The sequence below is a fragment of the Parvularcula sp. IMCC14364 genome, from assembly GCF_030758415.1.
Lineage (GTDB): Bacteria > Pseudomonadota > Alphaproteobacteria > Caulobacterales > Parvularculaceae > Aquisalinus.
The window spans coordinates 2156030-2211520 of the sequence record NZ_CP132334.1 but is presented as its reverse complement, the minus strand read 5'-3'; the positions used below and the strand labels follow the sequence as shown (position 1 = coordinate 2211520).

The window sequence follows — 55491 nt, the reverse complement described above, 5'->3', positions numbered from 1 at the left end:
CTATGAGCGTTACCGTCGCATTGTGCCGGCGGGAGACGGACGGATGAAAATTCGTGATGCGCGCACCGCCCAGCAATACCGGATGAATGTGGGCACCATCATTGAAGCGCAATCTGTCACCTTGCGCCTTGGGTCCATCCGCAAGGGCAAGGATGGCAAGCCTTTCAGTCAGGTCCGCCGGCTTGGTCGCAAGTTGGGATCTGTAGAGGAATGGTTTATTGATCATTTGGGTCCGAAAGATACCTTCCTGTTCGGCGGTGAAGTGCTCCGCTTTGAAGGGATGCTGGATGGCGAGGCTTTCGTCACCCGTGCCAGCAGCAAGGAGGCGAGCGTACCGTCATGGCAGGGCGGAAAATTTCCGCTTACAACCTATCTTGCCAGCCGGGTGCGCCAAATGATTGATACACCGTCCAGTTGGCAGGAACTGCCGGAACAGGTGCGCGACTGGCTGGAATTACAACGCCTCAAATCCGTGATCCCGAAACCCAAGGAACTGTTGATTGAAACCTTTGCCCGCAAGGACCGGCACTTTCTCGTCTGCTATCCATTCGATGGTCGTCTTGCGCATCAGTCGCTTGGCATGTTGCTCACACGCCGGCTGGAGCGTGCCGGTGTGCAGCCGCTCGGTTTCTGTCCAACAGAATATGCTCTTTCTGTCTGGACCCGGAAGGATATGGAAGAAGTGGACATGCGCGCGCTGTTTGATGAAGACATGCTGGGAGATGACCTTGAAACCTGGCTTGCGGATGCGGCGCTGATGAAGCACACATTCCGGAACTGTGCCATTATTGCCGGGCTTATCGAGCGCAACCATATCGGTGAGCGCAAGACCGGGCGGCAGGTCACTTTTTCAGCGGATCTTATTTACGATGTCCTGCGCGCCCACGAACCGGATCACATCCTGTTGAAAGCCGCGTGGACGGATGCGGCGGGCGGTTTTCTGGATATTGCAAGATTATCGGCACTGCTGGCCCGGGTGCAGGGGCGGCTCAATCACATTCACTTGCCAATGGTTTCACCATTGGCTGTACCGGTCATGATGGAAGTGAACCGCGAGGCCATTCATGGCAGCGCGTCTGAGGCAATTCTTGAAGAATTGCAGGCGGAACTGCTGGCAGAGGCGACTGCCTGAAAGGGTTAACCGAAAAAGAAACCCATGAGCGAAAATGCCAGCGCGAACAGTCCGACAAACAGCAGCATGTCTTTGGCCTGTGGCGGAATGCGGTCGGCTTTCTCGACCTTCTCAGCGGTCATGTTGCGGCGGGCTGCGCGCAGATATGCGGTCTTGTCATCCCGCAAACGACCAGGGGTTCTGCCTTGGTGCATAAACTCATTCGAGACACGGATTTTGGTTCCCATGATGATACCTCCTGAAAGTCCTCTACATTTACTCAGCAAGCGTCGTGCCAGATGTTAAGACTTCATTAAGGTTACCCGGTGGGGAAAAAATCTTTCACGTTTCGGCGTATTGTCATGTCCCGGTCACCAAATCATGCGGGGGCAAAAAATGTCAGATACGGAATTGTTGAGTATGGCGTCGCCGGTGATTGTTTTTGATGGCGTGTGTAATGTGTGCGATCGGTCTGTGCAGTTTGTGCTGCAGCGGGACACTGCCAAAGTGTTCAAATTTGCGAGTATGCAAGGTGCTTTTGGCGCTGCCCTGATGGAACGGGCCGGCTTGAACCCGGAAGACCCGGATAGTTTCCTGTTGTTTGAAGAAGGAACAACCTACCAGAATTCCGAAGCGGTCATACGTATATTGAAAAAACTCGATGGTCCCTGGCCATTTTTAGGCGGCGTGTTCGGTCTGATCCCGAAACCTGTACGCAACTGGCTCTATTATCTGATAGCCAGAAACCGCTATCGCTGGTTCGGCAAGAAAGACAGTTGCCCGTTGCCACCACCTGATCTGCAAAAAAGATTTCTGTTGTGATCGTTGGCAAAAGGGGAAAGGACGCTAGCGCACAATCGTGATCTGTTCGGCTGCACGGGTGACAGCGGTGTAAAGCCAGCGCTCCTTATGCTCTCGAAAGGCAAAGCTCTCATCGAAAAGCACCACATTGTCCCACTGGGAGCCCTGCGACTTGTGCACTGTCAAGGCGTAGCCATAATCGAATTCATCTGAGTTGCGCCTTTTGGGCCAGGGGATGCTCTCCGCACCGCCAGCAAAAAATTCCGGCAGCACAGTGACCTGCGTCACCCGCCCGCCGTCTTCCGGAATAAGACCAAAGCGCAGCTTGCCGGCTTTCTTGCCATGGCGGGATTTGACTTCCCATATCCCGCCATTCAGGAGGCCCTTCTGCTTGTTGTTCCGTAAGCAGACCAGCCTTTCACCGACACAAGGTATGGAGCCATCAAAATCCAGCAGGGTGCGAATACGCTGGTTATATTTGGAGCGGGTAACATTGCGCCCGACCAGGACCTGATCTGCTGCCAGAATGGTATCAGAATCTATTTCCCGCCGACTGATAACCCGGCTTTCTCCCAGCACGCCAAAATCCGGCACGCCGCCTTCGCGAATATCCATGGACAGGCGAATAATGGGGTTGTCCGCAGCCTGACGATGCACTTCTGTCAACATGATATCCGGCTCGGCATCTGTAAAAAAGCCGCCGCCTTTCACTGGGGGCAGCTGCGCCGGATCTCCAAGCACCAGCACAGGCACCCCGAAAGACAAAAGGTCGCGGCCCAGTTCCTCATCGACCATTGAGCATTCATCAATGATGATCAGATGCGCATCCGCCGCTGGGGCGTCCCGCCGGATGGTGAACATCGGTTCCGCTTCCGGGTCCCCTTCATCGCCCATAGCGGGGCGGTAAATGAGGGAATGTATCGTGCTCGCCCCTGTGCAGCCCTTTTGCCGCAACACATGGGCTGCCTTGCCGGTAAAGGCACCAAAAACAACTTCTCCGTCCACGCCTTCCGCCAGGTGCTGTGCGAGTGTTGTCTTGCCAGTGCCGGCATACCCGAAAAGCCGGAATACCTGACTGTCCCGGTCGCGATACCAGCGCGCCACGGCTTTCAGCGCCTCGTCCTGCTGTCCTGACCAGTCCATTCTTGTCTCCGGTTGAAAACGGGCTGTCTGTTTGACAGGCCGGGTGATGACACGGTTATAAGATGGTTGCTGCAATGAACAAGGCTTGAATAATGTCAAGGAACAGCGCCGGAGTTTACGCATGGAATTGACAAGTTTTCGCTGTCAGCCCCTGAAGACATTCTGGCAGAACGATGCTGAGGGGCGTACAGCACTGGCATCCCTATGGCAGCAGGAAGGGCAACTCGGGTTGGCAGACATGCAGTTCGAAAAACTCCGCACCATGCTCGGGTTTCTGGCCTGTGCCAGCGACATAAACGAGTTTCTAGCGCTGCCATATGCCGGGCGCGGCGTAAAGCCGGGCGATTATTGTATTGCCATTTCGGAAGTCTGGTATCTGTCATTCCACCTGAAAGATGACAGGGTAACGCGTCTTGACCTTGTGGAGATATACTGAGCATGGTCAAGCCAGCAGGTGAATATGCGCATCCCGGACAGTTCCTGCGGCACTGGGTATTGCCGGAGAATGAAATTCTGGGAGTTCTTGCCAAGCGCCTCGGTCTGTCGCGCCAGTCCCTGTCCTATATCCTCAATGGCACGTCCGGTATCACCCCCAGGGTTGCGGCGCAGATCGAAGCAGAGTTTGGCCTCAGCGAGAAAACCCTGCTGGCGATGGATAGTGCCTACCGTCTCCAGCAGAAAAGGCCGCGTGGCAAAAAGGCCGACTGAATCACGTCGTCAGATACGGCTCTGCAGATTCGATAAAAGAGAGTTCAACCAGTTTCGCAAGCAGCGCCTCGAAACCATCTGTATGAAATGCATTCAGGCCCAGAGCGTTAGCAGCTTCCACATTGGGGCGTGAATCGTCAAAGAACCAGACAGTCTCTGCCGCCGCATTCATGTCCGCCAGCACATGCCGGAAAGCAGCAGGATCGGGCTTTGCCAATCCGATCAGGTGAGAGGCGAAAGGATGGTCGAACTGGTCCGCCCAGTGTTGCTGCCAGTGCACCTCATTGGTGTTGCTGAAACAGTTGACAGAATAGTGCTGCCGCAGGTCTGCCAGCAAAGTGAGTGCCCCATCAAAAAAGCCAACAGGCCATGTTGCCATTTCTGTGAGAAATTCTTCTGCAGACATATCAAGTTGCAGGTCCTGAATGAAACTTTCGGCAAATTCAGCGCGCGAACACGCACCGCATTCGAATTGCCGTATCCGCCGGTTTTCCAGAAGAATAGCCTTGATACTCTCCCAGTCCAGATCAAGCGGGCTGATGGTTTCGAGGCTTTCCGCAATCCGTAACCGGATAAGTACGCCGCCAAGATCAAACAGAAGGATACGATGTGGCGCTACCATGTGTCAGTCCATCGTTATCCAGACAGGGACGTGGTCAGATGGCTTTGCCGCCTGTGTGCCGAAGCCAGGGTCGCGCGTGTTCTTGTCAACGCCGCCGCCCGTCAGGCGATCTGCGGCTTGTGGAGAGAGCAGGTGGTGGTCAATGCGGATCCCGTGGTCTTTCTGCCAGCCGCCACCCTGATAATCCCAGAATGTATAAAATACATCATCCGGGTTAAGATGACGCAATGCTTCCGTCAGGCCAAGGTTCAGTAATTGCCGAAACGCGGCACGGCTTTCCGGCCGGAACAGCGCATCACCTTCCCAGGCAACCGGATCATGCGTGTCCTCTGCCTGCGGAATGACATTGTAATCCCCAGTCAGCACAAAGGCGTCTTCCTGCAGCAGCAGCGTTTCGGCTCTCGCCTGAAGATGCGTCATCCAGTCCAATTTGTAGTCAAATTTCGGTCCCGGTGCAGGGTTTCCATTTGGCAGATATAAGCCGCCAACGCGCACCGGGGCGGCATCCTCGGGGCATATCAGGGCTTCAATATAGCGCGACTGTTCATCGCTCTCATTGCCGGGCAGGCCGCGCACGACATCATCAACCGGAAATCGGGAGAGCAGCGCAACACCATTATAGGTTTTCTGTCCGTGTACCTCGACATTATAGCCCCGATCCGCAAATTCAGTTTCGGGAAATTTCTCATCAATGCACTTTATTTCCTGCAACACGGCCACATCCGGCCTTGCGTCATCAAACCATTCCAGAATGCGCGGCAGGCGGGCATTGACAGAATTCACATTCCAGGTCGCGATCTTCATTAGATACTCTTCTACAGAAAATAGGTGAAACCGAATACGAACCACATCAGCGCCAGGACCAGATACCCGGCAGCAAAGCTCATGAAACGATGCAGCACATTATTGCTGCCGGTATGGACAGTGCTGTGGATGATCCGTGTCAGCACAAACAATCCGCCGAGTGCCGCCAGCAGAAAGCTTTCACTGGCGGTCAGCATCGCAAAGGCGACGATCGCATAGAACAGAACCGGTGCCTGAAATTGGCTGTTGTAGTTATTGGCGAGTTGCTGTGCCTTCTGGGAATACCGGGTTGAGTCTATTGCCGCTGTTTTCAGCAGGCTGGTATCAGCCCGGATTTCGCTATTACGGATTGCCGCAACGCGGGCGAACAGAAAGATAGTTAGGGTAACCTGCACAAAGACAGGGATCATCATGGCCTGGGCCGGGAACATGCACGCCTCCGCGAATCAGCTTGGGCTCTCAAGTATGGCTTATATCGAGAAGGATGTCCCGCAACCACAGGACGCGGTCGCCAACGGATTATTGATCTTGAAGGCCGCGCCGATCAGCTCGTCGGAAAAGTCGATTTCAGCACCGGGCATGTATTCCTGCGAAACGGTATCGACAAGCACGACGGCACCAGCCTTTTCAATCACGAGATCATCAGGTGCCCGGTCATGCACGATGTCAAAGCTGTATTGAAAGCCGGAACAGCCGCCACCATCCACGGCCACGCGCAGCATGGCGCCGTCAGCTTCCTTGCCGAGAATTTCTGTGATGCGCCTGGCCGCCCGGTCAGAGAGGGTGATGGTATCTGTCATAAGCCCAATATATGACTATTGGCGCTGGGTAAAAGCCCCAGGGTCAGATTTCTTTGTATGCAGTTCTTAACATGAACCATCATGAAAATATAAATTTACGGTCCCATCAGTCGGATCAGCATGTGCCGATGATGATCCTGTCCGCCATAAAAGACAGCCAGAATGCGCACTAGATTGTTGCTTTCCACAACGTCAAACCAGAAAATTGCTTTTTCTCTTGTAACATGCCGAAGGCCCGGCGCGATGTGATCGTGAAGAGTACCGACAAAAGGGGCTTGGGATAAAGCCATCGCACTCTGCATGATATGGTGAAGTTGTTCCTCAGCACGATCAATCGCGGCGTCAGGAGCCTCACCGAAGTGCTCATAGCTCTCGATCAGGAAGTCAAAGATAAGATCAAAATCTTTTTCAGCATCTGCTGAAAAGACGACATTATATGCCATTATGTTGTCGGCGTTTTTGAGCCAGCCGTGAGATGACAGATTCCATTTCTTCACCGTCAATGAACGCGCCTTGCTGGCGTCTGGTCAGGAGAGACCGCAAGGCTTCCCGCTCAAGATTCTCCATCTCCACTTTTGCACGCATCAGCTCAATGCCGTGCTGAATGACAGCACTGACACTGGGAAACTGCCCTTGAGTCACCAGATCGCGCGCAAACGAATCCTGTTCTTCAGTGATTGATACGGATGCTTTTATTGACATGATTAGAAATTACTACTCAGTAGCAATGCTGTCAATTCGGCTCTATCTCATTTTCTCGAAAGCGTTACGTGAAAAGCAAAGCAGACACATCGAAAATGGAAGCGCCAAAAAATTATCTCACTTCCAGCCAGTTATCAGAAAAACTTATGTGCCCCCTGTTCTGCGCTGGTACAAACACCCTTACGTCACAGACCAGCACAGCTATCAGGCCCTATTCATGACCATACCATTCCCAGCCCCCCTTGCGCCTTATGCCTGCCGCGCAGAAGAGAGCCGTGGCCGATTGCATGAGGAACCGGAGAGCAAGACCCGTTCCGCTTTTCAGCGCGACCGGGACCGCGTTGTCCATTCCATCGCCTTCCGACGCCTCAAGCACAAGACCCAGGTCTTCGTCTATCACGAGGGGGATCACTACCGGACGCGCCTGACGCACTCATTGGAAGTGGCGCAGGTTGCCCGCTCGCTCGCGCGGATGCTGAAACTGGATGAAGACCTGGCGGAATGTCTTGCCCTGGCGCATGACCTTGGTCACTCGCCCTTCGGCCACACCGGGGAAGACGTGCTACAGGAGTGCATGGCCGATTATAATGGCTTTGACCACAACGCACAGACCTTGCGGATACTCACCAAGCTGGAGCGCCGTCATGCGGCCTTTGAAGGCCTGAACCTGACTTGGGAAACCCTCGAGGGCGTGGTCAAGCATAATGGCCCGCTGATCGGCACTATCGCTGATCGCATGGCGCGCGAGAAAGGCCGTGAGGCAGCAAAGGCGCTGCCTGCAGCCATTCAGGAATATGCCGCGCAGCATGATCTGCTCCTGAACACCTGGCCATCGCTCGAAGCACAGGTCGCGGCGCTGGCAGATGATATTGCCTATAACAATCACGACGTGGATGACGGCCTGCGGGCAGGGGTCTTTACGCTTGAAGAGGCCATGCATGTGCCGCTGATTGGCGAAGCGATTACCGCCACAGAAAAAAAATATCCTGATACACCGCAGGATGTCCTGATTGCCGAAGCGGTCTCAGACATGATCGGTGCGATGATTGCTGATGTTCATGCAGAGACATTGCGTCGGCTTGAGGCGCTGGGCCCCAATTCATCTGATGATATTCGCATCGCTGACCATGCCATGGTCGACTTTTCAGACCCCATGCGTGCCAAGGTTGATGAATTAAGGGCGTTCCTGTGGGATCGGATGTACCGTCACTGGAAAGTCAATCGCGCGCGCAGTCATGCCAAGCGTATCGTGCGGGACCTTTTTGGCCTGTTTTTCACTGAGCCGGAAGTGCTGCCGCCGGTCTGGCGGGCGCGCTATGAAGGAGTGAGTGACGAAAAAAGAGCGCGGGCCGTGTGTGATTACATTGCCGGCATGACGGACAGGTTTGCCATCCAGGAGCATCGCAAGCTCTTTGACACGGAAAACTGGCTGTAATGAGGAGGCCAGCCTCATTCGCGTCATAATAACGCGCAACTTGCTTGAAAAAGCCGAGTCGGATAGTCCATAAGCTAAATCCGTCCCCCTCCGGAGCTGAAATTATGACCGCTGCTGATGAATATGACGAAGACTACGACGATTATTACGATGATGACGAAGAAGGTGTCTCCGGCTTTGTTGTGCTGGTGGTCGGTGTCGTCGTGCTGGTGGTTTTTTCTGCAGTTGTCTGGTTTGCCTATCAGCGCGGCATCCAGGAAGGCGGCACCCCGCTGATTGCGGCAGACCCGAACCCCATCAAGACCGAGCGGGAGATACAGTTTGCTGAAACCTCGCCTGTCGAACAGGAAGTCTTCGATACGCTGGAAGGTAATGTGCCAACCGAGGTGATCGTTGATGCATCTGACGATCAGGACCCGCTTGAAGGATTTTCTGAGACATCCTCTGCGGTGAACAGTACACCGCCACCTGTGACCTACCCTGTGGAGGCACAGACACCAGCTCCTTCGACCATTGAAGATGTTGCTGTGGCAGCGATCAATCAGGTCGAAGATGTGATTGAAGAGCCGGTGCAGCAAGTGCCGGCCACTCAGGCGCAACCTGTACAAACCACGCCCGTTGCCGCTTCAGCTGCGGCTGGTGCGCTTGCCGGCACACATGTGGTGCAGGTCGGGGCCTTCCGCAGTAATGCCGAGGCGCAAGGATATTTTTCCACAATGCAGAGCCGCTTTGGTGCGTTGCTCAACGGCATATCGGCTGATGTCCAGTACGCTGATCTTGGGTCGCGGGGGGTTTATCATCGCCTGCGCGTCGGCCCGTTTTCGTCCAAGAGCGACGCAGACTCGTATTGTGCACGGCTGAAACAGGTTGGACAGGACTGCCTCGTCAAGCCCGTATGAGCCAGACCCAGATAGCAAATTCTGACAGACGGGCCGTTATATACGGCTGCTCCGGCGAATATCTCACGGATGAAGAGGCAGCGTTTTTTCGCCGTCACCAGCCGTGGGGTTTCATTCTCTTTGCGCGTAACTGTCAGTCATCTGAGCAGATACGCAACCTCTGTGACGCCTTGCGGGAAGCCGTTGGCGATGACCGTGCGCCGATCATGATAGATCAAGAAGGGGGGCGCGTGGCGCGTCTCAAGCCGCCATTGGCAAGCGCCCGCCCGCCAATGGACCGTTTTGGCGCGCTGATGAAACTGGACCCGGCCAGGGCTCGTCAGGCTGCTTTTCTCGGGGCGAGGTTGCTGGCAGAGGATGTGCGAAACGTCGGGGTTAACGTGAACTGTGTTCCCTGCCTTGACCTGCCACAGCCTGATGCCGACCAGATTATTGGTGATCGCGCGTTGGCGCTGCATACGGATCAGATAAGCGAGCTGGGCAAGGAAGTTCTGGACGGAACACTGGCAGGCGGCGTCTTACCCATCATCAAACATATTCCGGGGCATGGCCGCGCCATGGCAGACTCGCATCTGGAATTGCCTGTTGTGACAGCCACACGCGATGATCTTGAGCAGACAGACTTTCTGCCATTTCGTAACCTGAGTAGCGCGCCTATGGCGATGACGGCTCATGTCGTCTTCACCGCCTATGACGCAGATCACCCGGCAACACTGTCGCCGCGCGTGATTGATGAGGTCATTCGGGGATTTATCGGCTTTGACGGATTGTTGATGACAGATGACCTCTCGATGAAGGCGCTGGACGGTACGTTTCAGGTGCGCAGTCAGGCGGCACTTGCGGCTGGTTGCGATATGCTGCTGCACTGCAACGGCAATATGGATGAGATGCAGGCGGTGGCAGACGTGGCACCTGTACTGGCGGGGAAGGCACAGGGTCGGGCACAGGCCGCGCTTGATCAGCTTGCTGCCCCCCGGACCTTTGAAAAGGCGACCGAAGAGCAGCGTTTCGCCGAATTGTTAAAACCTGTCATGGCTTGAGAGCGGAATCGCCGCTACTATATGCAGATGGAACAGGATGACCCAGTAAGCGCACCGCCGGAAAGTACTGCAGACGATGTATCGGCTGAACCAGAGCCGTTTGATGCCCCCGTGCGTTCGGCACCAGAAGACGAGGCAGAGTCAGAAGCTCTGATCGTTTCTCTCGATGCGTATGAAGGGCCAATGGATGTCCTGCTCGACCTTGCAAGACGGCAAAAAGTTGACCTTCTCAAAATATCTGTCCTGACCCTGGTTGAGCAGTATCTTGAATTCGTCGAAGAGGCGAAGGCCCGCAAGCTGGAACTGGCAGCCGATTATCTCGTCATGGCCAGCTGGCTCACCTATCTGAAGTCCAAACTTCTCATTCCCAAGCAGGATGAAGCAGAAGACGAACCAACCGCTGATGAAATGGCCGCCCAACTGGCATTTCAGCTTCAGCGTCTTGAAGCGATGCGGGCAGCCGCCGACAAAATTCTCGAACTGCCGCAGCTTGGCAGTCATTACTTTCCGCGCGGGATGCCGGAGGGGGTGCGCGTCATTCGCAAGACCGAGTGGACCGCAGACCTCTATGATCTGCTCAAGGCCTACACGACCCAGCGGGTCAAGGCAGTGGACGCGACGATCAAATACACCCCGCCCAAGGTTTACCAGATCGAAGAAGCACGCGAGCGCCTCTCACGTATTCTCGGCCACATCCCTGATTGGGCTGATCTGACAGCGATCTCACCGATTGACGAGATTGACGCCCCGCGTTCGTCCGTCGTGGCGAGCGCTTTCAATGCAGTCCTTGAATATGCAAAGGCAGGCAAGATCCAGATCAGGCAGGCCGGTGCATTCCAGTCACTCTATGTGCGCGATACCGCGCAGCTGCCGGCAGAGTTGACAGAAACTTCCCCAGTTCACTAGCGAGTAACAATCATGAGTCATGACAAGGCCGAAGCGGCAAATTTCAGCGACCTCGATGCACAGGAAGCACAGGCAGCTCTTGCAGAAGCCCTGGAAGCTGAAATCGAGCAGGCAGATGCGACAGACGATGCTGATGTAGAATCCAGAGGTTCTGAAGTTGTCAGCCTGTCACGCAACCCCGAAGGGGCTGATGCCGAAGATGACGGGATAGAACTTTTTGTGGGTGACGAAAATCCTTTTGCAGCCGCTGCTGAATTTGCCCGTCAGGTGAGAATGGTTGAGGCATTGCTTTTTGCTGCCAGCGAACCTCTTGACGAAGCCACGCTGAAACAGCGCCTGCCGGAAGACAGCGATGTGAAGGAAACTCTGAATGCCCTTCAGGAGCAATATCAGAACCGCGGCGTAAACCTGTTGAAAACAGGGAAGAAATGGCAATTCGTCACCGCGCCTGACGTGTCGCATGTTCTGGAAATCGAGCAGGTCAAACCTAAGAAACTGTCGCGGGCTGCCCTCGAAACATTGGCCATCATTGCCTATCATCAACCCTGTACGCGCGCGGATATCGAAGAAGTGCGCGGCGTCGCCGTCTCCAAAGGCTCTCTCGACCAGTTACTGGAAATAGGCTGGATCCGTCTGCGCGGACGCCGTGAAGACACGCCGGGCCGGCCAACGCTTTACGGCACCAGTCAGGAGTTCCTGGAACATTTTGGCCTGCAGAGCATCACGCATCTGCCGGGCATGGCGGACCTGAAGGCGCAGGGCCTGCTTGATGCGCGCCTGCCACCGGGTTTTGTCGTCCCGACCCCGAAAGACAGCGATGCCGTTGATGACGAAAACGCTGCGCCCGCCGAACAGGATTTTGTGCAGGATTTCCATGAAGATCAGGAGAGCGATGATGCGGAAGAAGTCGACATTGATGATCTGATTGAAGGCACAGACGATGACGCAGCGCTCTTTGCACCTGAAGATGCCGTCCCCTTCGTTGAAGATGAGACATTGAAGTCTGAGGATGAATGAGTGTCCGGCGTTGCGCTGGCTTCACCGCATCGCTACATTGACGGCAGGAACAAGAAAGTGAGGCGCTTATGGGTGCTGTAGGTCCATGGCAGATTGTACTGGTCATTATACTGGCGTTGCTGCTGTTTGGCGGGCGCGGCAGAATTTCCTCCATCATGGGTGATTTTGCGAAGGGCATAAAATCCTTCCGCAAGGGCATGGAAGATGAAGAAAAAGCCATCGCCACTGATGATGAAGAAAAAAAATCCGCGGCCAGTCTGAAAGCGGAAGACATTGAAGACGTAAAAGTCAAAGAGACGACCAAAGCGTCTTCCTGAGTATCAGCAAACCAGAACGGGCAGGAACATGAGCCTGATCCCCCAGCTAGGGTTTTTCGAAATAATGCTGCTTGCGGTGCTCGCCCTTGTCGTGGTGGGCCCGAATGACTTGCCGCGCCTGATGCGTTCTGTGGGCAAATTCATGGCGCAGGCCCGGCAGATGGCACAGGAATTCATGGCAGGCTTCGATCAGATGGCGCGTGAGGCAGAGCTTGACGAATTACAAAAAGAAATCGAAGCCCTGAAAAAGCAGAATCCGGTCACCGAGATCCGCGATGAAGTCAACAAGACCATCGCGCCGATGAAAGATATCGGTACGCTTGATCCTGAAAGATTCACGCCGAAAAAAAAATCTGATGATGAGCCAGTCGCAGCGGCAGGTGAAAAAGCGTGACATCAGAAGGCCCCGCTGCATCCGATCAGGATCAGCCCCCCGACATTATCTCAGATGAGCAACCTGCTGACGAAGTGGAAGCCAGTCGCGCGCCGCTTATGTCGCATCTCATCGAACTGCGCCGCAGGATGATCGTTTGCCTGATCGCCATTGGCATTGCCTTTGGCATCTGCTTCCTGTTCTCGCAGGCGCTCTATGACCTGCTGACGATCCCCTATATCGACGCGGTTAAGGACAAGACAGGCGGCGCAGCCGAACTGGAATACCGCCCGCTCGAACTCTTTTTCGCCCGCGTTAAACTCGCGCTGGTGGCCGCGATCATGGTGGCTTTCCCGATTGTGGCACGAGAGCTTTATGCCTTTGTTGCTCCCGGCCTCTACAAGAATGAAAAACAGGCCGTCCTGCCGTTCCTGCTGGCAATCCCAGTCCTGTTCGGGCTCGGCCTGGCGCTGGTCTATTTCATGATCATGCCGTTTGTGATCAACTTTGCCCTCGGCATGGAGCGTCCGCTGGAAGAAGGGCAGGAGCTTGCCTATAATCTCATTGTTTTTGTGGGGGATTATCTGTCCCTAATTATGACGCTGATGATTGCCTTTGGCTTTGCCTTCCAGTTGCCTGTCATTCTTACGCTTCTGGCTCTTGCCGGAATTGTCGATGGCGGGTTCCTGCAACGTAACCGGCGCTTTGCCATTGTCGGGATTTTTCTTGTGGCAGCGTTTCTCACGCCACCGGATCCGATCAGTCAGGTCGCACTCGGCCTGACGATCTGGATGCTTTATGAAATATCGATCATTGCCGTGAAGATCGCGGCAAAGCGGACAGAAGACCCTGAGGCTGAGGCCGAAACCTCAGGCTGATCAGTCACTCACAGCTTTGTGCCAGCTCGCATAAGGTCCGTCCCCCAGCATTCCGGCCTGCACCATCTTGGCAATGCCATTCACGGCATCAGGCCCGGCTGTATTCGGGTGAACGGGTTTGCGCAGGGGCCGCGTGCCGGCTGGCATCGCCATGATCTGTGCAATGGCGCGCGGAATATCCATCGGGTCTGTACTTTGGCTACCATTGAACATGCCTTGGGCAATGGTGAGGTGTGCCTCGTAAGCAGCCATGCGTTCTTGGCCCACACGCTCCAGCAGGCCGTCAAAATTCTTTGTGCCATTTTCCCAGATTTTTGTGGGATAGCCACCCGGCTGGATGATCGTCACTTCGACGCCAAATGGGGCCAGTTCATAGGCCATGGCCTCGAACATCGCTTCAACAGCAAACTTGGTTGAGCAATAAAGCCCGAGGTTCGGCAGCACCAGCCGCCCGAGCTGCGATGACACGTTGAAGATATGTCCCGCTTTGGCGGCGCGCATTTTCGGCAGCACCGCCTTGGCCATGCGGTGATAGCCATGCAGGTTCACGTCATAGATTTTTGCGATTGACTGCTCGTCGTGAATTTCGATCGGGCCGCCATAGGCAATCCCGGCATTATTGATCAGCACATCCAGCGCGCCATCGGCAATCTGCTCTGCTTCTGCAACACCGCCTGCGACCTGATCCGGTTTGGTCACATCAATCTCGACGACAGACAGATTGAGTTTTTCATCACTGGCAAGGTCGCGCAGTTCCTCTGCCTCGGGGCGCGGCACGTTACGCATGGAAGCAATAACCGTTGCCCCATGGCGGGCAAGGTGCTGTGCAGCCAGTTTGCCAAAACCGGAACTGGTGCCAGTGATCAGGACGGACTGGCCTACGAAGTTCAGTTCTTCTGCGGATGCGCTGCCGGCTGCAAGGCTCGCAGCGGTTGCCACAGTTGCGGCACCAGCCAGAATTTCACGGCGGTTCGGGGTCAGTTTACGATGGGTCATGAATGGACTCCTTGATCATAACAGAATGACAGGGAATCACCTTCAGGTCACGCTTTTCGGTAGTGTCCCAGTTCAAAATTGGAGGACGGCTATTGGCCCATTGCGGCATTGGCGCTTCAATTTGAATGTCTGAAAGCTGGCACAAGACGCTACCGGGCGAACGACCTTCAACTGCATAGGCTCGTCAGAATTGGCTCAACACGATTCATCGTTAATGTCCGAAAGCTCAGCGCAAACAGCTTCTGCGCCAACTGTGTCTCCCAATAGATTTAGTACAGTAGCTAGTCCTTGAAGCGCCTCCGGATTGAGCGGGTCTCGCACCAGAACCCGACGAAACCATAGTCTCGCGTCTTCCAGTGATCCTGCTGCGATTTTTGCGTCAGCGACAGCAATACCTGTGGCGCTATGCCATGGCCGGATACTGACGGGATCTTGCGTGTAACGACGCTCCATGATGAGCCATGCCTGCACCTATAGGGCGTTGAACGATCTTCTCTCCCCAGAAGACCGTTTAATTCAGACAGATTGATCATCGTCCTCCAATCATCGGGCGCGATCAAAAGCGCCCGTTCATAGGCTCGTTCAGCCTTCTCAAACTCATGCTGGGCGGAAAGCGCCAGTCCGAGTGCGCGCCATGCCCGTTCATGGGCAGGGTCAATCGTTGTTGCTTCTTCTGCCAGCGCGACAATTCGGCCTAACTCTGCCAGGGCGGTCTCATTTTCAAGCCAGCCGCTTTCGAGCGCTGCTGTTAGCGAACCTCGCCTTATTTGCTCGCTGCCAGGTCCCTGATACCGGATCACTCTTTGTGCGAGTGCATTAGACAGTCCTGCCAAGGCTGCAGCATTCTTTGGGTCTTCATCAAGCACCGCCTCATATAATCGAAGAGCCGCCTCATTATCTGCCCGCGTAAATTGACTATAGAAATCGTCAGCACGGACAAGTCTGTCTGCGAACACCTCGTCACGAGGTGACAACTGCTGAAGTCCCGTTTTAAAATCTGACATAGCAAAAATAGCAACTGTCAAAGCCAACACAAGCACCAATCCTATGGCGACTTTCCAGCCAAAGGCGTTTTGCGCCGTAACTCCTTCATGAGTGCTTTCGGCAAAAGTCACATCAGCCAAGAGGCGATAGCCGCGTTTGGATAAGGTTTCGATGTAACGTGGATTACGCGCATCATCTCCAAGCGCCTTGCGCAATTTAAATACGCACCTCGTCAGAGCATCCTCATTCACATGAACATCCCCCCAAAGGGATGCGATGATTTCTTCCTTTGAGATCACTTGGCCCGCGCTTTTCGCGAGCAGCATAAGCAGGTCCATGACGCGGGGCTCAAGCTCAAGGTCTCCCTCGTCACTCATTATCCGTTTGATTGCAGGGTCAACCTGCCACTTGTCTATGATCAAAACTTCATTTTTCAAGGCATCTAAACCTTTGAAAAGATTGGAAAATAAAAAGGTCAGAATACAAGGATCGCGAGGTCATGGCGTTTTCATAATCCAGAAGATAGCTGCAATAGCGACTATAATATAGACGCGAACGTAATGCACCAGATGCGAAAGGATAGTTATGTTACAGGCTCTTAGATCCACCCTGACCGTCATTGTGCTATGCGCTATAAATGGTTTCACCGCTGTGGCGCAGTCAGATACCTTTACATCTGATCTAGCCACAGCAGATCTCGAACGCCTCTATAGTGGCCTCCAATCGGCCGATGCCGGCCTGTTTGCCGAAACCTCTCAGGCTGTCTTCGACAGTGCCTTTGCAGAGCTAAAGTCAAAATATGCTGAAGCCGAAACCGTAAGTTCTGGCGATCTTCATAAGGACTTTCAGCGCTTTGTTGCGCTCGCAAAACACGGCCATACACGTATTGATGGCCGCAATCCTTTTTGGGACGCTCATATAGAAGGTGACGGTCTGGTGTTTCCACTGAGCATTCGCTTCCAGCAAGGCGAAGTCATTGTCGCAGGTGTCCCCTCAAAGACAGCCGCACAACCAGGCGATCGGATTATCTCTCTTCAAGGCAAGCCAAACCCAATCTGGCTCGCTGAGCTCACACGCAATATCTCGGCTGAAACCCCGGAACTTGCATACTCCCTCCTCGCCAACACCGAGCCCTATTTCATGTTGCTGGAATATGGTCCGATGGCACAGTTTTCAGTCGAACTGAAACGGGGAAGCAAGGTCATCAAGACGGAAATAGATGCCATAGGATTCGATCAACTCTCGGAACTCGTGCGCATGGAATCAGGGTTTCAGCTGAACGGCAGAGAAGCAAATATGATCAACAAGCATGTTGCCTATCTACGCCCGGGTCCGTTTTTTAATATGGAAGCAACGAAGCCGGGGGAATATTTCAGCCCGGAGAGCGTGGCTGTTTTTCAGGAATTCGTCGATACCGCATTTAACGACTTTATTCAAAAAGGCGCCGAGCATCTGATTCTTGATCTGCGAGATAATCCAGGTGGCGACAATTCCTTCTCTGATCCTGTCATTGCCTGGTTTGCGGATGAACCTTTTCGATTTGCATCAGATTTTAGAATTAAGGTCAGCCCAGAAACGACGGCCTCAAATCAGAAACGCGTCAATGCGAGGCAAGATGGCGAGGGAGGTATTTCCGCGAAATTCGCCGAACTGTTCGCTAAAGCTAATAACGGTGATTTCGTATCGTTTGAACTCCCATATGCCCAACCAAGAGAAGGAGAACGGTTTACGGGTGATATTCATGTCCTTGTGAACCGCTTCAGCTACTCTAACGCGGTTTCAGTTGCAGCCCTCATCCAGGATTATGGCTTTGGCACTGTGTATGGGGAACCAACACGCGATATGTCGACGACATATGGTGCCATGGAACACTTTACATTACCGCATTCAGGCTTCCTCGTTGGCTATCCAAAGGCCCACATCATTCGCCCAAATGGGATTGAAGAAAGTCATCCTGTCACGCCCGACATTGCGATTCCAACGCCAGCCGTCAGAGGGGCAGACGACATCGTAATCAGAGAGCTTTTAGAGCTACTCAAAAAATAGAACCAATCTGCGTAAGGCGAATTTTACATCTGAACATGACACCAATTCGGACATTCATTGCAAATGTCCGAATGTCGCCCTCGTGGCGAGAAATTGCCATCGAATTCAAACTGAGAAACTACTCACTTTTCAGCATAAAGTAACCATCCCATGAAAGTTTCATAAATTAACCTGGGATAAGAAACTTATGGGCCCCCGAATTGACTATGATAAAGTAAGGAAATTGGGAAATGGGTCATTATGCGCAGCGAGTGCTGCTCGTACTGATCAGTATTCTGGTAGTGGGTCAGTTTGAAATTTCGTGATATTATCACGATTTATCCCCGCCTTGGTCTCGGCCTGCTGCTGATATGGAGTGCATAAAAATGATTATCCGCATCCTCACCATAACAGCGCTCGTCGCATTTCTGGTCCTGGCTGGGAGACTGTTCTGGTTCGACAGTCAGTTTGAAGAACCGGATGCGGCATTTGTTCCGTCCCTGACAGGGGAGCTTGAGGCCAGGTCTGTGCTGGCAGTTTTCGCCCATCCGGATGATGAGCAACTGGTAACCGGTCTCTTGCTGCGCGCAAAAAAACGCGACGGGGCAATAACCCGGATGATAACAGCGACCAAAGGAGAGGCTGGTAATCAGACGCCAGTGGTCGCGCGGCAGGAAGAGCTTGGCATCATCCGCCATGCCGAGGCATTAAAAAGCGGTTTTGCTCTCGGGCTTGATGCTCAGGAAGTCTGGGATTATCCGGACAGTGGTGTGGCAACAGCAGATTACGCCGCGATTGTTCGTCGTCTGGCAGCCAGTATCAAGAAGTGGCAGCCTGATCTTGTTGTGACGTTCTGGCCAGAGAGCGGCTTTTCAAATCATCCTGACCATATGCTGATCGGGCAGGCGGCGCGCGACGCTGTATTGCAGGTCAGGCGGACAGAACCGGAACTCTCGCCGGACGCTATCGCTTATGTGCTGGCCCCGCGCCGCATGATGGCAAGATTTGGCGGAGAGCCGGGGCAAATAGTTGTCGCAAATCAGCCTGCGCCAACCCATGCCATGCCCGGTGAAGCCAAAGCCAAGATTCGCGGCTGGGAAATTCACGCTTCACAGCGCAATTTCGTGCGTGATGTGTACGGAATGCCCGCATGGTTTCTGCACCGGGTGAACGACAAGGAGTTTTATTTTGTCGAAGTCGTTCAGGATACGCCTTAATTCGACTTCCGCTTTGGCAGAGTGCCCTCAAACTTTGCAATGATGCCAAGCATGATCTCGTCCGCGCCGCCACCGATGGAGGCGAGGCGGCCATCGCGATAGGCGCGGGCGATCGGACTGTCAGCGGTGAAGCCCATGCCGCCCCAATATTGCAGGCAGGCGTCAGAAATTTCCCGCGCAAGGCGACCGGCTTTCAGTTTCGCCATGGAGGCAAGCCGCGTCATGTCTTCTCCGCCCACGTAGTTTTCAACGCAGCGATATACAAGCGAGCGCAGCAACTCCACCTCTGTGCGTAATTCAGCCAGACGGAAATGCACGACCTGATTGTTGATGATCGGCTGGTCAAATGTATGACGCTCTTTTGTATATTCGATTGTCAGGTCGATCTGCTTGTCGAAGCCTTTCAGCGCATTGGCAGCGGCCCAGATGCGCTCTGCCTGAAACTGCACCATCTGCAACATGAAGCCTGTGCCTTCTTCGCCGATACGATTGCGCTGTGGTACCCGGACATCATCAAAAAACAGTTGGCCTGTATCTGAAGAGTGCATCCCCATCTTGTGTATTTTCTGCTTCTCGATGCCCGGGGTGTCCATTGGCACCATGATCAGGGATTTGTTGCGGTGCGGATGATCGTCAGATGTATTACACAGGAGGCAGATCCAGTCGGCCTGAAGGGAGTTGGTGATCCACATTTTCGAGCCGGAGATAATGTAGTCGTCACCGTCTTTTCGGGCGGTGGTTTTAACCGATGCCACATCAGACCCGGCACCTGGTTCAGAAACCCCGATGCAGCCCACCATATCGCCGGCAATCGCCGGGGCGAGAAACTCTTTCTTCAATTCGTCCGAGCCAAAATTATGCAGGGCAGGGGTGCACATATCTGTTTGTACACCAATGGCCATGGGCACGCCGCCGCAATTTATCATGCCCAGCTCTTCAGCGATCACCACGTTATAGGTGTAGTCAAGGCCAAGCCCGCCATATGCCTCATCATAGGAAACGCCGAGCAGTCCGAGATCACCCATCTTCTTGAAAACTTCATGGGCCGGGAAAATTTCTTCCTTTTCCCATTCATCGACATAAGGGTTGATCTCTTTTTCGATGAATTTCGCGGTGGTTTCGCGCAGTTGCTCATGCTCGGCGGTGAATATCATGGCTCTTTCCTCCCGAAGGTCTGTTTGGGAAAAATATATATCGCCTCTGCCTTCGGGCACAGACTCTTTAGCAGTCGGGCTGATGTCAGGCATCGGGTGCGAAGGGATTATCCAGCCTTGCCAATGGAGCGCGTGATTTCCAGTGCTTTTCGATATTTATGGCGGCGCTCATAGACATAGGCGCAGAACCGGGCCGCGCCGAAAGTGCGCCAGCCTGCATCCAGTTCGATCCGGTCAGTCCAGAGCACCTTCTCGCCCAGCGGCTGTACCGAGAGATGATGGTCCCAGCGCTTGATGGCGGGATTATGTTCGCGGCTCTGAATGATGCGGTTCTCATAATCCAGGGTTTCCACATGCATCACATGCCCTCTGGTTTTCAGGAACCCCCACATTGTCACATCGACTGTATAAGTCTCGCCTTCTTTGGCCGGTTCCTCTGGCAGCCCTTCATAGGCGGCGAGCCCGGACATGGCTTCAACCAGTTCCGAAAAATTCATCGCTTCACGGAAAATCGCATCTGCGCTACCGTCATAGAGAGCCGTGACAGTTATGAGGGTTGTCAACTGATGCTCCTGTGTTCAGGCCTCAAGGTATTTTCTTTCTGTATAACGGGCTCTACGGGAGATACGACCTCTACGCACTCGTCACCAGATAAAATTAGAAATGACCACCCATCTTTAATGGACGCATCAAATAAGCCGGGACTTTCCTGAGCCCATGGATGTTGTCTCACTTTTACAGTGGTGAGTCTTCGCTCGGCTTTAGCTGTATGCTGCGCCAAATATGCATAGCCAACTTCATCCATCACTCTATATCCACATACATAAGAGAAGTTGACTGAATAAATTTCGCCGGATTTAGGAACAAGAATACGTACAACAAACGAGTAGTCTTGTCCGATCGAAGACGTGAACGCGTAAACCCCAAAGTCCTTATGTTGAAATTCAGCTTCGCTATAGGAATAAATGACTTCGAGAATATGTACTTCATCGTTTTCGAAAGGTGTATCCCAGTCTGAAATCTGAACCTTCATCATTCAGGCGATCTCGAAAATACCATCCACCTCGACCGCAGCGCCAAGGGGCAGGGAGGATGATCCCACAGCGGCTCGCGCATGTTTGCCGGCAGAGCCCATGGCGTGCACCATCAGGTCGGACGCGCCATTGATGACTTTCGGATGGTCAGTGAACTCCGGTCCGCAATTCACGAAACCACCAAGCCGAATGCAGCGCACAGCACGGTCAAGGTTGCCATCGCAGGCCGCTTTCAACTGCGCCAGCAGATTGACGGCACATGCCTCGGCAGCCTTCACCCCTTCTTCCAGCGACAGATCGTTGCCAACCTTGCCCGTCATCAGTCCATCAGCACCGATTGAAACTTGACCGGAAATCATCACCAAATTCCCGGTGATCACAAACGGTACATAATTTGCCACAGGCGCCACAGGCTCTGGCAGAACTATGCCGTGAGCGGACAGGTTTTTCTCGATAAGGGACATGGGTTTTCTCCTTTATTTCCTTCGGCGTAAGTTTCGGCCTGTGCCAATAGCCCTGTCACCAAATTTTTCGCGCAGGGAATCTACGGCCTTTTCGCGCGCAGATAGCTTGTTCAGGTCATCCATAAAAAGATAGGATTGCCCTGTTTCTCCTGCCACTTCAATGTCGGAAAAACCGATACCGATCAGACGGTATGCCTCGCGCGACATGTCGCCGGGAATAACGTCACGCAACAGGGCACGTCCTGTATCAAACGCCACGCGTGCAAGATTGGTGGGATACTCAAGTGTCTTGCGGCGGGTCATGGAACGGAAGTCAGCAGTTTTCAGTTTCAAAGTGATGACGCGCCCGGTGAAGCCCTTTTCTTTCATCCGGGCAGAGATTTTCTCCGATAGCTGCCAGAGAATATCCTCAAGCTCCTGATAGGCACGAATATCATCATTGAATGTTGTCTCGGATGACAGGCTTTTGGTTTCCCGGGACGGGTTCACGGGGCGGTGGTCTTCCCCGCGCGAGAGCCTGGCAAGGCGCAGGCCATGCTCGCCATATCGATCTGCCAGTACCCTGATTTCCGTTTGCTGCAGATCGCCAATAGTATGGAACCCGTCCCGTGCCAGTTTTGCCCCGAAAGATTTTCCCACCCCCCAGATCAGGCTGATGGGCTGCTTTGCCAGAAAGGACGTGGTCTCGGCCTTGCCGATAATAAAAAAGCCACGCGGCTTGTCGAAATCCGAGGCAAGTTTGGCAAGAAACTTGTTATGGCTGAGGCCGATTGACACGGTAATCCCCACTTTGTCCTCGATCCTTGAAGCCAGTTTCGCCAGTGTCAGAGCTGGCGGGGTGCCGTGCAGTTTTTCCGTACCGGCCAGGTCCATGAAGGCTTCATCCGATGAGAGTGGCTGAACAAGGGGTGTCAGCGCTTCCATCTCGGCACGGATTGCCAGCGATGCCTCGCGTATTTTCTCACCATTGGGTTTTATGACAATAGCGTGCGGGCAGGCTTTCAGGGCCTTGAACATCGGCATTGCCGAGCGGATGCCGTATGTTCTGGCAATATAACAGCAAGTCGAGACAACGCCGCGCCGGCCGCCCCCGATTATCAGCGGTTTGTCAGCCAGCGATGGATCATCGCGCTTTTCCAGTGCCGCAAAAAAAGCATCACAATCCAGATGAGCCATGGATAGTGTCGCTAATTCAGCATGTCGGAGCACTCTGGCACTTCTGCAATGCGGGCATAGCTGGCCTGCCTCAGGCAGCCAATGGTGGCACTCCCGGCACAGTCCCGGGAGTGGCCGATCTGAAAGTGTTAGCAAATCGTTACCGAAATTTGCCATTTTCTTAACATCCCGTTAATGCGGCTTCAGGAATTCTACTTTGCTGCTAAGGATTCTCTCAGCATAAACCGTCGATTAACTCATTATGATGCATAACCGCCATGACTGTCAGGGGCTAAGAGTGGCCACAAGGAAGAAAGTATATCATGGCAAGTGTGGAGATGCTGGAGCTGTCGGACGTGCCTAAAACGGTCCTTATCGTTGAGGACAACGAGCTGAACATGAAATTGTTCACTGATCTGCTCGAGGCGCACGGCTATGACACGATTCAGAGCACCAATGGCCATGATGCTGTTGATCTGGCTCGCGATAACAACCCCGATCTGATTCTGATGGATATCCAGTTGCCGGAGCGTTCCGGTCTGGATGTCACAAAGGACATAAAGGCTGACCCGGAGCTTGCCCAAATCCCGGTGATAGCCATTACAGCCTTTGCGATGAAGAGTGACGAGCAACGCATTCGTGATGGCGGTTGCGAGGATTATCTTGCAAAGCCTATTTCCATTCCTGTCTTTATTGAGACGGTAAAACGGTATCTGGGTGAGTGACGCACCGATACGGATCTTGGGGGTCCGGGAAAGTCAGGGGAATTTATGACGGCACATGTACTCGTCGTCGACGATCTGGAGCCGAATGTAAAACTGCTCGAGGCAAAGCTTCGGGCGGAATACTTCGAGGTCAGCGGGGCGAACTCCGGTGCCAGAGCGATTGAGCTGGCGAAGGAAGAACAGCCCGATATTATCCTGCTTGATGTGATGATGCCCGGTATGGATGGGTTTGAGACCTGTCGTCGCCTGAAGGCTGATCACGACACCTGCCATATTCCCGTTGTGATGGTCACGGCACTGGACCAGCAGGAAGACCGCATTGCTGGCCTTGATGCTGGTGCGGATGATTTTCTGACAAAACCGGTAGAGGATGTCGCCCTGTTTGCGCGGGTGCGCAGTCTCACACGCCTGAAAATGATGACGGATGAATTACGTCTCAGTCATGCAACCGGTGCTGAGCTTGGTATTCTGACCAATGCCAAACTGGCAGAGTTCGATACCACGCAAAGCTGTATATTGGTTGTTGATGACGATCCTGACCGTGATGAAACATTGTTCGGTGTCCTGCCGGATAATTATGAAATGATATTTGAGGCCGATATCAAGGAAGCCCTGTCCGTTCTGCGGAACCAGCGGGTTGACCTGATTATCGTGAATATGGGTCTCGAAACCCATGATCCACTTCGTCTTTGCTCGACAATCCGTACATTAAGCGAGACACGGCTGACGCCGGTTTTGGCTATGGTGCGTCAGGGTGATACGCGCAAGCTGGTACGTTCACTTGATGTCGGCGTGAACGATTATCTGACCCGCCCGATAGACAAGGGCGAAATGAAAGCGCGCATTCGCACGCAACTTCGCCGCAAGCATTATATTGACCAGTTGCGCACCTCCTTCCAGGTTGGCCTGGAACTGGCCGTCACAGATCAGCTGACCGGGCTTTATAACCGCCGCTATCTGGCAACGCATATGGCCAACATGTTTGACCCGGCGGAGCAGGAAAATCAGCCCGTTTCCCTCGTGGTGATGGATGTTGACCATTTCAAGCAGGTGAATGACACCCACGGACATGATGTTGGCGATTGTGTCTTGCGCGCTTTAGGGCAAAGGCTCGTGCAAAATGTGCGCGGAATGGATGTGGCTTGTCGGTATGGCGGGGAGGAATTTGTCCTGCTTATGCCGAACACGGACCACGAACTGGCGGCAATGATTGCCGAACGCCTGCGCAGTGACATTGAGAGCCATGAAGTTATTTACGGTAAGGATGCCGGGCAGAAACTGGGGGTTACGGTCAGCATAGGCATTGCGACTGCCAATGTTTCAGATGAATTGACTCCAGAAGATTTTCTGAAGCAGGCTGACGAGGCGCTTTACAAAGCCAAGGCAAGCGGCCGGAACAGGGTTTGTGTCGCAGCCTGAAACTATTTTTTGCCTGCTCAAAAACATTCAGTGAAATTTTCACATTAAAAAAGCCGCTCATTAATGCGGCTTTTTTTTCGATCTCATATCGCGGAAGGCTTATTTGATTTTGCCTTCTTTGAAATCCACGTGCTTGCGGATCACCGGATCATACTTCTTCTTGACCATTTTCTCGGTCATGTTCCGGGTGTTCTTTTTAGTGACGTAGAAAAAGCCTGTATCAGCCGTGCTGTTCAGACGGATCTTGATGGTGGTTGGCTTAGCCATGCCTGAAACTCCTGTTCGCGATGCATTTCGCGTGAGCGGCGGAAAATAGTCTCTGGCTTCGGCTTGTCAAGGCTTTTCGAGCCAATGCTCGGCGTCTGCCGACATTGCCGTGGATTGGTCCGGTTCATCTGAAAATCCGTGCATCCGATTGGCCCACTGGATGCCAATCAGCCCGCCCTTGACCACGGGCAGCAGAAACAGGGTGAACACCAGCAACACAAGCGGCCAGATCATGAATTGCACCAGCAAAGGGGGATCAAGATGGCGCTTCATTTCCAGTGCCATCGGGATGATCAGGTGGCCGGCGATCAGCATGGTGAAATATGGCGGCCCGTCATCTGCCTGATGACCGGTGAGGTCCAGATCGCATATCGTGCAGCGATCCGCAGTTTTCACATAGCCCGCAAACAGATCGCCTTGTCCGCATTGAGGACAGTTCTTTTTTACACCTCGCCAGAGTGCTTGCCGACCACTCCTGTGTGGTTTGGGATCTCCGAAGATTCGAGGTGAGTCGGACATTTTACCTGTTCATCGTAGTTGCAATGGTAGCGTTGCCATAGATCGAGAAAGTGCACCAGTTCTTCCGCTATAAGTGGTTTTGAATAGAAGTAGCCCTGATGGATGCGAAGTCCTAAGCCTGATAGCACAAGGCGCTGCTCATCGGTTTCAATACCCTCCACAATCACAGCCATTTGATGAGCTTGCGCCAAGGCAGAGATCGACTTGATAGTTGAGACGCCTCTTCCAGTGTGCATCTGTTCGACAAAACTACGGTCAATTTTCAGACTGTCTGCCTGTAATTCATGCAAACGGGACAGGGAAGAAAAGCCGGTACCGAAGTCATCGATAGCAATCTTCACTCCTAGTGCTCGAAGCCTTGAAATTTTGTCAGCTATATCACCGCACTCTTCCGAGGTGGCCGACTCTGTGATTTCCAGTTTCAATGGTACGCCACCTTCAACAGCTTTCTGAGTTGCTGCGTATAGTGTGTCCCATTCCTGTAACTGCTGAATGGCGACATTTACGCTCACCCAGCCTTGGTTGAGTCCAGAATTTTCTCTGATTTTTTTCCAGTCACGAACAGCAGTTTTGACAACCCAGGCTCCAATTTCAACGATGAGGCCACTTTTCTCTGCCACCTCAATAAAGACTGCAGGTGACATAATCTTCTCGTCTCGTGGCCAGCGTAGCAAAGCTTCCGCGCCATCGATATCACCTGTAACGCCGTTGATGATCGGCTGAAAGACCAGCGCAAACTCATCATTCTCGACAGCATGATGTAAATCTCTCTCAAGCTGAAGGTTTTGAGCCATGAGATTGCGCAAGGGTTGATCCAGCATGATTGCAGGCACATTGTGGTTCTTGGCCGCTCTTAGAGCCAGATGTGCGTCGCTTATAACTTCTGAACTATTTTTGTGGCGACCTGTTTCCAGCGCGCCGCCAACACGCAATTTAATTCCGGTGGCTTTGAATTTAGCGTTCAAGGACGTTTCAAGCACCGTCAGAATTTCGTATGCTTTATTCTTAACATCCTTGTCCGTATTAAAGTTCGCATCAAGAACAATAATAGTAGATTCATCAAACTTAGAAACATATCCCCACTTACACACCATTTGTGAAACCGTGTCTGAGATTTGTGCCATGCAATTATCGGCAACTCCTAGCCCGAAGGCTTCTGTCAATTCTGCATGATTTTCTAATTGAACCAAGAATATCCCATAAGAGTTCATGGGGCAGTTGTCACGGTCGCGCCAGCTACAACCGATACGTTCCTGAGAGCGCAGGGCGAACCAGGCCATGCTTTTGAGCCCAGTCACATTGCAGGTAAGTGCGCGTGAATAAATATAGTATCCCGCTACGATAGCCATACTGATAATAAGCAGAGAAAATGTCTGGACCGTCTGACCAGCCACGATGCCAATCATTGCAAATCCGGCCACAGAGATTATAGATACGCTGTAAATCATCTTGCGATCGAGCCACAAGGAGCGGGTCAGAATCATTGCAAACATACCAGACATCGCGAGGAAGAAACTACTTTCATTCGCGATCATCGCGATAATCACGAACGCTGATGCGTCAATCATCGCAGCTGCATAATTTTCGAGAGGGTGTGGCTGGCGCCGTTTGTTGATGATAAGCCTCAAAAGGGCATAGCCGGCAAAGCCAAGAACAAATGGATGAAGGGTCAGCGCAAGGAGGCCCGCCGAAAAAATCATAGTAACCAGGTCAGCCATAAACTGAAGCTGCTTTAGGGACCATGAACCGTATCTATGTGTAAGCATAAGCTCACGAGTACATGAAATTCCTTAAAGTTGTGTTGGTCTACCATTCAACGCATGGTTGAGAGATGGTTTTCTCTGACTCGTTAGAATAATTTTATTTACGTTTGCGTTTCGAAGATGATTTGTTTTCTGATCTTGTTTTGCGCCTGACAGATTTCTTTCCAACTGTGGCCCGGCCTTTACCCTTCGTAATTTTTATGCCGGTCAAAGGTTCGGACAGCATTTCGAACAGAAGCCCGCCCTGCAAAGGGGTTACTTCTTTCAAGCGCACCTGCACTGGCTGTCCCATGCGGTAAATGCCGTTGCCTGCTTCACTGACCAGAGCGTTGGCTGATTCTTCATGGCGAAAATATTCCGCGCCGATCGTGCGGGCGGGGATAAAGCCATCAGCGCCGGTATCTTCCAGCGTGACAAAAAGTCCGCTGCGCGTGACGCCATTGATGCGGGCGGCGAACTCCGCGCCAACGCGGTCAGAGAGCCAGCTGGCGAGGAAACGGTCTGTGCTTTCCCGTTCGGCGGCCATAGATTTGCGCTCAAGGTCCGACACATCTTCTGCAATCTGCTGTAATTCCTTTTGTTCAATGGCAGGAGGCAACTTTTTTTCCAGATTGCAGGCACGTATCAGCCCGCGATGAACAGTAATATCAGCATAGCGACGAATTGGAGAGGTGAAATGCGCATAGTTACGCAGGTTCAGGCCAAAGTGGCCGATATTACTTGTGTCATATACAGCCTGGCGCTGTGCACGCAGGATGATCTGACTTACAAGAGATACTTCATCTTTTTCACGGGCGTGTTTGAGAATCTGGTTCAGGTTTTCCGATTTCAGTACCTGGCCCTTGGGCAGGGAATAGCCCATGCTTTCCAGAAACTCACGGGCCCCGTCGAGCCGTTCGGGATCCGGCTCTCCGTGTACGCGATAAATGGCTGGCAGGTTGGCACTTTTCAGTGTTTCAGCGGCTGCGACGTTAGCCTGAATCATGAACTCTTCGATCAGCCGGTTGGCTTCAAAGCGCTCTTTGGTGGCGACGGCTTCCACGTGCCCGGCATCGTCGAAAATGATCCGCCGCTCTGGCATATCGAGGTCGAGTGGTCCGCGCTTGTTGCGCGCCTGACACAGTGATCTATATGCCGCCCAGAGGGGCTTGATGACATTTTCCATCAAGGGGGCGGTCTGTTCATCCGGGTTGCCATCTATCCCGTTTTGAACCTGCGTATAAGACAAGCCAGCATGAGATTTCATCATGATACGAATGAATTTGTGCTGGCGCTTACGGCCCTGGCTGTCGAAAATCATTTCTGTGGCCAGAGCAGGGCGGTCGACCCCTTCCTTCAAAGAACAAAGGTCATTGGAAAGCCGTTCTGGCAGCATCGGCACGACCATATCGGGCAGGTAGGTTGAATTGCCGCGTTTGAGCGCTTCCTTGTCAAGGTCGCTGCCGGGGGAGACAAACCAGGCAACATCAGTAATCGCGACAATGACACGCCAGCCGCCCTCATTTTTGGGGTCAGGATCAGGTTCTGCAAAGACGGCATCATCGTGGTCGCGGGCATCTGCCGGATCGATTGTGATCAACGGTGTCTCGCGCAAGTCCGTCCTGCTGCCAATGTCCGGTGTCGTGGCCGCGTCAGCCTGACCATGAACCGCTGCGGGAAATTCCGTGCGGATATCATGATTGGCTATGGCGATTTGCGAATAGGAAGCCGGGTTGGAGATATCCCCCAGAACTTCGCGAATGCGTGCCATACGGGGGCCGTATCCACGCTGGTTTTTGGCTTCGGCCCAGACCAGATCGCCATCTGTGGCACCATTTATGTCTGCCGGTTCCACCAGATAATCACGTTTTGCCTTGCGACTGACGGGTTCTATCGCCCCCCCGACTTTCCGGTCACGATAGACGCCAAGAATGCGCTCTGCCCCCTGACCAATATGCTTGATGGGTTTGGCAGTATAGGTGCCGTCCGTCTCCTGGGCCAGGCGTCCGAGGAAACGGTCACCCCTGCCAAGAACCGGTCTGGTTTTGGCGGCAGCGTCTGCAGGGAGAGTGATAGGCGGGGGCGCAAAGTTTTCTTTCCAGTTTGGCGGAAAGCAGATCAGATCCCCTTCGTCATCTGTGTCCAGAATATCAAGGACCGCGACGGGCGGCAGGCTGCCACGCGCCGTTGCGCGCTTTCCCTTCTGATCTATCAATCCTTCGGAGGACATCTGCTTCAGGAGCTGGCGTAATTCCGTGCGCGCTTCCCCTTTTACATTGAAGGCGCGGGCAATCTCTCGCCGGGATACCTCACCACCTTGCTGCTGCGCTTTTTCGATGAAGTCCCGTATTTCTTTTTTACTGGGGAGGGGGGGCAAGAGCGGTGCCTATTCTTCTGCCGAAGCGCTGGCGGTTTTCTTCGTAGTTTTCTTGCTGGTTGCCTTTTTTGTTGTCTTCTTGGCAGTTTTCTTTTTTGTGGCCTTTTTCCTGGTCGCCTTCTTTTTCTTTGTGGCTTTCTTTTTTGGCCCTTTGGCGTTACGTGCAGTGATCAACTCAACGGCGTGATCAAGAGTCAATTGATCCGGGTCAACGCCGCCGGGAATGGTCGCATTGGTTTTCATATGTTTGACGTAAGGACCATATCGCCCGTCATAGATGGCAATCGGTTCACCAGTTTCGGGATGCTCACCCAGCTCTTTTGTCGGCTTGGCCTGCTGGCCGCGGCCCCGACCAGGATTGGCTTTCTTCTCGGCAATAACAGTCACTGCCCGATTAAGGCCAATTTCAAAAACCTCATCGGTGGACTCAAGATTGGCATAGACATTGCCATGTTTCACGTATGGGCCGTACCGGCCAATGGCGGCGTCTATCGGCTTACCATCTTCTGGATGCGTACCAATTTCACGTGGTAGGGAGAGCAGCATCAATGCCTTTTCAAAGTCGATATTGGCGATGCCCCAGTCCTTGGGCACGCTGGCACGTTTCGGCTTTTCCTTGCTTTCCTTGTCTTCTTCCCCAAGCTGGACGTAAGGGCCAAAGCGGCCTGCACGCAAGGACACTTCAAGAGACGTATCCGGATCAACCCCCAGCACCCTGTCGCCACCTTCAAGACCGTCATTGGCCTTGTTGCGGGAGAGCTGCTTGGTGTGCTTGCAGTCCGGATAGCGTTCGCAGCCGATAAATGCACCAAAGCGACCGATTTTTAGGGACAGACGGCCTTCTTCACAGGTGGGGCAGAGGCGCGGGTCTGTCCCATCTTCCTTGGGCGGAAAAATATGTGGCCCAAGTGATTCATTGAGGGCATCAAGAACGGCCGTGATGCGCAGATCACTCATGCCTTCTACCGTGGCAAAAAACTCGTCCCAGAATTCATGCAGGAATTCTTTCCAGTCCGCCTTGCCGTCAGAAATTGTATCGAGTGTTTCTTCAAGATTGGCGGTGAAATCATATTCCACATAGCGCTGGAAAAAGTTCTCCAGAAACGCTGTTACGATGCGTCCCTTGTCATCAGGGATAAACCTGTTCTTTTCCACCGTCACATAGGTTCTATCCTGAAGAACAGAGATGATTGAGGCGTAGGTTGACGGGCGGCCAATGCCCAACTCTTCCAGTCTTTTTACCAGGCTGGCTTCTGTGTAGCGTGGCGGTGGCTGGGTGAAATGCTGGTCGGTTTGCGGCTCATCCACATCGGCGCCGGCGCCGGCAGTTACCTTGGGCAGGCGGCTGCCTTCACTGTCGTCGTCCTTGTCATCAAGTTTGTCATCCCGGCCTTCTGTATATAGTTTCAGGAAGCCATCAAAGACAAGCACTGAGCCGGTTGCGCGCAAACCCGTTTTATCATCTGTTGACAGAATATCGATGGTTGTGCTTTCAAGGCGCGCTGCTTCCATCTGGCTGGCGATGGCGCGTTTCCAGATCAAGTCATAAAGTCTGTACTGATCTGAATCGAGAGATTTGAGTGATTGTGGCGGGCGCGAGAAGCTGGTCGGGCGAATACATTCATGGGCTTCCTGTGCATTCTTGGCCTTGCTTTTGTACATGCGCGGGCTTTTCGGCAGGTAGCCGTCGCCATAGGTGTCCTTGATGGCATCCCGGGCGGACATAACCGCTTCCGGTGCCATGTCGATCCCGTCGGTCCGCATATAGGTGATAAGCCCAGTCGTCTCGCCGCCAATATTGATCCCTTCATAGAGGCGCTGTGCCGTCTGCATGGTCCGGCGCGCATTGAAGCCCAGTTTTCGTGAGGCTTCCTGTTGCAGGGTAGATGTTGTAAACGGTGCAGACGGATTGCGCTTTGTCGGTTTTGATTCGACATTGGCAATACGGAATGTCGCGTTTTCAACAGTCGCCTTTGCACGCGCGGCGTCTTCTCCGTTCGCCAGCGAAAACTTGCTCAGCTTTTCGCCATCAAGGCTAACGAGGCGTGCCGTAAACGGATCACTGCCCTCAGACGTGACCTGGGCTTCCAGCGACCAGTATTCTTCAGGAACGAATTTCTCGATCTCCAGTTCGCGCTCACAGATCAGGCGCAGGGCCACGGATTGCACGCGGCCAGCAGAGCGTGAGCCGGGCAGTTTGCGCCACAGGACAGGAGAGAGCGTAAAGCCGACCAGATAGTCGAGCGCGCGGCGGGCTAGATAGGCATCAACCAGTGCCTGATCCACATCGCGCGGATTCTCCATGGCCTCAAGAATGGCCTTCTTGGTGATCGCGTTAAAGGCAACCCTTTTGACAGATTTGTCTTTCAGGGCCTTTTTCTTTTTCAGTACTTCCAGCAGGTGCCATGATATTGCCTCACCCTCTCGATCCGGGTCAGTGGCCAGGATCAGGCTGTCTGCGGCTTTGACTGCTTCAACAATTTCGTTGACCCGCTTGCGCGACTGGGTATCCATTTCCCAGATCATCTCGAAATTTTCATCCGGTCTGACAGAGCCGTCTTTTGACGGCAGGTCACGAATATGACCATAGGACGCGAAGACCTTGTAGCCGCTTCCCAGATATTTGTTGATTGTTTTCGCCTTTGAGGGGGACTCAACAATAACGACCTGCATCTAACTGATATTCCTCATTTTTTGCCGTGCTCATACTTTGCAGCGCGGCTCTGGCGGGTTGGCAGAAAGTGTAGTTGTCATGCTGCTCTGTCAACGGTGAAAAGGGATAATCAACCTTGGATTGGTTAAGAATATATGTTACAACTTATAGGTGTGTTGAATTGATGCTGCAATCTGGAGTTCTCATTATGTCATTACCATCAGCCCGTCAGGATGTCTTGTCAGATCCTGCTTCTGTTCTCGAAGAATCGCCATCAGGCCTGAGCCCGCACGATATTGCAGAGTATGTGCAGGAAATCTCCAGCGAGCTTGAGAAGCTATGCACCGGTGCAGGCTTGCAAAGCGTTGCTGCCTGTCTCGCGCTGGCAACATCAGAAGCAGAGCGTCTGCGGGTACATCTTTAGAGTGATCATCAAGGGCACGTTCTGTTTGAGAATAGAGATTAATCTCTCATGACAGATCATATGTCATGTAGTATCTTCCTGAAGGTATGTAGCAAGCTATAGGGAGAATGGCATGGCAAACCATACGGGATCACTCAATCGTCGCGAGTTACTGGCAAGTGCAGGCTTGATGGCCCTGATGTATCCGGTGGGTGTATATGCGCAGGGCAAAAGCGAGTTTGATGACAAAGCGAGCAACGACAGAGCGGCGCAGGAAACACTGCAAATAGAAAACGGGCCTGCCACAGCGATGGTCATGGGTACACGAACCATGATTGACATGGTGCGGCCGACAGAGCCTGTAATTGCTGATTTCGTGGAAGGCTCTCTGGCAATTGCCGAGATGGCTATTGCGCAAACCATCCGGGAGAATGCCGGTAGCCTTGCGGGAGTATTAGCAGAGAATGAAATCCTGAACTGGGAGCAGGCAGAGCGACTGCAAATTGAAATGCAGGCGAAGGCAGGCCCACGATTTGTCGGTGAGGCACAGGAAAAGATGTTCCTGGAGAGCACAGTTGCCCTGGCGGAACAGAACATATTTCAGAACGAGTCTGCCGGATTTTATAATCGGTTGGCTATTGCCATTGAAAATGCCGGCGGTCAGGGGTCTGAACGGGAACCAGTCGAAATACCTCCCGAAAAGACGCCGCCGCGTGAGCGAGTACCCGTTGAAGAGTGCCCGGGCAAGGCATACCAGATCGTTTCGTCAACAGAGCGCCTGGACAAACTGCAGACTTCCTTCGGTGTACAGCGCTATCCGCTTTATTGCTTCGACAAGGTAGAAGATGAGGACGAACTGGAGGCTGTCGAGGCGACATATAAAGGAGTCGTCAAGGCGCTTTATACGGACAATTATCCGGACCAGGATATGCGACATGTTCAGCGTCAGTGGTCAACTGACCTGAAAGTCGATCTGCCGAAGACTCATACCCGCGACATTACCGGTCGCCTGACGATCGCGAATTACGAGTGGCGTATGGTTGAGCGGGAATCTACAAATCCGGTCTTTGATGGCCTGGTTGCACGTGTGCCGAAAATCCTGACAGCTGAACAGGAAAAGCTGGTGCGGGAGGCACTGGAGAAAGCTGCCAAGGCAGCCCTTGAGTATGGTACAAAACTTCTTGCTGCGGAGTTGGGGCCGGTTGCGGCTGAAATCCTTCCAAAAATTCTGAATGAGTTGGGTGTTTACGATTTACCGGCGCAACTGGCTGCTGAAGGAGCTGAGTATATTATCCATTGGGTCCTGGACCTGATAAGTGATCTTTTCCTGCAGCCTCGGGCCTTCCCGGGCGTCAAGATTACGCATGTGGTCATCTGGCCAGACCCCTGCAAAGAACCGGTTAATGTTGTGAGTATCGCCATGCGCGCGCCAGGTGGCAGGGCTCTGATGAGATTACCATTCGGAGAGTATGACACGGCCAGAAGCAGGGTGGCTGATCGCTCATCTTATGCGGGCGCGGCAGGGATCACCTGGATTGGCGCTTCAAGACCTGTCGCCCGGATGCCGAATGAAATAATGGAACGTGTCGTTTACGGATCACCGTCCGCTGTGCTCTGGCGGCAGCCGCAACAGGGGCTCGGTGCCATCGTGAAACTGCCTTTCCCGGGCGCTGATCCAAGAAAACAAATCTACACGCTGGCGCTCAGAACAGACATGCGTGAAGTATCCTAGCCTGCGCAAGAGAAACTTCCCACCAATCAAACATCAGCCTGCTGATAATGTATAGCGCCCGCCCGTATGTTCCTCAGCATCGCCGGCAAGCACCAGTTCAAGCAGCGTCTGGTTGAGGATAGGGGCTGGCAGGTCGCTAGAGCGGATCAGGTCATCCCGATGGGTTGGCGTGAAGCTGAGCAGAGACAATATCTCCTTCTGCCCGTCCATCAGCGTATCTTCTGGCAGCATTTCCATCTCCTCAAAGGCAGGGGGCTCCATGAAAGCGGGTTGACGCAAGGGGGTTTCCAGACATTCCAGAACATCATCAGCCGTTTCAATCAGGGTTGCGCCATCGCGGATAAGCCGGTTGGTGCCATGACTGCGGGGGTCTAACGGGGAGCCGGGTACGGCGAAGACTTCCCGCCCGTGCTCAAGGGCAAAGCGCGCGGTAATCAGGGTGCCTGACTTCTGGGCTGCTTCGACCACAATCACCCCGCGTGATAGCCCGGAGATAATCCTGTTGCGACGGGGGAAGTCACGACCAGTGGGCCGATAGCCGGGCGCCATTTCAGAGACAATGAGCCCGCGTCTTGCGATCTCCCGAGTCAGTTCCGCATGTTCAGGTGGATAAATCACATCAATGCCGCCGGCTACAACAGCAATCGTGCCTGTTTCCAGTGCTGCGGTATGTGCTGCGCCGTCAATGCCGCGGGCGAGCCCCGAAATGACAACCACATCCCGTTCACCAAGACCAGTGGCCAGTGTCGTTGCTATCTGCCTCCCGGCTGAGGAAGCATTACGCGCCCCGACGATCCCGATGGCCGGGCGTCGGAGAAGACCGGTATCGCCGCACACGCAAAGGACGGGCGGGGCATCATGTATATGACGCAATGCTTGAGGATATGCTGGTTCACAGGAAGCCAGATAATGGGCACCAATGCTCTCGGCCGCTTCCAGCTCACCAGCGATAGCGGCTTCTGACGGGGGGCTGAATTTCCGTTTGGAACTGCCCAGACCCGGCAGTTGGTCGAGTGCCTCGCGCGCGCTGCCGAACTTTTGCAGAAGCTGACGGAAGGTCGCCGGGCCGATATGCTCGGTGCGGATCAGCCGCAGCCAGTCATGGCGTTCGGCGTCTGTCAGGTCGAAGCAATGATTGCGGATGCCCATTTGAAAGACATAGTATATGTTCTTGTTATGTTCAAGCGGGTGGGTTTATTTTTCATGCAGAAGATCAGGTGCGTGGCCAGCTCGCCACCACCCATTATCCCGATGCCTCAACGTGCAAAGCCTGCCCTAAATGATCTCATCTTCATCAAATAGCGGGTCTGAATCCAGTTGCGTTGCCAGACTGTCGAGGTTGGATTCCACATCATCACCGTCTTTCTTGATACGCGCGATGTGAAAGATCGCATCCCCTTCATTGACGACCGGCAGTTCTGCCCGCCCTATCACCAGGCCAGCTTCATCTGCAAGAATGTCTTCCTCAATCTCACCGAATGGATCGGAGACCGCGCCCAGAATATCACCCGTCTGCACGTGATCGCCCACCGTTTTGAACAGGCGCAAGAGACCGCCCGCCGGCGCGCGCTTCCAGTCGCTGCTGGTTGAGCGCAGGGGTTTCACCTCCGGAGCGGCGATACCTTCTGCAGTCAGCATACCCAGATGATGCATCACGCGCAGTATGCCTGCTGTACCTGTGCGGGCAGCATATTCGTCAAAGCGCAAACCCTGGCCTGCTTCATATAACAGGATGTCCACGCCAACTTTTTGGGCAGCGTCGCGCAGGGAGCCTTCCCGGATTTTTGAGGTCAGCACTATGGGGGCGCCGAAAATTTCTGCCAGTTTTACCGTTTCGGGCTTTGAAGGAGAAACCCGGATCTGGGGCAGGTTTGTTCTGTGCACGGCTGCTGAGTGCAGGTCGATGCCAATATCCGAGCGCTTGACTATTTCATTCAGGAAAAGGCGGGCGAGTCGTGCCGCCAGCGAGCCTTTTTCGGAGCCGGGAAATGAGCGGTTCAGATCGCGCCGATCCGGCAGATAGCGGGAATGGTTGATGAAGCCGAAAGTGTTGACCACCGGCACAGCCAGCAAAGTACCGTGCAGGTTTTCGAGATCAGGTAGCCGTAATAGCCGCCGAACGATTTCAACGCCCATGACTTCATCGCCATGAATAGCCGCGCTGACAAACAACACAGGGCCAGGCTCTTTTCCGTGTACTACATGTACTGACAGGCCCACCGGTGTATGGTCCGACAACACACTGACAGGCAGATCAATGGTTTTGCGCGTGCCAGCCTCAATCTGCTGGCCGCCAATCTCAAAAGGGTCAGCTACTGGCATTTTGGGTCGTGCTTTTTCTGGTTGATGTCTTGCGCGTGGTCCGCTCCCTGTGGCGCGACAAAGGGCGTACCTTGCTTTCAAGATGTTCGATGATAAGGGAGGAGATATCCTTGCCCGTTGCGCCTTCAATGCCTTCAAGCCCGGGTGAGGAATTGACCTCAAGAACTTTTGGACCATCTTCCGTTTGCAGAATGTCAACACCAGCCACTGACAGGCCAAGGGTTTTGGCCGCTTTGCGGGCTGTGTCGCGCTCCGCTTTGCTCAGGGTCACCTTTGTGGCGCTGCCGCCGCGATGCAGGTTAGAGCGGAACTCGCCTTCAGCCGCCTGTCGCTTCATGGCCCCGACGACCTTGTTGCCGATCACAAAGCAGCGCGTGTCAGCGCCTGCCGCTTCCTTGACGAATTCCTGCACCAGAAAGCTGGCATTGAGTTGCCGAAACGCATCTACAAGACTTTCGGCGGCTTTCTGTGTCTCTGCCAATACGACGCCGCGCCCTTGTGTGGATTCCAGCAACTTTACGACCACACCTTTGGTGCCGACAAGTTTGACCAGCTCCTTGGAGTCCTGAGGTGATGAGGCAAAGGCTGTTATCGGCATACCGACCTTTACGCGGGCGAGCATTTGATGCGCCAGAAGTTTGTCGCGCGATGCACCGATGGCGTCGGCTGAGTTCAGGCAGTAGGCACCGGTGTTTGAAAATTGTCGCAGCACGGCCATACCGTAACTCGTGATGCGCGCACCGATACGGGGGATCACCGCATCATAGCGCGGCAGGACACGGCCATCATAATGCACTTCCGAATCAAGCGTGCCCATCCGCATGTAACAGCGACTGGTATTGATTGGCTCTATGATATGACCGCGCTTTTCAGCCGCTTCAATCAGCCGGGAAGAAGAATAGTTTTTTGGCTCCTGTGTCAGAAGAGCAATTCGCAATGGCCTTTTAACAGGCTTGCGCCGGGGAACATCCTTATACGCCTCATAGGAAAGGACAGGCTGTATAAAGGACTGGTTCGGATCCACGATCATGTCTTCGGTGATGGCGGATCGTCCGAGCAGCATCCGGTAGGACATGGTTTCGCGGTTGGTCAGCGAAATATCAATCGGCCATTTCTTGCCATCGATTTCAAATTCCGTGCGGATGACATAGCGCAGCTCAGTTTCTCCGTTGGAGCTTGTGACATTGCGCCTGTCCACGACAGGAGACGAGCAGGTGACCTCCAGCCCCGGATCATTGGGGTCCGGACGCATGAGAAAGCGAACCTGTGGTTTTTCTGCCGGACCAAAAGGCTCAATCGCAACGGCATGTAGTGCGGACGTACGGGCGCCGGTGTCAATCTTGGCTTTGATCGCGGGCAAGCTGAGAGAAGGGAGGCCGAGCCATTCCTCCCAGCCCAGTGTAAGATTGTCTGTCATGTCAGTGCCTTGTTGTTAAAGTCAGTTTTCTGTGTTGGTATTTTTCTTTGTACCAATCTTTGGTTCAGTACCGGCGCGAATGCGCGCAATGTTATCGCGATGACGGTAGCAAATCAGCACAGCCATGAACGCAGCAGCAAGCGCGGCCACTGGCACCTCAATGACGAAATACATGATCAGAGGTGTCAGGCCAGCAGCAACGAGTGCTGAAAGAGATGAAATCCGTGTCAGGAATGCTGTTACCAGCCAGATGGCACAGGCTGCAAGGCCACTCCAGGAGTTGAGTGCAAGCAGGGTGCCAAGGAACGTGGCCACACCTTTTCCGCCTTTGAATTTCAGCCAGACCGGAAAGCAGTGCCCGAGGAAAGCAGCCGCACCGGCAAGCGCCATGGGCAGGGGCTGCCAGCCGGAAATAAGTCCCATCAACAGAACTGCGATGCCGCCCTTGCCGCTGTCCAGCAGGAGTGTGGCCAGCGCCAGGTCTTTCCTGCCGGTGCGCAGTACATTGGTGGCGCCAATATTGCCGGAGCCGATCTCGCGAATATCGCCCAGTCCGGCAAGGCGCGTGATCACCAGGCCAAAAGGAATGGAGCCGAGCAGATAGCCGAATAGGGGGGCCAGGAAGATCATCCGGTCAGTCCTGTTCTGTCAGCAGGGCATCGAGCACTGCCATGCGGGTGGTAACACCATTGGCCACCTGGTCCAGTACCAGAGACTGTGTCCGGTCATCGGCGAGCGCCCCGTCAATCTCCACGCCCCTGTTCATTGGCCCGGGATGCATCACCTTCGCTCCGCTGGCTGCATATTTCAGCGTTTCATGGGTCAACCCGTAAGTATTATGAAAATCGGGGACTGACATGGCCGGCCCTTCTTTCATCCGTTCAAGCTGGATGCGTAATCCCATGACAAACTGACAGTCCTGTAGACCTTCCCGGAGATCTGTGAACTGTTCAATATGCAAACCATCAGAGGAAGTGGGCATGAATTCTTCGGGGCCGACACACCGTACTCTCGCACCAAGCCGCTGTAACAATTCCATATTTGATCCGGCAACACGGGAATGGCGCACATCGCCGCAAATGGCGACAGTAATGTCTGCCAGCCCGTCGGCAGCCTTGCGTCCCAGAGAGTCCAGGATGGTCACAGCATCCAGCAGTGCCTGTGTCGGGTGTGAGCTGGTGCCTTCGCCAGCATTGATGACAGCGCATGGCAGGCCCACCTCGGCAAGTGCTTCAGCCACAAAAGCTGAGGTGCCATTTTCCACATTACGCACAATCATCGCATCCGCCATCATCGCCGCGAGTGTCTGGCAGGTGTCTCGCAAGGCTTCCCCCTTATGGACGGAAGAAGCAGCGACAGGCAGCACCAGTACATCCGCCCCGAGTTTCTTGCCTGCCAGTTCGAAGGAAACATTTGTGCGGGTTGAGTTCTCCAGGAAAAGGTTGACCTGCGTCCGGCAGGCCAGGCGTTGCGGGATCATCTGGTTTTCCCGTGTCAGGCGACCGTAATACTGCGCCAGATCGAGAAGAAAAAAGAGATCTGTGTCGCTCAGGTCGGAAATGCCGGTCAGGTGAATGCGGGAGAGGCCGCCGGAAGGGCAGGCCGGTCTATGTATCATGTTGCTCATAAAATCCCGCCTTACTGGATAGTGGCGTTCATATGCAAGTGGATCGCGTGATCATCGGGGGTTGATTTATGGGTTAAAAATATATAACCATATGGTTATGCAAAAGATTGAACTCGATCTTGTTTTTTCGGCGCTAGCGGATCCAACGCGGCGCGGGATGCTGGCCCAGCTAGCGCAAGGGGAGACCAATGTCGGCGCTCTCGCCGAGAGCTACGCGATGTCGCAACCGGCAATTTCCAAACATGTGCGCGTGCTGGAAAAGGCCGGCCTCATAAAACGCAAAAAACATGGGCGTCAGCACCTGATCCGCGTCAACCCTCAACCCATAGAAGAAGCGCAAAGCTGGATTGGCCAATATGCACGTTTCTGGAAAAGCCAGTTCGATGCAGTTGACGCCTATCTGGAGGCGAAAAAAATGTCCGATAGCGAAAGGGAGAACCCATGAGCACTGATGTAACATTCGATGGTCAGAGCCTGATTGTGACGAGAGTTTACGCAGCAAAAATTGAAGACGTGTTCGAGGCCTGGGTAGAGACCAGCAAAATAAAGCAATGGTGGGGATGCGCTGAATGTATTGATGTCCAGTCTGAGGTGGAGCCTAAGCTTGGCGGAAAATATAACCATCATATGAAAATAGAGACCCCACATGGGGAGCATGAGCAGTCCGGCTTCGCCACGCTGATCGAATATGATCCACCTCGCAGACTCGCCTACACCTCGACAGATGAAGCAGACGAGATGGTAATTACCGTTGACTTTACTGCTGTCGATGGCGGCACCAGAGTGCGACTGGTACAAACCAATATTCCAGATATGAAGGTTGATGGAGATATTGAACTGCGGGCCGTGATCCGCGCTGGCTGGACAGCCGCATTCGGTAAGCTGGCGGTGCTTTTTGATGTATCCAGTTGAGCGGCAATAAAAATCATGGCAAAGAAAACTGATCCGACAGAACCTATACGGCAGCGCGCCAGTGAATATCCGCAGGTTGATGAGGGAACATCCTGTACACAGAGTTCCTTCAAAACGGGCAAAAAAGCCTTTCTCTTTATCGGGGAGCAGGGCGGGCGCTACAAAGCCATGTTCAAACTTGAAAAATCAAAGCTGGAAGCAGTCAAACTGGCAGAAACCGAACCGGATAATTATCAGGCCGGGTCAGGCGTATGGGTGACTGTCCGGTTCACAGCGGAAAAACCAATGCCGAAAGCGCGCTGGCAAAAATGGCTTGATGAAAGTTATGCGTTGAGTTGCCCTAAGAAATAATCCGGTATCAATCAATATGGAGATCAACTCATGGGAAAAACCACAGCGACGCGGCAGATCAATGCGCCTGTCGAGAAAGTCTTCGAGGCTATCTCCGATGTCAGCACATTTGAGAACAGCAACCCAAATATTGTGAAGATCGAAATGCTCAGTGAGCAGACATCAGGTGTCGGAACAAGGTTTCGGGAGACCCGCACCATGAACGGCCGACAGGCAACAACTGAACTGGAATTTACCGAATATGCCAGGAACGAGCATGTGCGAATTGTCTCGGACGCTGGCGGCACAATCTGGGATACGCTGATGAAGTTGACACCAGAGGGGGAGGTCACGCGGCTGGATATGCAGATGGATGCACGGCCCTACAAGCTGATGTCCAGGATCGTTACGCCGCTGATCAGTGGCATGGTCAACAAGGCTGTACAAGAGGATATGGACGGGTTGAAGGCGCGGCTTGAAGCTTAACCCTCCCGCAACCGGTCGAGTGCCCCCTGCAGAATGTAACTGGCGGCCATCTCGTCGATAATCTCTGCCCGGCGGGCACGTTTTGTGTCGAGCGCGATCAATTCGCGCTCAGCGGCGGCGGTGGACAGGCGCTCATCCCAGAAAGCGATGGGCAGGTTGGTCTTGCTGGAGAGGTTGCGGGCAAAGGCTCTGGTGGCCTGCGCACGCGGTCCCTCGCTGCCATCCATATTCAGGGGCAGGCCCAGCACCAGACCACAGATACGTCGTTCGGTTGCCAGTGCCAGTAATGCTTCTGCATCAAGTGTGAACTTCTTCCGGCGGATGGTGGTGACCGGGGTCGCCAGGCTTCGCTCGGGGTTTGACACAGCGATCCCGATTGTCTTTGTTCCAAGATCAAGGCCCATTAACGGGCCTGTCACCGGGAAGTGTGTCATGGCGTCCAGAAAATCATCACTCATAAAGACCCTATCGGCGAATTGGGCCAATTCTTCAAGGATTGCAATTTTTGCAGCCGTGTTGCTGGTCGCGCTGCTGGGCATCATCATGATCCTGCAACCGCCAAAGCAATATGCAGCGCAGGATTTCGATGTGCGCATCACACCGGTGCGCAATGGCGAGAGCATAGAGGTTGTTTATCGTGCGTATACCCCTGTCTCCCAGATGGCCTTGCCGTTCCCGGCCGATCAATTCACGCATCTGCGCGTCTCCGAGGATGATGAAGGCATCGCTCTTGGCCGGTCGGGTGACGGCGTTTCTGTGATGGGGACGGAGCCATTTGGCCTGGTGAGCCTGATCCTGTCGCCTGAAGTTGAAACACCCGCCAAGGACTACCCGGTTGCCCAGTTCGGCACGCAGGCCGTTGTGCTCAATCTCAGTTTTTTTGAGCCAACTGAAATCAACAATCAGCCTGTCAGGACCCTGAGCGCTGAGGGCACACAGTTTCAGTGGCTGGGTGGCCCGGCCACCTATGAAAGCGCGCGTCTGGCGATTTATGCCGATGCAGGTCTGCCCACTGCCGTCGTCACCTTGCTTGCGCCGGCAGCCGAGACGCTGGCCGGACATTTTCTCGAAGGCTTTGGGGCAGATCTGCCATCCCGGCCGTCACTCATGTTTCTTTATGTCCCGGGTAATGAAGGTCAGCTATCGGTCGCGGGCGATACAGTGTCGGGTCAGACGCTGGTGAAATACACTGGCGGTGGCTTCCAGCAGCCAACACAGGAAATGCAGCACCTGGTTCTGCAAAACCTTGCGCACGAGATGGTGCATCTCTGGCAGGTAGAGGCGGAAAAAAGCGCCAGTGCGCCAGACTGGCTGCATGAGGGGATTGCCGATGCACTGGCGGCGGAAGCCCTGTATGTTTCTGGCGTCTGGAGCGATGCGCAGTATCTCAAGGCTTTGACAGAAGCAAAAGCAGCCTGCGCGGGCATCCTGAATACCGGGACGGTGCGCGGCGCTGCGGCGCGTGGTCACCATCAGGCAAGTTACGCCTGTGGCCATATGGTCATTGCAGCCCTCTCACCACAGCGGGAAGGTGGCACCAGCATGGAGATGTGGCGTGCTTTTCTCGATTATGCTGACGCCGGTGGCAAGGATTTGAGTGAAGATACGTTTTTTGCCTTCGCCGAGGATTGGTCTGGCGAGCGCAGTTTTGCATTGTCCTTGCGCAGCTTCGTGACCGCAAACTATCGCAGTGCTGATGGCGAGAGCATCGTGGACCAGCTCTTTGCCGGATCGCTCTAGCCTCTTGCTCCTGCTCGCGGTGCTTGCTACGCCAGCGCGATATTTTCAGGTGACAGGAAGACAGACATGTCCATCGACAAGGAAACCGTCCGCAAGGTCGCGAAACTCGCGCGCATCGCAGTGCCGGAAGAACGTCTGGAGCCATTGGCTTCGGAACTCTCCGGCATTCTCGGCTGGATCGAACAACTGAACGAAGTTGACATAGAAGGCGTTGAGGCCATGGCGTCAACCGTGGATGTAACCCTGCCAATGCGGGATGATGTTCCCGCCAGCGGCTATACCGGCGGCAATCAGCCGGACAATGTGGTCGCCAACGCGCCAAAAACAGAAGACCATTTCTTCATTGTACCGAAGGTTTTTGAATAGATGAGTGATATCACCGATCTGAAACTCGCTGAATTGCGCGATGGTCTGCGGGCAAAAGAATTATCCGCGAAAGAAGCGACAGAAGGCTACCTCGCTCGCATGGACGCGGCCAAGGCTCTGAATGCCTATATCACGCCAACACCGGACAAGGCGCTCGCCATGGCCGCCACGTCTGATGAAAAGCTGGCGAAAGGTGAGGGCGGCGATCTTGAAGGAGTACCGCTCGGCATCAAGGACCTGTTCTGTACGCAAGACACGATGACGACGGCTGGCAGCAATATCCTCAATGGCTTCACGCCCAAATATGAGAGCACGGTTTCCGGCAACCTTTTTGCCGATGGTGCCGTGATGCTTGGCAAGCTGAATCTGGATGAATTTGCCATGGGCTCCTCCAACGAGACCAGTTACTTCGGCGATGTCATCAACCCGTGGCGCCGCAAGGGCGATAACACCACGCGCATTGAAGCTGATGGCACGGTTGTTGGCGGTCTGACACCCGGCGGTTCTTCCGGTGGTTCGGCCTCTGCGGTGGCGGCAAAACTTTGTGCCGGGGCCACTGCTACAGATACGGGCGGCTCCATTCGTCAGCCTGCGGCCTTTACAGGCACAGTCGGTGTGAAACCGACTTATGGTCGCTGCTCGCGCTGGGGCATCGTTGCCTTTGCATCATCGCTGGATCAGGCGGGACCGATCGCGCGTGATGTGCGCGACTCCGCCATTCTCCTGAAAAGCATGGCCGGTCATGACCCCAAGGATTCAACCTGCATTGATTGTCCAGTGCCGGATTATGAATCCGTGCTCGGGCAGGGGATTAAGGGTCTGAAAATAGGTGTACCGAAGGAATATCGCCTTGACGGGATGCCACAGGAAATCGAAACGCTCTGGCAGCAAGGGATTGACTGGATGCGTGATGCCGGGGCGGAGATTGTCGACATCTCCCTACCACTGACCAAATATGCCTTACCGGTCTATTATATTGTGGCCCCGGCAGAAGCCTCGTCCAATCTTGCCCGCTATGATGGCGTCAAATATGGCCTGCGGGTAGAAGATGCAGACATTACCACACAATATGAACTGACCCGTGCTGCGGGGTTCGGTGATGAGGTGAAGCGCCGGGTACTGATCGGCACCTATGTGCTGTCAGCCGGATATTATGACGCCTATTACCTGCGCGCTCAGAAAGTCCGTAAAAAGATTTTTGATGAATTCATGAGTGCATTTTCTGGTGTAGACCTGTTACTCACGCCGTCCACGCCATCTGCCGCCTTCGGCCTTGGCGAAAAGTCAGATGATCCGGTTCAGATGTACCTGAACGACATCTTCACCGTTACAGCGAATCTCGCTGGTTTGCCGGGCATCTCGGTCCCCGCCGGTCTCGACGGGCAGGGCCTGCCGCTTGGCCTGCAGCTCATCGGCAAACCTTTTGACGAGGAGACAATGCTGCGCGGTGCCTACAGTATAGAACAGGCCGCAAACTTCACCGCCCAGCCAGAGCAATGGTGGGGATAAAGAAGTCAATGTGATGTAGGGACACATCTAAATTGATGTGGTCCTGAAAGTCGCGACAACGATCATTCAGGGGCCGCCAAGTGCTTTGATGGTCAGATAAAATTGTCGCGTTACGTCTGGTATCATACACAGCTAACCATGCGACAATTAGGTAAGTGTAACCCAACCTTCTGTTTTCATTGAGAAACCAGGAATCTATGTGCCCCCCGGTCAGTGACTCTATAGTGGTCTCCTCGCAGATAAGGAGACACACCATGAACGTTACAGTGCACAAATCCGTTTTTCATCTTGGAAAGCAAGACACCAGATACACGCTGTCAGGCTTGCTCCAGTCGACACATTGACTATGAGAGCAAGCAGTCCAGTTACCGTCGCTGAAAACCTTCTGGATAGCTGCAATAAAGCTGACGCATTTCTTCGCTAAGACGTACCGATTGATTTTTAAGGAGAAGCCCGAGTCATGGACGATCAGGAAAACATCCCCGTCAACCCGCGTATCACCACTGGCGTGCAGACCATCAATGATCTGATCGACAAGCGCCTGTCCCGTCGCGGGTTTATTGGCGGTATCAGTGCCATGGCGGTGGTTTCTGCTGCCGGGTGCAGCCCGGCGCAGGAGGCTTCTCCGGAAGTTGCCGAGGAAGCTGGTGTTTTCTCGTTTCAGGAGATCACCCGTGGATTGGATGAAAATCACCACGTCTCCGACGAACACATCGCAGATCTTCTGTTGCGCTGGGGAGACCCGGTCTTCCCAGACGCCCCGGCTTTCGATCCCTACGCTCAAACTGCCGCGGCGCAGGAGCGCCAGTTTGGATACAATAATGACTTTATCGGCTTTCACCCCCTGACAGTTGCAGCAGGTGCGCCCGCTCGCGGCTTGCTTTGTATCAATCACGAATACACCTCAACGCGCCTGATGCTGCCGGGTGTTACTGACCGCCCCCTTACGCGCGAAGAATGCGCCGTGGAAATGGCAGGGCATGGTGGCACAATCGTTGAGATTGTGCAGGCCACTGACGGTGCCTGGTCAGTGGATATACTGTCCAAATATAATCGTCGCCTCACAGCCGGCTCAACACAAATGGCGTTGACCGGACCTGCTGCCGGGTCTGACAGGTTGAAAACCTCTACTGATCCGTCAGGCCGCCTTGTAACAGGCACGCTCAATAATTGTGCTGGCGGCATGACGCCGTGGGGTACTTATCTGATGGCTGAAGAAAATTTCAACGGCAATTTCATGGGGCGCCTCCCGGCAGATCATCCTGAAACTGAAAACTATGACCGTTATGGCGTGCCCGGCGGTTGGTATCAGTGGGGGCAGCATTTTGACCGTTTTGATGTCGCCAAGGAGCCAAATGAGCCCAATCGTTTTGGCTGGGTCGTGGAAGTTGATATTCTCGACCCTGCGTCAACACCGAAGAAGCGCACAGCCCTGGGTCGCTTCAAGCATGAAGGCGCGGAAAGTGTTGTTGCCCCGGATGGCCGGGTGGTCATCTATATGGGCGATGATCAGCGCTTTGATTATGTCTATAAATTTGTCAGTGCACAGGCGGTTAAGGAAGGGGATCGTGCTGCCAATATGAACCTGCTGGATGAAGGCACGCTGTATGTTGCCCGTTTCGTTGAAGATGGTACTGTTGAATGGATGCCACTTGTCCACGGGACAGGGCCGCTAACTGAAGAAAATGGTTTTCGCTCTCAGGGGGACGTGCTGATCGAAACCCGCCGCGCTGCAGACTTGCTTGAAGCGACACCCATGGACCGTCCAGAGGATGTGGAACCCGACCCTGCGACAGGCCGCGTCTATGTTATGCTGACGAATAATACCCGGCGCACGACTGACCAGATTGATGCAGCAAATCCGCGTGCCAATAACAGTACTGGCCACATCATTGAGATTATTGAGCCGGGAGGCGATTTCGCGTCAACACGCTCCAGTTGGGAAATTCTGGTCCAGTGCGGTGACCCGGCTGACCCTGAATCAGGGGCAACCTGGAATAGCGAAACCAGCGAAAATGGCTGGTACGGTTCACCGGATAATTGTGCCATAGATCCGTCCGGTCGTCTTTGGGTGTCTACGGACGGGAATGAGCGCACGGGTGCGGCTGACGGTTTGTGGGCGATGGAGACAGATGGTGAAGGTCGGGGGACCAGTCGTGCCTTCTTCCGCTGCCCGGTCGGGGCTGAGCTTTGTGGGCCGCGCTTCACGCCAGACGGACAAACCCTCTTTGTGGCAGTGCAGCACCCTGGCGATAGTGATGGCGCGACCTTTGAAAATCCCGCCACGCGTTGGCCTGACTTTGCCAAAGACATGCCGCCACGGCCAAGCGTGATGGTGATACGCAAAGCGGATCGATCCGTTATCGGAGGTTAATTACTCTTCGAGAAGTCTCAAAGGGTGCATCCCGGCGACCATGCCCATGAACGGGGGATAGATTGAATAGCCGACCAGTGCCCTCATTTGTGGGGACATGGTACGGACGGTTTCTTTTGACAGCTCCAGCAGGTAGTTTTCCTGTTGGCGCATATAGGCCTCGCAATATTGATGGGTAACGGCAAAGCGTGGTGTCTGGGTGCGGTTTTGCCCGCCGCCATGCCAGGTGGTACCAAGGAAGAAGATGACAGAGCCTTGGGGCATCACAGCTGGTATGGCTTCCTCGGCTGTGGCTGACCGGTCATCACCCCATCTGTGACTGCCGGGCACGATAACAGTCGCACCATTTTCTTCCGTAAAAGCATCAATAGCCCAGACCGTTGCTGCGCCAAGTGGCTGGCGCGGGCGGGGCAGACGGTAGAAAGCATCGTCAGTGTGAAGGGTTTGCGCTGCTTCACCGGGCAGAATGTTGATGATCTGGCTTTGCGACAACAGAAATCCAGGGCGGAAAAGCCGGTCCATCAGACCAAGGATGCGCGGATGTTCTGCGAGACAGTCTGTCTGCCGCGTCCGGGACAGCACATCATAGACGCGCTGCGTCGAGCGCCCTTCAAAGCTGTTGCGCCCGGTTTGGTTTAGCAGTGCCAGTCCGTCTTCCTTGATCGCCGCGCATTGATCTGCGCTCAGAATGCTCTCGATGATGACATAGCCGTCGCGCATCAGGGTTTCAAAATCAGCTGCAATCTGCGGCGTGTTGCGTTCTGGCCCCGGCTCCAGCCGCTGGTGGGTCCCGGCATGGTCACCATCGCGGTATTCTGCTCTTCCATTTTCCTGCGACATGAGGGTTATCCTTGAATTACCGGTGTGAAGCGCTGTGGCTTGTCAGCATGGCTGACTGTTGCACAATTGGCTTTCGACTGGCGGTCAATGTCAACCAGCTGCACCAGTGCTGCGTGCGCAGCGCGGATACGCCTTGCCAGTCAGATCAGGACCTTTACGTAGAGATGATGTCAGACAATAGCTTTTATCATACGGTCATCATCGGCGCAGGCGCTGCCGGTCTCATGTGTGCAGCTCATGCTGGCGCACAAGGGGGCCGTGTACTGGTGGTGGAGCATAATAAATCACCCGGTGAGAAGATCAGAATCTCCGGTGGCGGGCGGTGCAATTTTACCAATATGCACACAACGCCCGATAATTTCATTTCCGGCAATCCGCATTTCGCCAAATCTGCCCTCAAGCGCTATACGCAATGGGATTTCATTGAGCTTGTCAAAAGCCATCAAATTGCCTGGCATGAGAAAACGCTTGGCCAGTTATTCTGCGATGGTTCGGCCAAACAGATCATCTCAATGCTGCTTGCGGAGATGGAAAAGGTTGGGGCTGAGTTAAGGCTGGAAACCTCCGTAAGCAATGTATCCCATGACAATGGCCAGTACGAACTCGAGTTATCGGCAGGCGAGCGAGAATATATCAGCTGCCAGAATCTGGTGATTGCCAGCGGTGGTAAATCCATCCTGAAAATGGGGGCGACGGGATTTGGGTATCAGGTCGCCCGGCAGTTTGATCTGGACCTGACGCCAACGCGCGCAGGGCTCGTCCCGCTCGTGTTCGCAGAAGAGCAAAAAGACGCCTTCAAGGAAATGGCAGGTGTCTCCTGTGCGGCAAGCCTGCGCAGCAATGGCGCACAATTCGAAGAGGCTTTGCTGTTCACCCATCGCGGCCTTTCCGGCTCGTCTGTTTTACAGGTGTCATCCTATTGGCAGGAAAAAGAGCCGGTACAGATCATGTTGTTGCCGGGAGAGGATATATTCAGCCGCCTGCGAGCGGCGCGGGCTGAAAATGGTCGCCGGGATATTGTGACAGTGCTGGCCGACCTGCTGCCAAAGCGGCTTTCAACTTATATGGGTTGGCAGACTGGCGTATCCGGTAATATTGCGGATTTCAGCGACAAACGTCTGCGGGCGCTGTCAGATCTGCTTGCGAACTGGGAAGTCTGGCCGATCGGCACTGAGGGGTATCGAACGGCAGAGGTTACGCTTGGTGGGGTGTCCACGGATGACCTTAACTCCCGCACCATGGAAGCAATATCTGTGCCTGGCCTGTATTTTATCGGTGAGGTCGTAGATGTTACCGGCTGGCTTGGTGGCTATAATTTCCAGTGGGCATGGTCATCCGGCTGGGCGGCCGGGCAGGCGATTGCACAAAGCAACCTCAGATAACCACGCGAAAATCGGTTTCAAACGTGTCCGGTTTGATCTGCACAAGGCTGGTCACCAGCAAGTCTTCGTTCTGCCGACTGAAAGAATGACCTTTTGTGCCGCCAAGTTCGCGGAAATAGATCTGGCTCGTAAGAACAGGGCGATTGTCACGAAAGACCTTGTAATGGATATGCGCAGGGCGCGGCGCATAGGCACCCGGCACATATGTGCGGAATGAAAAGCGCCCGTCTTCGCTTGTCGTCGCCTTGCCCCAATAGGCGAAATCTTCATATCGTTCACCGGGCGAGGTATCGCTCGGGTGCCTGTAACGGCCTCCCGGGTCAGTCTGCCAAAGGTCCACAAGTGCGCCAACCACAGGCGCGCCGTACACATCAGTCACGGTCCCGTTCAGATAAAGGATATCCCCGCGCTGTGTTTGCATGGTTGCCAGCATGTCTGACTGGTCATTGCTTCGGCTGCCCACGGGATAGAACGGGCCTTCCGCATCGCGCGGTGTGCGCTGGTAAATTTCTTCCTGAGCCAAAAGCGTGCCCGGCAAGGCCGATACAGCCCCGGCGGCAAGGCCTGTCCTGACAAAATCGCGGCGCTTCATGGGCTCTTACTCCACAACTTCAAAATCTGAATAATATATCGTCAATTCCTCATCGACTTTGGAGAGAACCTGTCTCCCGACGGCTTTCCAGTAAACCTTGGTCATGACCGGAGCGACCCCGGGGGCAGGGCGCTCGAATGTCTGTTCAAAGACAAATTCATCCAGACGGGATACTGCATTTGGTTTGAAGCCCTGCGTGGCCTTGATGAGATAGGATTTGATCGACTGATCGCCTTTGTCCACAACGGCTCTGGTGAGCACATTCTTTTCAGCGTCTTGCAGGTCTTCATTGTTCTCCTGACCTGCTGTGAAGCTGTAGGTATAGGTTTCATCCGTTTCTTCGATCAGTTTCACGCCCGAGAATGAGCCGCGGTAATCTGCATACAGCAGCTCGCCGGGGCGTGACTCAATGCGGGTCCAGTTGCGCAGTTTCTTTGGCCCCGGATTGTCCCAGCCATCGGTCGTGCCGGAGATACGCGTCCAGCTGTCGGTGCTCGCATCATACCGGTCCACGACAGGCGGGAAGTCTCGCCAGATAAAAGTCTGTGTATAGGAGAAACGGCGCTGATCCTGTGCCTCAGCTTCGCTCACTGCCGCTTCAAGCGGCGCGGGTAATTCCTGTGCGGTGGCCTGTGAGAACAAGACAAGAGCAAGGCAAGCCGTTGTCAGGGCGATCAGTCTGGGCAAAATCATGGCGTTTTTGGTCTTTCGCTATCCGGGGTTGAGAATACAGATTATGGAAATTCTGCCCAAATCAACAGCGCGTGTGCAGGCTCTGGCGTTACTAATCCGCAAGGAAAGAGCTGTCCCGGCCCAGCTCGTAAAGACTGATCGCAGTAGCATTGGAAACATTCAGGCTTTCCATGGCGGGTGAAATGGGGATCCGCACCAGCATGTCGCAGGTCTCGGCAACGAGTTGACGCAGGCCCGCGCCTTCTGCACCCAATACGAGTGCAACCGGCTTGTCGCGCGGTACTTGTGAGAGCACATCATCTGATTCACCGGCAAGGCCGGCACAGAAATAGCCAAGGCCTTTCAGGGCCTCCAGCGCCCGGGCGATATTCACAACCTGAACCAGCGGCACGGTCTCGACAGCCCCGGCAGCGGCCTTGGTCAGCGCCCCGGCCAGTGCCGGCATCCGGCGTTCCTGTGTAATGATGGCCCGCGCCCCGAAGGCCGCAGCGGACCTGAAAATGGCACCGATATTTTGCGGATCAGTGATCTGATCCAGCACGAGCACAGGCTGGCGTGCTTCACCAGAAAACTGGCAGACTTCTCGCAGGCGATGCCGGGGCAGGGGATGCGCGTAAGCCGCCAGTCCCTGATGAACGGAGCCGGGCGGCAACATGCCGTCGATGGCATCGGGTTTCAGGTCGTCTGCCACAGCTTCAACACCCCGCTCTTTCAGCCAGATGGCGGCATTGCGCGTTGCTACAAGCCGTTCAATACGCCGGGCCGGGTTTTGCAGGGCGGCGGCCACAGCATGACGTCCATAGAGCCAGACGGGTCTGTCCGGGTCTTCTGCCTTGCGCGCGCGGGCATTCGGGTAGAGAGGTGGTTTCTTTTCCATCCCAGCGGCTTACGCATCCTGATGCCATGACCCAAGAAAAAAATGAGAAAAAGTCAGGTCGGCAGCAACGGGGGTGCTTGCGCGGCAGGTCCGGCTTGCATATAAAGCGCGCTCGTTTCCGGCCCATCGTCGCGTTTGCACGGTAATGGAGGGGTGGGAGAGTGGTTAAATCCACCAGACTGTAAATCTGGCCGCTATGCGTACGCTGGTTCGAATCCAGCCCCCTCCACCATTCGAAACCGTTTCGGCACTGCCGAATAATTTGATCGGGCAGATCAAGTTCAGGTTACGAATACGGCAGCAGCTCCGATGCAGGAGACGAGATACACCTTCCTGCATGGCCAAACCGTGCTAGGAAGTATGGTAAAGCGGGTATAGCACAATGGTAGTGCAGCAGCCTTCCAAGCTGAATATGCGGGTTCGATTCCCGCTACCCGCTCCAATAATTTCAATAACTTAGTGCGAGTTGGGATCGTCGCGAAAATCTCAGTAAGCACATAGTAATCACCAAGATCATCAGGTTTTTGCCGGGCGAGGGTGTTTGTTGCAGCAGAATTTATCGATATCCTCCCCCCCTTGTATTACCGGCAGGCACCCCCTCCAAGATCTCGGTTTAGCCCACATTTTCTCAGAGAAACAAAAAGACCCTACACAGGCACTCTTTTAAGAGCGGCATCTCCGCAAGGGGTATCCTACAAGAAAGATGATGGAGCTAAGAAACCTTGCACCTGGAAGGCAGTTTTTCACCGTAGAATCGATTTCACGGGTGAGGGTAGGTAAGGGTACCTAAAACACCCTCGCGGCAATACTGAGAAATAATCCCCCTCTAAAAGGGGGGAGGTATGGGAAGACAGAAGGTGGGCGACATTGACATGTCCGCTTTGGCGCAGAAACGGAAATGTCAATGTGCCCACCTACCTAGATAACAACTTGCCCTTTTGCCAAAGTGTCTCAAGTTCCAATCTCAAGCATTCCATACACCATCCCAATCCTCAGCGGGCGGCTCTTTAACAAAATTGCGGCATCGATCTGCATAAATCATAGCTATACGATCCTGTGGGGAAATCTGCAGTAATTCCTCGAACTTTTCCAACGAATGTTTCCAATCGCCTGCCTTCCACAAAGCCATCGCTATACCATGAATCTCGAGCACATCACTTATATGGGGAAATGAAATTTCGTCGTGATAGTCCAGAACCTGCCAAATTTCGTTGGGCTTATTTTGACCTCGCACTCGGATTAAATCAACTTCGCGCAATTTGTGTTTTTGCTCAAGAGAGATTTTAGTCGTATTACAGACTAATATACCTGCATCATAGTATTTCGTGAGTCCTTCGATTCGTGAAGCCAGATTCACGCTATCCCCAATTACTGTATACTCCATACGCTTTGGAGACCCGATAGTACCGGCAATCACACTCCCAGACGCAATACCAATTCCCATACGAATTGGTTCCTTATTCTCTTCGACACGGGTCCGGTTTATCCGGTTGAGCGAGCGCTTAATACCAATGGCACTTGCAACACTGTTCTCCTGATCTTCTCCAGATGATATAGGAGCGCCGAAAACTGCCATAATTGCGTCGCCGATGAATTTGTCGAGAACACCTTTATGATTGAAAATCTCTTCGACCATTTCGGTGAATAAATGATTCAGGAGGGAAACAGTATCTTTTGGGCCGAGACTCTCAGAGATACTAGTGAAACTGCGAATATCTGAAAACATGATACTCGCATCATAGTTAGTACCACTCAGCAAATCGTCGTCGGAACCTAATACTTGATCCGCAATTTCCTTTGTGAGGAATCGTGCCATGGTCCCTTTCACACGTTTTTCCTCAGTTATGTCATCCAATAGTACTAGAGAGCCTATATTCTGCTGTTCAAGCACCAGCGGAACTACTGATAAATTCACCGATTTAGCGTCTCCTTCCGGTAAATCCAGATCGACATCGACTCGCGTCAGTGGTTGCAAGCTCGAATTGACCTCCTTAATGTCTTCCAGGACCCATTCGTTCTGTCCAGAGAATAGATCATTCACATCGACACGCTGATCATTCTCAGTATCGATATCTAAGATTGACGCTGCGGACTCATTTATTTTTTCTACTCGGTTTTTTTGCCCAACTGTGATCACCCCATTGGACATCGAACTCAGAATACTATCGTTGTAGTTTCGCGCTTCCATTACATCTGTAAACAAGGTGGCGTTTTCAAGTGCAATAGCAGCTTGTGAAGCAAATGCACGCAGTCGTGATTCATCGATAGCATCAAATCCAAGGCGGCTCTTTTTGTTAAGTACCTGCATCACGCCGATTCGGCGCCCAGCTTTCGTACTGACCGGCATCGACAGAATAGACTGCGTAATGAAACCTGTTTTCTTATCCACTAGAGCAATAAACCGCTCGTCTTTGTATGCATCTTTTACGTTGATGGTTTCGCCCGATTTGAAACAAGCTCCCGCAACTCCCTGTTCGGCTGGAAACCGAATTTCTTTATCTCCCACGCCTTCTGCGATGAAAGACCACAACTCATCTGTTTCTTCATCATACAGAAACAATGAACCTCTTTCTGAGTTTAAAAATTCGCCTGCTGAATGAACAATCTTGAACAATAAATCTCTCAGGTTCATTTCTGATGATATTGCGGAAGACATTTCCACTAACTGACCAAGATCCTTTGTCATCTGTTCAGAGTACTCAAGCGTTTTTGACCACCTTTCAGCCAGAATAACAGCTTGGGAAATTAGGAAGATGACTAGGCCTAACCCCGTTAAACCTGGAGGCAAAGCTTGATCATAAGTTATCATGTTGCTCGCAACGAGTGCATCATTTGCAAGGGTTACCGCAAAGAACAAAATACCCAATAGAAGTATTAGTGCCCCGTCACGGCCATTCCAACTCGCTCTTAATATGACAGACAAAAGGTAGATCAGCACAACCAGCGAGCTGATGGTAATCAGAGGATACCAAACTGATGCCGTATTCGTGTCGCCCACAACAAAAAACGAATAGAACAGGAGGAACGCGAGACCGTAAACACCGACGACGGCGTACGAGACAAATCGATGAGTTTCTTCCTTGTATAGTTCAGCTACATAAAAGTAAAATGAGGCGACTGCAATGATACCAGGGAGGTAGACCAATGCGAGAAAATTCGAAAAACTCAAATCCTCTATAGCGACACTCAAAAAATTGGTATTGAACGAAGCTGAAGGCACTAAAAACGCTGCGCAGAATATTGCAAAATACAAAGATGATCTGTCTCCAGGTCGAAAAAAGAATATACAAAACCCGTATACGGATAGCATTAATAGAATAGCTAGAAATAATGTGCCAAGCGCAGAAGCAACCTGTATATGGTCTTCCATGGTCTGTTCGGAACCAAGTAGAGGCGGTTCTTCGAAACCATTGGCGCGGTGATGATGAGCAGCGACTTCGATCAGTAATTCATGTGAAGAGCCGTCGGAGGTGAAGTTTAAAATACTATTCCCCCAAGCCGTAATAGTATCTTCAGGTAGCCGACCGACACGCCCGTTTTCTGCGCTCAATTCACCATCCAGCCAGACTCTCACGGGGACGTAGAGTTGAGGAAAATACAGT

The 55491-nt window shown here is 53.6% G+C and carries 58 protein-coding genes, 2 tRNA genes and 1 pseudogene (2 of these 61 only partly in view); 29 read left to right on the top strand and 32 right to left on the bottom strand.

Going from position 1 to position 55491, the window contains the following annotated elements; genetic code table 11:
* On the top strand, positions 1 to 1132 hold the 3' end of the coding sequence (locus tag RAL90_RS10570; protein ID WP_306250386.1) for a ligase-associated DNA damage response DEXH box helicase. Its footprint begins 1349 nt before the window's first position; 1132 of the gene's 2481 nt are visible here — the last part of the coding sequence; its start codon lies off the left edge, out of view; it ends in the stop codon at positions 1130 to 1132.
* Between the two features lie 5 nt (positions 1133 to 1137).
* Here RAL90_RS10570 and RAL90_RS10565 read toward each other — a convergent pair whose 3' ends face one another.
* Positions 1138 to 1359, bottom strand: coding sequence for a hypothetical protein (locus tag RAL90_RS10565; protein ID WP_306250384.1), 222 nt, complete (start codon positions 1357 to 1359; stop codon positions 1138 to 1140).
* A 148-nt stretch (positions 1360 to 1507) separates the two neighbouring features.
* On the opposite strand from RAL90_RS10565, the gene RAL90_RS10560 reads away from it, so the two are divergent.
* Positions 1508 to 1933, top strand: coding sequence for a thiol-disulfide oxidoreductase DCC family protein (locus RAL90_RS10560; RefSeq protein WP_306250382.1), 426 nt, complete (start codon positions 1508 to 1510; stop codon positions 1931 to 1933).
* Positions 1934 to 1957: 24 nt separating this feature from the next.
* Here the strand turns inward: RAL90_RS10560 and RAL90_RS10555 are convergent, their stop codons facing one another.
* Complete coding sequence (locus RAL90_RS10555; RefSeq protein ID WP_306250380.1) at positions 1958 to 3055, bottom strand: ATP-dependent RecD-like DNA helicase; 1098 nt, start codon at positions 3053 to 3055, stop codon at positions 1958 to 1960.
* 121 nt (positions 3056 to 3176) lie between these two features.
* Here RAL90_RS10555 and RAL90_RS10550 point away from each other — a divergent pair, with 121 nt between their 5' ends.
* Positions 3177 to 3491, top strand: a complete 315-nt coding sequence (locus RAL90_RS10550; protein WP_306250379.1) for a hypothetical protein — start codon at positions 3177 to 3179, stop codon at positions 3489 to 3491.
* Positions 3492 to 3493: 2 nt separating this feature from the next.
* On the top strand, positions 3494 to 3763 hold the full coding sequence (locus tag RAL90_RS10545) for a helix-turn-helix domain-containing protein (protein ID WP_306250377.1): 270 nt from the start codon (positions 3494 to 3496) through the stop codon (positions 3761 to 3763).
* A gap of 1 nt (position 3764) precedes the next feature.
* Here the strand turns inward: RAL90_RS10545 and RAL90_RS10540 are convergent, their stop codons facing one another.
* The 6 genes from RAL90_RS10540 to RAL90_RS10515 all read right to left on the bottom strand — a co-directional run bounded on the left by RAL90_RS10540 (position 3765) and on the right by RAL90_RS10515 (position 6691).
* Positions 3765 to 4385: an HAD family phosphatase gene (locus tag RAL90_RS10540; protein WP_306250375.1), complete on the bottom strand. Its 621-nt coding sequence runs from the start codon at positions 4383 to 4385 to the stop codon at positions 3765 to 3767.
* A gap of 3 nt (positions 4386 to 4388) precedes the next feature.
* Entirely contained in the window at positions 4389 to 5189 is an 801-nt protein-coding gene (locus RAL90_RS10535; RefSeq protein ID WP_306250373.1) for an exodeoxyribonuclease III, read from the bottom strand.
* Positions 5190 to 5200: 11 nt separating this feature from the next.
* Complete coding sequence (locus RAL90_RS10530) at positions 5201 to 5620, bottom strand: MAPEG family protein (protein ID WP_306250371.1); 420 nt, start codon at positions 5618 to 5620, stop codon at positions 5201 to 5203.
* A gap of 39 nt (positions 5621 to 5659) precedes the next feature.
* On the bottom strand, positions 5660 to 5989 hold the full coding sequence (locus RAL90_RS10525; RefSeq protein ID WP_306250369.1) for an iron-sulfur cluster assembly accessory protein: 330 nt from the start codon (positions 5987 to 5989) through the stop codon (positions 5660 to 5662).
* Between the two features lie 95 nt (positions 5990 to 6084).
* Positions 6085 to 6432: a type II toxin-antitoxin system RelE/ParE family toxin gene (locus RAL90_RS10520; protein WP_306250367.1), complete on the bottom strand. Its 348-nt coding sequence runs from the start codon at positions 6430 to 6432 to the stop codon at positions 6085 to 6087.
* Positions 6422 to 6691 (bottom strand): type II toxin-antitoxin system ParD family antitoxin, encoded by a 270-nt coding sequence (locus tag RAL90_RS10515; protein ID WP_306250365.1) that lies wholly within the window; start codon positions 6689 to 6691, stop codon positions 6422 to 6424. The genes RAL90_RS10520 and RAL90_RS10515 overlap by 11 nt, the downstream gene beginning before the upstream one ends.
* Before the next feature lie 217 nt (positions 6692 to 6908).
* Between RAL90_RS10515 and RAL90_RS10510 the strand changes: the two genes are divergently transcribed.
* The 8 genes and pseudogenes from RAL90_RS10510 (at position 6909) to tatC (ending at position 13556) form a co-directional block, all read left to right on the top strand.
* A complete protein-coding gene (locus RAL90_RS10510; RefSeq protein WP_306250362.1) occupies positions 6909 to 8126 on the top strand; it encodes a deoxyguanosinetriphosphate triphosphohydrolase in 1218 nt (405 codons plus the stop codon).
* A 104-nt stretch (positions 8127 to 8230) separates the two neighbouring features.
* Positions 8231 to 9025, top strand: a complete 795-nt coding sequence (locus RAL90_RS10505) for an SPOR domain-containing protein (RefSeq protein WP_306250360.1) — start codon at positions 8231 to 8233, stop codon at positions 9023 to 9025.
* On the top strand, positions 9022 to 10065 hold the full coding sequence (gene nagZ / locus RAL90_RS10500) for a beta-N-acetylhexosaminidase (RefSeq protein ID WP_306250358.1): 1044 nt from the start codon (positions 9022 to 9024) through the stop codon (positions 10063 to 10065). The genes RAL90_RS10505 and nagZ overlap by 4 nt, the downstream gene beginning before the upstream one ends.
* A 27-nt stretch (positions 10066 to 10092) precedes the next feature.
* Positions 10093 to 10971 carry a ScpA family protein gene (locus RAL90_RS10495; RefSeq protein ID WP_306250356.1) on the top strand — a complete coding sequence of 293 codons (879 nt, stop codon included), beginning with the start codon at positions 10093 to 10095 and terminating at the stop codon, positions 10969 to 10971.
* A 12-nt stretch (positions 10972 to 10983) separates the two neighbouring features.
* Positions 10984 to 11988 (top strand): SMC-Scp complex subunit ScpB, encoded by a 1005-nt coding sequence (scpB, locus tag RAL90_RS10490; protein ID WP_306250354.1) that lies wholly within the window; start codon positions 10984 to 10986, stop codon positions 11986 to 11988.
* A 68-nt stretch (positions 11989 to 12056) separates the two neighbouring features.
* Positions 12057 to 12305, top strand: a complete 249-nt coding sequence (locus RAL90_RS10485) for a twin-arginine translocase TatA/TatE family subunit (RefSeq protein WP_306250351.1) — start codon at positions 12057 to 12059, stop codon at positions 12303 to 12305.
* Between the two features lie 64 nt (positions 12306 to 12369).
* A pseudogene (gene tatB, locus RAL90_RS16355) lies at positions 12370 to 12538 on the top strand (Sec-independent protein translocase protein TatB); the annotation flags it as partial.
* Between the two features lie 157 nt (positions 12539 to 12695).
* Complete coding sequence (gene tatC / locus RAL90_RS10475; RefSeq protein WP_306250347.1) at positions 12696 to 13556, top strand: twin-arginine translocase subunit TatC; 861 nt, start codon at positions 12696 to 12698, stop codon at positions 13554 to 13556.
* Here the strand turns inward: tatC and RAL90_RS10470 are convergent, their stop codons facing one another.
* The 3 genes from RAL90_RS10470 to RAL90_RS10465 all read right to left on the bottom strand — a co-directional run bounded on the left by RAL90_RS10470 (position 13557) and on the right by RAL90_RS10465 (position 15913).
* Positions 13557 to 14552 carry an SDR family oxidoreductase gene (locus RAL90_RS10470; protein WP_306250345.1) on the bottom strand — a complete coding sequence of 332 codons (996 nt, stop codon included), beginning with the start codon at positions 14550 to 14552 and terminating at the stop codon, positions 13557 to 13559.
* A gap of 195 nt (positions 14553 to 14747) precedes the next feature.
* Complete coding sequence (locus RAL90_RS16350; protein WP_372340468.1) at positions 14748 to 14909, bottom strand: hypothetical protein; 162 nt, start codon at positions 14907 to 14909, stop codon at positions 14748 to 14750.
* Complete coding sequence (locus tag RAL90_RS10465) at positions 14834 to 15913, bottom strand: winged helix-turn-helix domain-containing protein (RefSeq protein ID WP_306250343.1); 1080 nt, start codon at positions 15911 to 15913, stop codon at positions 14834 to 14836. The genes RAL90_RS16350 and RAL90_RS10465 overlap by 76 nt, the downstream gene beginning before the upstream one ends.
* Before the next feature lie 208 nt (positions 15914 to 16121).
* On the opposite strand from RAL90_RS10465, the gene RAL90_RS10460 reads away from it, so the two are divergent.
* Together RAL90_RS10460 and RAL90_RS10455 are read left to right on the top strand one after the other, a co-directional pair.
* The gene (locus RAL90_RS10460; RefSeq protein ID WP_306250340.1) at positions 16122 to 17582 is read left to right on the top strand and encodes a S41 family peptidase; all 1461 of its coding nucleotides are present in this window, start codon (positions 16122 to 16124) and stop codon (positions 17580 to 17582) included.
* 365 nt (positions 17583 to 17947) lie between these two features.
* A complete protein-coding gene (locus RAL90_RS10455) occupies positions 17948 to 18778 on the top strand; it encodes a PIG-L deacetylase family protein (protein ID WP_306250338.1) in 831 nt (276 codons plus the stop codon).
* Here the strand turns inward: RAL90_RS10455 and RAL90_RS10450 are convergent.
* From RAL90_RS10450 to RAL90_RS10430, 5 genes are all read right to left on the bottom strand, one after another.
* Complete coding sequence (locus RAL90_RS10450; RefSeq protein WP_306250336.1) at positions 18775 to 19932, bottom strand: acyl-CoA dehydrogenase family protein; 1158 nt, start codon at positions 19930 to 19932, stop codon at positions 18775 to 18777. The two genes, RAL90_RS10455 and RAL90_RS10450, sit on opposite strands and share 4 nt — an antisense overlap.
* A 107-nt stretch (positions 19933 to 20039) precedes the next feature.
* Positions 20040 to 20495 (bottom strand): hypothetical protein, encoded by a 456-nt coding sequence (locus RAL90_RS10445; protein WP_306250334.1) that lies wholly within the window; start codon positions 20493 to 20495, stop codon positions 20040 to 20042.
* Entirely contained in the window at positions 20492 to 20968 is a 477-nt protein-coding gene (locus RAL90_RS10440; protein WP_306250332.1) for a hypothetical protein, read from the bottom strand. The genes RAL90_RS10445 and RAL90_RS10440 overlap by 4 nt, the downstream gene beginning before the upstream one ends.
* Positions 20969 to 21430, bottom strand: a complete 462-nt coding sequence (locus RAL90_RS10435) for a RidA family protein (RefSeq protein WP_306250330.1) — start codon at positions 21428 to 21430, stop codon at positions 20969 to 20971. It lies immediately after the preceding gene.
* Positions 21431 to 21442: 12 nt separating this feature from the next.
* A complete protein-coding gene (locus RAL90_RS10430) occupies positions 21443 to 22762 on the bottom strand; it encodes a DNA polymerase IV (protein WP_306250329.1) in 1320 nt (439 codons plus the stop codon).
* 179 nt (positions 22763 to 22941) lie between these two features.
* Here RAL90_RS10430 and RAL90_RS10425 point away from each other — a divergent pair, with 179 nt between their 5' ends.
* Both RAL90_RS10425 and RAL90_RS10420 read left to right on the top strand, forming a co-directional pair.
* Complete coding sequence (locus tag RAL90_RS10425; protein WP_306254052.1) at positions 22942 to 23310, top strand: response regulator; 369 nt, start codon at positions 22942 to 22944, stop codon at positions 23308 to 23310.
* Positions 23311 to 23355: 45 nt separating this feature from the next.
* Positions 23356 to 24729 carry a PleD family two-component system response regulator gene (locus tag RAL90_RS10420; RefSeq protein ID WP_306250327.1) on the top strand — a complete coding sequence of 458 codons (1374 nt, stop codon included), beginning with the start codon at positions 23356 to 23358 and terminating at the stop codon, positions 24727 to 24729.
* 99 nt (positions 24730 to 24828) lie between these two features.
* Here RAL90_RS10420 and rpmG read toward each other — a convergent pair whose 3' ends face one another.
* From rpmG to topA, 5 genes are all read right to left on the bottom strand, one after another.
* Positions 24829 to 24996, bottom strand: a complete 168-nt coding sequence (gene rpmG / locus RAL90_RS10415) for a 50S ribosomal protein L33 (RefSeq protein ID WP_306250325.1) — start codon at positions 24994 to 24996, stop codon at positions 24829 to 24831.
* A 66-nt stretch (positions 24997 to 25062) separates the two neighbouring features.
* Complete coding sequence (locus RAL90_RS10410) at positions 25063 to 25392, bottom strand: DUF983 domain-containing protein (RefSeq protein ID WP_306250323.1); 330 nt, start codon at positions 25390 to 25392, stop codon at positions 25063 to 25065.
* Between the two features lie 47 nt (positions 25393 to 25439).
* Positions 25440 to 27233, bottom strand: coding sequence for a GGDEF domain-containing phosphodiesterase (locus tag RAL90_RS10405; RefSeq protein WP_306250321.1), 1794 nt, complete (start codon positions 27231 to 27233; stop codon positions 25440 to 25442).
* Positions 27234 to 27375: 142 nt separating this feature from the next.
* Complete coding sequence (rnr, locus tag RAL90_RS10400; RefSeq protein WP_306250319.1) at positions 27376 to 29634, bottom strand: ribonuclease R; 2259 nt, start codon at positions 29632 to 29634, stop codon at positions 27376 to 27378.
* A gap of 9 nt (positions 29635 to 29643) precedes the next feature.
* Positions 29644 to 32307 (bottom strand): type I DNA topoisomerase, encoded by a 2664-nt coding sequence (topA, locus tag RAL90_RS10395; RefSeq protein WP_306250316.1) that lies wholly within the window; start codon positions 32305 to 32307, stop codon positions 29644 to 29646.
* Positions 32308 to 32495: 188 nt separating this feature from the next.
* Here topA and RAL90_RS10390 point away from each other — a divergent pair, with 188 nt between their 5' ends.
* Positions 32496 to 32711 carry a hypothetical protein gene (locus RAL90_RS10390; protein ID WP_306250314.1) on the top strand — a complete coding sequence of 72 codons (216 nt, stop codon included), beginning with the start codon at positions 32496 to 32498 and terminating at the stop codon, positions 32709 to 32711.
* Positions 32712 to 32823: 112 nt separating this feature from the next.
* A complete protein-coding gene (locus RAL90_RS10385; protein ID WP_306250312.1) occupies positions 32824 to 34422 on the top strand; it encodes a hypothetical protein in 1599 nt (532 codons plus the stop codon).
* A 33-nt stretch (positions 34423 to 34455) separates the two neighbouring features.
* Here the strand turns inward: RAL90_RS10385 and dprA are convergent, their stop codons facing one another.
* The 5 genes from dprA to RAL90_RS10360 form a co-directional block, all read right to left on the bottom strand.
* Positions 34456 to 35571: a DNA-processing protein DprA gene (dprA, locus tag RAL90_RS10380; protein ID WP_306250310.1), complete on the bottom strand. Its 1116-nt coding sequence runs from the start codon at positions 35569 to 35571 to the stop codon at positions 34456 to 34458.
* Positions 35572 to 35697: 126 nt separating this feature from the next.
* Complete coding sequence (locus RAL90_RS10375) at positions 35698 to 36744, bottom strand: succinylglutamate desuccinylase/aspartoacylase family protein (RefSeq protein ID WP_306250308.1); 1047 nt, start codon at positions 36742 to 36744, stop codon at positions 35698 to 35700.
* Entirely contained in the window at positions 36731 to 38161 is a 1431-nt protein-coding gene (gene rimK, locus RAL90_RS10370) for a 30S ribosomal protein S6--L-glutamate ligase (protein WP_306250306.1), read from the bottom strand. The genes RAL90_RS10375 and rimK overlap by 14 nt, the downstream gene beginning before the upstream one ends.
* A gap of 21 nt (positions 38162 to 38182) precedes the next feature.
* Positions 38183 to 38791: a glycerol-3-phosphate 1-O-acyltransferase PlsY gene (gene plsY, locus RAL90_RS10365; protein ID WP_306250304.1), complete on the bottom strand. Its 609-nt coding sequence runs from the start codon at positions 38789 to 38791 to the stop codon at positions 38183 to 38185.
* Between the two features lie 4 nt (positions 38792 to 38795).
* The gene (locus RAL90_RS10360) at positions 38796 to 39788 is read right to left on the bottom strand and encodes an aspartate carbamoyltransferase catalytic subunit (protein ID WP_306250302.1); all 993 of its coding nucleotides are present in this window, start codon (positions 39786 to 39788) and stop codon (positions 38796 to 38798) included.
* A gap of 97 nt (positions 39789 to 39885) precedes the next feature.
* On the opposite strand from RAL90_RS10360, the gene RAL90_RS10355 reads away from it, so the two are divergent.
* The 4 genes from RAL90_RS10355 to RAL90_RS10340 are packed head-to-tail and all read left to right on the top strand — an operon-like array spanning position 39886 to position 41516.
* Positions 39886 to 40233 carry a helix-turn-helix transcriptional regulator gene (locus RAL90_RS10355; protein ID WP_306250300.1) on the top strand — a complete coding sequence of 116 codons (348 nt, stop codon included), beginning with the start codon at positions 39886 to 39888 and terminating at the stop codon, positions 40231 to 40233.
* Complete coding sequence (locus RAL90_RS10350; protein WP_306250298.1) at positions 40230 to 40700, top strand: SRPBCC domain-containing protein; 471 nt, start codon at positions 40230 to 40232, stop codon at positions 40698 to 40700. Before RAL90_RS10355 ends, RAL90_RS10350 begins: the two co-directional genes overlap by 4 nt.
* Before the next feature lie 15 nt (positions 40701 to 40715).
* The gene (locus tag RAL90_RS10345; protein ID WP_306250297.1) at positions 40716 to 41051 is read left to right on the top strand and encodes an MmcQ/YjbR family DNA-binding protein; all 336 of its coding nucleotides are present in this window, start codon (positions 40716 to 40718) and stop codon (positions 41049 to 41051) included.
* A gap of 30 nt (positions 41052 to 41081) precedes the next feature.
* Complete coding sequence (locus RAL90_RS10340) at positions 41082 to 41516, top strand: SRPBCC family protein (protein ID WP_306250295.1); 435 nt, start codon at positions 41082 to 41084, stop codon at positions 41514 to 41516.
* On the opposite strand, the gene ruvX is transcribed toward RAL90_RS10340, so the two are convergent.
* Positions 41513 to 41974, bottom strand: coding sequence for a Holliday junction resolvase RuvX (gene ruvX, locus RAL90_RS10335; protein WP_306250293.1), 462 nt, complete (start codon positions 41972 to 41974; stop codon positions 41513 to 41515). The two genes, RAL90_RS10340 and ruvX, sit on opposite strands and share 4 nt — an antisense overlap.
* Between ruvX and RAL90_RS10330 the strand changes: the two genes are divergently transcribed.
* The 4 genes from RAL90_RS10330 (at position 41949) to RAL90_RS10315 (ending at position 47505) form a co-directional block, all read left to right on the top strand.
* Complete coding sequence (locus RAL90_RS10330) at positions 41949 to 43256, top strand: basic secretory protein-like protein (protein WP_306250291.1); 1308 nt, start codon at positions 41949 to 41951, stop codon at positions 43254 to 43256. The genes ruvX and RAL90_RS10330 overlap by 26 nt on opposite strands.
* Before the next feature lie 66 nt (positions 43257 to 43322).
* A complete protein-coding gene (gatC, locus tag RAL90_RS10325) occupies positions 43323 to 43622 on the top strand; it encodes an Asp-tRNA(Asn)/Glu-tRNA(Gln) amidotransferase subunit GatC (protein ID WP_306250289.1) in 300 nt (99 codons plus the stop codon).
* The gene (gatA, locus tag RAL90_RS10320) at positions 43623 to 45131 is read left to right on the top strand and encodes an Asp-tRNA(Asn)/Glu-tRNA(Gln) amidotransferase subunit GatA (protein WP_306250287.1); all 1509 of its coding nucleotides are present in this window, start codon (positions 43623 to 43625) and stop codon (positions 45129 to 45131) included.
* 460 nt (positions 45132 to 45591) lie between these two features.
* A complete protein-coding gene (locus RAL90_RS10315) occupies positions 45592 to 47505 on the top strand; it encodes a PhoX family phosphatase (RefSeq protein WP_306250284.1) in 1914 nt (637 codons plus the stop codon).
* Here the strand turns inward: RAL90_RS10315 and RAL90_RS10310 are convergent, their stop codons facing one another.
* On the bottom strand, positions 47506 to 48345 hold the full coding sequence (locus tag RAL90_RS10310; RefSeq protein WP_306250281.1) for a phytanoyl-CoA dioxygenase family protein: 840 nt from the start codon (positions 48343 to 48345) through the stop codon (positions 47506 to 47508).
* 167 nt (positions 48346 to 48512) lie between these two features.
* Here RAL90_RS10310 and RAL90_RS10305 point away from each other — a divergent pair, with 167 nt between their 5' ends.
* Positions 48513 to 49727: an NAD(P)/FAD-dependent oxidoreductase gene (locus RAL90_RS10305; protein ID WP_372340467.1), complete on the top strand. Its 1215-nt coding sequence runs from the start codon at positions 48513 to 48515 to the stop codon at positions 49725 to 49727.
* Here the strand turns inward: RAL90_RS10305 and RAL90_RS10300 are convergent.
* The 3 genes from RAL90_RS10300 to rlmB all read right to left on the bottom strand — a co-directional run bounded on the left by RAL90_RS10300 (position 49720) and on the right by rlmB (position 51889).
* The gene (locus tag RAL90_RS10300) at positions 49720 to 50319 is read right to left on the bottom strand and encodes a hypothetical protein (RefSeq protein ID WP_306250277.1); all 600 of its coding nucleotides are present in this window, start codon (positions 50317 to 50319) and stop codon (positions 49720 to 49722) included. The genes RAL90_RS10305 and RAL90_RS10300 overlap by 8 nt on opposite strands.
* Before the next feature lie 6 nt (positions 50320 to 50325).
* A complete protein-coding gene (locus RAL90_RS10295; RefSeq protein ID WP_306250276.1) occupies positions 50326 to 51012 on the bottom strand; it encodes a hypothetical protein in 687 nt (228 codons plus the stop codon).
* A gap of 91 nt (positions 51013 to 51103) precedes the next feature.
* Positions 51104 to 51889 (bottom strand): 23S rRNA (guanosine(2251)-2'-O)-methyltransferase RlmB, encoded by a 786-nt coding sequence (rlmB, locus tag RAL90_RS10290; protein ID WP_306250273.1) that lies wholly within the window; start codon positions 51887 to 51889, stop codon positions 51104 to 51106.
* A 147-nt stretch (positions 51890 to 52036) separates the two neighbouring features.
* On the opposite strand from rlmB, the gene RAL90_RS10285 reads away from it, so the two are divergent.
* Both RAL90_RS10285 and RAL90_RS10280 read left to right on the top strand, forming a co-directional pair.
* Positions 52037 to 52121: transfer RNA gene (locus RAL90_RS10285), tRNA-Tyr, on the top strand.
* Positions 52122 to 52257: 136 nt separating this feature from the next.
* A tRNA-Gly gene (locus RAL90_RS10280) sits at positions 52258 to 52331 on the top strand.
* Between the two features lie 522 nt (positions 52332 to 52853).
* On the opposite strand, the gene RAL90_RS10275 is transcribed toward RAL90_RS10280, so the two are convergent.
* Positions 52854 to 55491: the 3' portion of an adenylate/guanylate cyclase domain-containing protein gene (locus RAL90_RS10275; RefSeq protein ID WP_306250271.1), read on the bottom strand. 383 nt of this gene lie beyond the right edge of the window; only the last 2638 of its 3021 coding nucleotides appear in the window; the start codon falls outside the window, past its right edge; it ends in the stop codon at positions 52854 to 52856.

Excerpts from the sequence above, each read along its gene's own strand:
- RAL90_RS10340 (WP_306250295.1), top strand. The coding sequence starts at position 41,082 with ATGGGAAAAACCACAGCGACGCGGCAGATCAATGCGCCTGTCGAGAAA.
- RAL90_RS10535 (WP_306250373.1), bottom strand. The coding sequence starts at position 5,189 with ATGAAGATCGCGACCTGGAATGTGAATTCTGTCAATGCCCGCCTGCCG.
- rimK (WP_306250306.1), bottom strand. The coding sequence starts at position 38,161 with ATGACAGACAATCTTACACTGGGCTGGGAGGAATGGCTCGGCCTCCCT.
- RAL90_RS10435 (WP_306250330.1), bottom strand. The coding sequence starts at position 21,430 with ATGTCCCTTATCGAGAAAAACCTGTCCGCTCACGGCATAGTTCTGCCA.
- RAL90_RS10420 (WP_306250327.1), top strand. The coding sequence starts at position 23,356 with ATGACGGCACATGTACTCGTCGTCGACGATCTGGAGCCGAATGTAAAA.
- RAL90_RS10330 (WP_306250291.1), top strand. The coding sequence starts at position 41,949 with ATGGCGTCCAGAAAATCATCACTCATAAAGACCCTATCGGCGAATTGG.
- RAL90_RS10385 (WP_306250312.1), top strand. The coding sequence starts at position 32,824 with ATGGCAAACCATACGGGATCACTCAATCGTCGCGAGTTACTGGCAAGT.
- ruvX (WP_306250293.1), bottom strand. The coding sequence starts at position 41,974 with ATGAGTGATGATTTTCTGGACGCCATGACACACTTCCCGGTGACAGGC.
- dprA (WP_306250310.1), bottom strand. The coding sequence starts at position 35,571 with ATGGGCATCCGCAATCATTGCTTCGACCTGACAGACGCCGAACGCCAT.
- RAL90_RS10530 (WP_306250371.1), bottom strand. The coding sequence starts at position 5,620 with ATGTTCCCGGCCCAGGCCATGATGATCCCTGTCTTTGTGCAGGTTACC.
- RAL90_RS10315 (WP_306250284.1), top strand. The coding sequence starts at position 45,592 with ATGGACGATCAGGAAAACATCCCCGTCAACCCGCGTATCACCACTGGC.
- RAL90_RS10310 (WP_306250281.1), bottom strand. The coding sequence starts at position 48,345 with ATGTCGCAGGAAAATGGAAGAGCAGAATACCGCGATGGTGACCATGCC.
- RAL90_RS10465 (WP_306250343.1), bottom strand. The coding sequence starts at position 15,913 with ATGAGTGACGAGGGAGACCTTGAGCTTGAGCCCCGCGTCATGGACCTG.
- RAL90_RS10550 (WP_306250379.1), top strand. The coding sequence starts at position 3,177 with ATGGAATTGACAAGTTTTCGCTGTCAGCCCCTGAAGACATTCTGGCAG.
- RAL90_RS10450 (WP_306250336.1), bottom strand. The coding sequence starts at position 19,932 with ATGATATTCACCGCCGAGCATGAGCAACTGCGCGAAACCACCGCGAAA.
- gatA (WP_306250287.1), top strand. The coding sequence starts at position 43,623 with ATGAGTGATATCACCGATCTGAAACTCGCTGAATTGCGCGATGGTCTG.
- gatC (WP_306250289.1), top strand. The coding sequence starts at position 43,323 with ATGTCCATCGACAAGGAAACCGTCCGCAAGGTCGCGAAACTCGCGCGC.
- topA (WP_306250316.1), bottom strand. The coding sequence starts at position 32,307 with ATGCAGGTCGTTATTGTTGAGTCCCCCTCAAAGGCGAAAACAATCAAC.
- RAL90_RS10355 (WP_306250300.1), top strand. The coding sequence starts at position 39,886 with ATGCAAAAGATTGAACTCGATCTTGTTTTTTCGGCGCTAGCGGATCCA.
- RAL90_RS10545 (WP_306250377.1), top strand. The coding sequence starts at position 3,494 with ATGGTCAAGCCAGCAGGTGAATATGCGCATCCCGGACAGTTCCTGCGG.
- RAL90_RS10430 (WP_306250329.1), bottom strand. The coding sequence starts at position 22,762 with ATGGCAAATTTCGGTAACGATTTGCTAACACTTTCAGATCGGCCACTC.
- rpmG (WP_306250325.1), bottom strand. The coding sequence starts at position 24,996 with ATGGCTAAGCCAACCACCATCAAGATCCGTCTGAACAGCACGGCTGAT.
- RAL90_RS10505 (WP_306250360.1), top strand. The coding sequence starts at position 8,231 with ATGACCGCTGCTGATGAATATGACGAAGACTACGACGATTATTACGAT.
- RAL90_RS10375 (WP_306250308.1), bottom strand. The coding sequence starts at position 36,744 with ATGCCAGTAGCTGACCCTTTTGAGATTGGCGGCCAGCAGATTGAGGCT.
- RAL90_RS10360 (WP_306250302.1), bottom strand. The coding sequence starts at position 39,788 with ATGAGCAACATGATACATAGACCGGCCTGCCCTTCCGGCGGCCTCTCC.
- plsY (WP_306250304.1), bottom strand. The coding sequence starts at position 38,791 with ATGATCTTCCTGGCCCCCCTATTCGGCTATCTGCTCGGCTCCATTCCT.
- RAL90_RS10515 (WP_306250365.1), bottom strand. The coding sequence starts at position 6,691 with ATGTCAATAAAAGCATCCGTATCAATCACTGAAGAACAGGATTCGTTT.
- RAL90_RS10295 (WP_306250276.1), bottom strand. The coding sequence starts at position 51,012 with ATGATTTTGCCCAGACTGATCGCCCTGACAACGGCTTGCCTTGCTCTT.
- RAL90_RS10510 (WP_306250362.1), top strand. The coding sequence starts at position 6,909 with ATGACCATACCATTCCCAGCCCCCCTTGCGCCTTATGCCTGCCGCGCA.
- RAL90_RS10390 (WP_306250314.1), top strand. The coding sequence starts at position 32,496 with ATGTCATTACCATCAGCCCGTCAGGATGTCTTGTCAGATCCTGCTTCT.
- RAL90_RS10525 (WP_306250369.1), bottom strand. The coding sequence starts at position 5,989 with ATGACAGATACCATCACCCTCTCTGACCGGGCGGCCAGGCGCATCACA.
- RAL90_RS10350 (WP_306250298.1), top strand. The coding sequence starts at position 40,230 with ATGAGCACTGATGTAACATTCGATGGTCAGAGCCTGATTGTGACGAGA.
- RAL90_RS10405 (WP_306250321.1), bottom strand. The coding sequence starts at position 27,233 with ATGGCTGACCTGGTTACTATGATTTTTTCGGCGGGCCTCCTTGCGCTG.
- scpB (WP_306250354.1), top strand. The coding sequence starts at position 10,984 with ATGAGTCATGACAAGGCCGAAGCGGCAAATTTCAGCGACCTCGATGCA.
- rlmB (WP_306250273.1), bottom strand. The coding sequence starts at position 51,889 with ATGGAAAAGAAACCACCTCTCTACCCGAATGCCCGCGCGCGCAAGGCA.
- RAL90_RS10520 (WP_306250367.1), bottom strand. The coding sequence starts at position 6,432 with ATGGCATATAATGTCGTCTTTTCAGCAGATGCTGAAAAAGATTTTGAT.
- RAL90_RS10565 (WP_306250384.1), bottom strand. The coding sequence starts at position 1,359 with ATGGGAACCAAAATCCGTGTCTCGAATGAGTTTATGCACCAAGGCAGA.
- RAL90_RS10300 (WP_306250277.1), bottom strand. The coding sequence starts at position 50,319 with ATGAAGCGCCGCGATTTTGTCAGGACAGGCCTTGCCGCCGGGGCTGTA.
- RAL90_RS10460 (WP_306250340.1), top strand. The coding sequence starts at position 16,122 with ATGTTACAGGCTCTTAGATCCACCCTGACCGTCATTGTGCTATGCGCT.
- RAL90_RS10485 (WP_306250351.1), top strand. The coding sequence starts at position 12,057 with ATGGGTGCTGTAGGTCCATGGCAGATTGTACTGGTCATTATACTGGCG.
- RAL90_RS10440 (WP_306250332.1), bottom strand. The coding sequence starts at position 20,968 with ATGATGAAGGTTCAGATTTCAGACTGGGATACACCTTTCGAAAACGAT.
- RAL90_RS10455 (WP_306250338.1), top strand. The coding sequence starts at position 17,948 with ATGATTATCCGCATCCTCACCATAACAGCGCTCGTCGCATTTCTGGTC.
- RAL90_RS10470 (WP_306250345.1), bottom strand. The coding sequence starts at position 14,552 with ATGACCCATCGTAAACTGACCCCGAACCGCCGTGAAATTCTGGCTGGT.
- RAL90_RS10540 (WP_306250375.1), bottom strand. The coding sequence starts at position 4,385 with ATGGTAGCGCCACATCGTATCCTTCTGTTTGATCTTGGCGGCGTACTT.
- RAL90_RS10555 (WP_306250380.1), bottom strand. The coding sequence starts at position 3,055 with ATGGACTGGTCAGGACAGCAGGACGAGGCGCTGAAAGCCGTGGCGCGC.
- RAL90_RS10495 (WP_306250356.1), top strand. The coding sequence starts at position 10,093 with ATGGAACAGGATGACCCAGTAAGCGCACCGCCGGAAAGTACTGCAGAC.
- RAL90_RS10305 (WP_372340467.1), top strand. The coding sequence starts at position 48,513 with ATGTCAGACAATAGCTTTTATCATACGGTCATCATCGGCGCAGGCGCT.
- nagZ (WP_306250358.1), top strand. The coding sequence starts at position 9,022 with ATGAGCCAGACCCAGATAGCAAATTCTGACAGACGGGCCGTTATATAC.
- RAL90_RS10560 (WP_306250382.1), top strand. The coding sequence starts at position 1,508 with ATGTCAGATACGGAATTGTTGAGTATGGCGTCGCCGGTGATTGTTTTT.
- RAL90_RS10345 (WP_306250297.1), top strand. The coding sequence starts at position 40,716 with ATGGCAAAGAAAACTGATCCGACAGAACCTATACGGCAGCGCGCCAGT.